This window comes from Rhizorhabdus sp. GW822-FHT03C02, from assembly GCF_058801765.1.
Map to the genome: position 1 here is coordinate 1 of NZ_JBXANN010000017.1, position 57,671 is coordinate 57,671.

Annotated in this window: 45 protein-coding genes, 2 tRNA genes and 1 pseudogene (1 of these 48 running past the window's edge); 24 read left to right on the top strand and 24 right to left on the bottom strand. The window is 67.1% G+C overall.

Translation table 11 applies throughout. The features are described 5' to 3' along the window. The 5 genes from AC1RM6_RS27555 to AC1RM6_RS27575 form a co-directional block, all read right to left on the bottom strand. Nucleotides 1–290: IS3 family transposase (locus AC1RM6_RS27555; RefSeq protein WP_493107329.1), on the bottom strand; the 290-nt coding region annotated here is incomplete at its 3' end. 41 nt (nucleotides 291–331) lie between these two features. Continuing rightward, nucleotides 332–766, bottom strand: coding sequence for a helix-turn-helix domain-containing protein (locus AC1RM6_RS27560; protein ID WP_493107331.1), 435 nt, complete (start codon nucleotides 764–766; stop codon nucleotides 332–334). A gap of 118 nt (nucleotides 767–884) precedes the next feature. Next, entirely contained in the window at nucleotides 885–2,927 is a 2,043-nt protein-coding gene (locus AC1RM6_RS27565; RefSeq protein ID WP_493107333.1) for a protein-disulfide reductase DsbD family protein, read from the bottom strand. A gap of 39 nt (nucleotides 2,928–2,966) precedes the next feature. Further along, entirely contained in the window at nucleotides 2,967–3,671 is a 705-nt protein-coding gene (gene gspN, locus AC1RM6_RS27570) for a type II secretion system protein N (RefSeq protein WP_493107335.1), read from the bottom strand. A gap of 91 nt (nucleotides 3,672–3,762) precedes the next feature. Further along, a complete protein-coding gene (locus tag AC1RM6_RS27575; RefSeq protein WP_493107337.1) occupies nucleotides 3,763–4,158 on the bottom strand; it encodes a DUF983 domain-containing protein in 396 nt (131 codons plus the stop codon). 541 nt (nucleotides 4,159–4,699) lie between these two features. On the opposite strand from AC1RM6_RS27575, the gene AC1RM6_RS27580 reads away from it, so the two are divergent. Continuing rightward, nucleotides 4,700–6,265, top strand: a complete 1,566-nt coding sequence (locus AC1RM6_RS27580) for a tetratricopeptide repeat protein (protein ID WP_493107338.1) — start codon at nucleotides 4,700–4,702, stop codon at nucleotides 6,263–6,265. A 51-nt stretch (nucleotides 6,266–6,316) separates the two neighbouring features. Here AC1RM6_RS27580 and AC1RM6_RS27585 read toward each other — a convergent pair whose 3' ends face one another. Together AC1RM6_RS27585 and AC1RM6_RS27590 are read right to left on the bottom strand one after the other, a co-directional pair. After that, entirely contained in the window at nucleotides 6,317–7,639 is a 1,323-nt protein-coding gene (locus tag AC1RM6_RS27585) for a VOC family protein (RefSeq protein WP_493107340.1), read from the bottom strand. A 153-nt stretch (nucleotides 7,640–7,792) separates the two neighbouring features. After that, nucleotides 7,793–8,128 (bottom strand): annotated as a pseudogene (locus AC1RM6_RS27590) (winged helix DNA-binding protein); the annotation flags it as partial. A 596-nt stretch (nucleotides 8,129–8,724) separates the two neighbouring features. Between AC1RM6_RS27590 and AC1RM6_RS27595 the strand changes: the two are divergent. The 4 genes from AC1RM6_RS27595 (at nucleotide 8,725) to AC1RM6_RS27610 (ending at nucleotide 12,273) form a co-directional block, all read left to right on the top strand. After that, entirely contained in the window at nucleotides 8,725–9,285 is a 561-nt protein-coding gene (locus tag AC1RM6_RS27595; protein WP_493107341.1) for a hemerythrin domain-containing protein, read from the top strand. An 80-nt stretch (nucleotides 9,286–9,365) separates the two neighbouring features. Then, nucleotides 9,366–10,646, top strand: a complete 1,281-nt coding sequence (locus AC1RM6_RS27600) for an MFS transporter (protein ID WP_493107342.1) — start codon at nucleotides 9,366–9,368, stop codon at nucleotides 10,644–10,646. Next, complete coding sequence (locus AC1RM6_RS27605; protein ID WP_493107344.1) at nucleotides 10,647–11,828, top strand: vWA domain-containing protein; 1,182 nt, start codon at nucleotides 10,647–10,649, stop codon at nucleotides 11,826–11,828. A 118-nt stretch (nucleotides 11,829–11,946) separates the two neighbouring features. Continuing rightward, nucleotides 11,947–12,273, top strand: coding sequence for a hypothetical protein (locus tag AC1RM6_RS27610; RefSeq protein WP_493107346.1), 327 nt, complete (start codon nucleotides 11,947–11,949; stop codon nucleotides 12,271–12,273). Here the strand turns inward: AC1RM6_RS27610 and AC1RM6_RS27615 are convergent. From AC1RM6_RS27615 to AC1RM6_RS27630, 4 genes are all read right to left on the bottom strand, one after another. Further along, nucleotides 12,270–13,814, bottom strand: a complete 1,545-nt coding sequence (locus AC1RM6_RS27615; protein WP_493107347.1) for an alkaline phosphatase D family protein — start codon at nucleotides 13,812–13,814, stop codon at nucleotides 12,270–12,272. The genes AC1RM6_RS27610 and AC1RM6_RS27615 overlap by 4 nt on opposite strands. Beyond that, nucleotides 13,811–15,367, bottom strand: coding sequence for an esterase-like activity of phytase family protein (locus AC1RM6_RS27620; protein WP_493107349.1), 1,557 nt, complete (start codon nucleotides 15,365–15,367; stop codon nucleotides 13,811–13,813). The genes AC1RM6_RS27615 and AC1RM6_RS27620 overlap by 4 nt, the downstream gene beginning before the upstream one ends. 69 nt (nucleotides 15,368–15,436) lie before the next feature. After that, nucleotides 15,437–17,812, bottom strand: a complete 2,376-nt coding sequence (locus AC1RM6_RS27625) for a TonB-dependent receptor (protein ID WP_493107351.1) — start codon at nucleotides 17,810–17,812, stop codon at nucleotides 15,437–15,439. 245 nt (nucleotides 17,813–18,057) lie between these two features. Further along, nucleotides 18,058–19,146, bottom strand: coding sequence for an alanine racemase (locus tag AC1RM6_RS27630; RefSeq protein WP_493107352.1), 1,089 nt, complete (start codon nucleotides 19,144–19,146; stop codon nucleotides 18,058–18,060). Between the two features lie 175 nt (nucleotides 19,147–19,321). Here AC1RM6_RS27630 and AC1RM6_RS27635 point away from each other — a divergent pair, with 175 nt between their 5' ends. Further along, complete coding sequence (locus AC1RM6_RS27635; RefSeq protein WP_493107354.1) at nucleotides 19,322–19,705, top strand: PRC-barrel domain-containing protein; 384 nt, start codon at nucleotides 19,322–19,324, stop codon at nucleotides 19,703–19,705. A 22-nt stretch (nucleotides 19,706–19,727) separates the two neighbouring features. Here AC1RM6_RS27635 and AC1RM6_RS27640 read toward each other — a convergent pair whose 3' ends face one another. The 3 genes from AC1RM6_RS27640 to AC1RM6_RS27650 all read right to left on the bottom strand — a co-directional run bounded on the left by AC1RM6_RS27640 (nucleotide 19,728) and on the right by AC1RM6_RS27650 (nucleotide 23,360). Further along, on the bottom strand, nucleotides 19,728–21,713 hold the full coding sequence (locus tag AC1RM6_RS27640; protein ID WP_493107356.1) for an alpha/beta hydrolase family protein: 1,986 nt from the start codon (nucleotides 21,711–21,713) through the stop codon (nucleotides 19,728–19,730). A gap of 143 nt (nucleotides 21,714–21,856) precedes the next feature. Beyond that, complete coding sequence (locus tag AC1RM6_RS27645) at nucleotides 21,857–22,240, bottom strand: VOC family protein (protein ID WP_493107358.1); 384 nt, start codon at nucleotides 22,238–22,240, stop codon at nucleotides 21,857–21,859. 19 nt (nucleotides 22,241–22,259) lie between these two features. Next, the gene (locus AC1RM6_RS27650) at nucleotides 22,260–23,360 is read right to left on the bottom strand and encodes an anhydro-N-acetylmuramic acid kinase (protein WP_493107479.1); all 1,101 of its coding nucleotides are present in this window, start codon (nucleotides 23,358–23,360) and stop codon (nucleotides 22,260–22,262) included. Nucleotides 23,361–23,414: 54 nt separating this feature from the next. Between AC1RM6_RS27650 and tyrS the strand changes: the two genes are divergently transcribed. The 3 genes from tyrS to AC1RM6_RS27665 all read left to right on the top strand — a co-directional run bounded on the left by tyrS (nucleotide 23,415) and on the right by AC1RM6_RS27665 (nucleotide 26,491). Beyond that, complete coding sequence (gene tyrS, locus AC1RM6_RS27655; RefSeq protein ID WP_493107360.1) at nucleotides 23,415–24,641, top strand: tyrosine--tRNA ligase; 1,227 nt, start codon at nucleotides 23,415–23,417, stop codon at nucleotides 24,639–24,641. 107 nt (nucleotides 24,642–24,748) lie between these two features. Beyond that, nucleotides 24,749–26,017, top strand: a complete 1,269-nt coding sequence (locus AC1RM6_RS27660) for a hypothetical protein (protein ID WP_493107362.1) — start codon at nucleotides 24,749–24,751, stop codon at nucleotides 26,015–26,017. A gap of 123 nt (nucleotides 26,018–26,140) precedes the next feature. Next, entirely contained in the window at nucleotides 26,141–26,491 is a 351-nt protein-coding gene (locus AC1RM6_RS27665) for a PilZ domain-containing protein (protein ID WP_493107364.1), read from the top strand. A gap of 172 nt (nucleotides 26,492–26,663) precedes the next feature. Here the strand turns inward: AC1RM6_RS27665 and recG are convergent, their stop codons facing one another. Further along, the gene (gene recG / locus AC1RM6_RS27670) at nucleotides 26,664–28,724 is read right to left on the bottom strand and encodes an ATP-dependent DNA helicase RecG (protein ID WP_493107366.1); all 2,061 of its coding nucleotides are present in this window, start codon (nucleotides 28,722–28,724) and stop codon (nucleotides 26,664–26,666) included. A gap of 72 nt (nucleotides 28,725–28,796) precedes the next feature. Here recG and AC1RM6_RS27675 point away from each other — a divergent pair, with 72 nt between their 5' ends. Beyond that, complete coding sequence (locus AC1RM6_RS27675) at nucleotides 28,797–29,063, top strand: FAD assembly factor SdhE (RefSeq protein WP_493107368.1); 267 nt, start codon at nucleotides 28,797–28,799, stop codon at nucleotides 29,061–29,063. A gap of 178 nt (nucleotides 29,064–29,241) precedes the next feature. Next, nucleotides 29,242–32,706 (top strand): transcription-repair coupling factor, encoded by a 3,465-nt coding sequence (mfd, locus tag AC1RM6_RS27680; RefSeq protein WP_493107370.1) that lies wholly within the window; start codon nucleotides 29,242–29,244, stop codon nucleotides 32,704–32,706. A gap of 119 nt (nucleotides 32,707–32,825) precedes the next feature. Here mfd and AC1RM6_RS27685 read toward each other — a convergent pair whose 3' ends face one another. Beyond that, nucleotides 32,826–34,784 carry a putative bifunctional diguanylate cyclase/phosphodiesterase gene (locus tag AC1RM6_RS27685; RefSeq protein ID WP_493107371.1) on the bottom strand — a complete coding sequence of 653 codons (1,959 nt, stop codon included), beginning with the start codon at nucleotides 34,782–34,784 and terminating at the stop codon, nucleotides 32,826–32,828. A 290-nt stretch (nucleotides 34,785–35,074) separates the two neighbouring features. Here AC1RM6_RS27685 and moaA point away from each other — a divergent pair, with 290 nt between their 5' ends. The 4 genes from moaA (at nucleotide 35,075) to AC1RM6_RS27705 (ending at nucleotide 37,152) form a co-directional block, all read left to right on the top strand. Continuing rightward, nucleotides 35,075–36,073: a GTP 3',8-cyclase MoaA gene (gene moaA, locus AC1RM6_RS27690; RefSeq protein ID WP_493107373.1), complete on the top strand. Its 999-nt coding sequence runs from the start codon at nucleotides 35,075–35,077 to the stop codon at nucleotides 36,071–36,073. Next, nucleotides 36,070–36,843: an NAD kinase gene (locus AC1RM6_RS27695; protein WP_493107375.1), complete on the top strand. Its 774-nt coding sequence runs from the start codon at nucleotides 36,070–36,072 to the stop codon at nucleotides 36,841–36,843. The genes moaA and AC1RM6_RS27695 overlap by 4 nt, the downstream gene beginning before the upstream one ends. A gap of 113 nt (nucleotides 36,844–36,956) precedes the next feature. Then, nucleotides 36,957–37,031: transfer RNA gene (locus tag AC1RM6_RS27700), tRNA-Asn, on the top strand. Nucleotides 37,032–37,077: 46 nt separating this feature from the next. After that, nucleotides 37,078–37,152 (top strand) — tRNA-Asn (locus AC1RM6_RS27705). A gap of 151 nt (nucleotides 37,153–37,303) precedes the next feature. On the opposite strand, the gene AC1RM6_RS27710 is transcribed toward AC1RM6_RS27705, so the two are convergent. Together AC1RM6_RS27710 and AC1RM6_RS27715 are read right to left on the bottom strand one after the other, a co-directional pair. Beyond that, on the bottom strand, nucleotides 37,304–37,690 hold the full coding sequence (locus AC1RM6_RS27710) for a type II toxin-antitoxin system VapC family toxin (RefSeq protein WP_493107377.1): 387 nt from the start codon (nucleotides 37,688–37,690) through the stop codon (nucleotides 37,304–37,306). Next, nucleotides 37,687–37,944 (bottom strand): type II toxin-antitoxin system Phd/YefM family antitoxin, encoded by a 258-nt coding sequence (locus tag AC1RM6_RS27715; protein ID WP_493107378.1) that lies wholly within the window; start codon nucleotides 37,942–37,944, stop codon nucleotides 37,687–37,689. The genes AC1RM6_RS27710 and AC1RM6_RS27715 overlap by 4 nt, the downstream gene beginning before the upstream one ends. 137 nt (nucleotides 37,945–38,081) lie before the next feature. On the opposite strand from AC1RM6_RS27715, the gene AC1RM6_RS27720 reads away from it, so the two are divergent. After that, nucleotides 38,082–38,477 carry an acyl-CoA thioesterase gene (locus AC1RM6_RS27720; RefSeq protein WP_493107380.1) on the top strand — a complete coding sequence of 132 codons (396 nt, stop codon included), beginning with the start codon at nucleotides 38,082–38,084 and terminating at the stop codon, nucleotides 38,475–38,477. Between the two features lie 168 nt (nucleotides 38,478–38,645). Here AC1RM6_RS27720 and AC1RM6_RS27725 read toward each other — a convergent pair whose 3' ends face one another. From AC1RM6_RS27725 to AC1RM6_RS27745, 5 genes are all read right to left on the bottom strand, one after another. Next, on the bottom strand, nucleotides 38,646–39,554 hold the full coding sequence (locus AC1RM6_RS27725) for an SDR family NAD(P)-dependent oxidoreductase (protein ID WP_493107382.1): 909 nt from the start codon (nucleotides 39,552–39,554) through the stop codon (nucleotides 38,646–38,648). A 122-nt stretch (nucleotides 39,555–39,676) separates the two neighbouring features. Beyond that, entirely contained in the window at nucleotides 39,677–40,318 is a 642-nt protein-coding gene (locus AC1RM6_RS27730; RefSeq protein WP_493107384.1) for a TetR/AcrR family transcriptional regulator, read from the bottom strand. 229 nt (nucleotides 40,319–40,547) lie between these two features. Continuing rightward, entirely contained in the window at nucleotides 40,548–41,510 is a 963-nt protein-coding gene (locus AC1RM6_RS27735) for an ornithine cyclodeaminase family protein (RefSeq protein ID WP_493107386.1), read from the bottom strand. After that, complete coding sequence (locus AC1RM6_RS27740; protein WP_493107388.1) at nucleotides 41,507–42,241, bottom strand: class II aldolase/adducin family protein; 735 nt, start codon at nucleotides 42,239–42,241, stop codon at nucleotides 41,507–41,509. Before AC1RM6_RS27740 ends, AC1RM6_RS27735 begins: the two co-directional genes overlap by 4 nt. A 76-nt stretch (nucleotides 42,242–42,317) precedes the next feature. After that, nucleotides 42,318–43,526: an aromatic amino acid transaminase gene (locus tag AC1RM6_RS27745; protein ID WP_493107389.1), complete on the bottom strand. Its 1,209-nt coding sequence runs from the start codon at nucleotides 43,524–43,526 to the stop codon at nucleotides 42,318–42,320. 259 nt (nucleotides 43,527–43,785) lie between these two features. On the opposite strand from AC1RM6_RS27745, the gene AC1RM6_RS27750 reads away from it, so the two are divergent. From AC1RM6_RS27750 to AC1RM6_RS27770, 5 genes are all read left to right on the top strand, one after another. Continuing rightward, nucleotides 43,786–44,262, top strand: coding sequence for an Lrp/AsnC family transcriptional regulator (locus AC1RM6_RS27750; protein ID WP_493107391.1), 477 nt, complete (start codon nucleotides 43,786–43,788; stop codon nucleotides 44,260–44,262). Between the two features lie 377 nt (nucleotides 44,263–44,639). Beyond that, nucleotides 44,640–45,860, top strand: a complete 1,221-nt coding sequence (locus tag AC1RM6_RS27755; RefSeq protein WP_493107393.1) for an efflux RND transporter periplasmic adaptor subunit — start codon at nucleotides 44,640–44,642, stop codon at nucleotides 45,858–45,860. A 1-nt stretch (nucleotide 45,861) separates the two neighbouring features. Next, the gene (locus tag AC1RM6_RS27760; protein ID WP_493107395.1) at nucleotides 45,862–49,059 is read left to right on the top strand and encodes an efflux RND transporter permease subunit; all 3,198 of its coding nucleotides are present in this window, start codon (nucleotides 45,862–45,864) and stop codon (nucleotides 49,057–49,059) included. After that, a complete protein-coding gene (locus AC1RM6_RS27765) occupies nucleotides 49,056–50,531 on the top strand; it encodes an efflux transporter outer membrane subunit (protein WP_493107397.1) in 1,476 nt (491 codons plus the stop codon). The genes AC1RM6_RS27760 and AC1RM6_RS27765 overlap by 4 nt, the downstream gene beginning before the upstream one ends. A 66-nt stretch (nucleotides 50,532–50,597) precedes the next feature. Continuing rightward, a complete protein-coding gene (locus AC1RM6_RS27770; protein ID WP_493107399.1) occupies nucleotides 50,598–51,026 on the top strand; it encodes an OsmC family protein in 429 nt (142 codons plus the stop codon). A 55-nt stretch (nucleotides 51,027–51,081) separates the two neighbouring features. Here the strand turns inward: AC1RM6_RS27770 and AC1RM6_RS27775 are convergent, their stop codons facing one another. Next, the gene (locus AC1RM6_RS27775) at nucleotides 51,082–52,380 is read right to left on the bottom strand and encodes a glycoside hydrolase family 130 protein (protein ID WP_493107401.1); all 1,299 of its coding nucleotides are present in this window, start codon (nucleotides 52,378–52,380) and stop codon (nucleotides 51,082–51,084) included. A 230-nt stretch (nucleotides 52,381–52,610) separates the two neighbouring features. Between AC1RM6_RS27775 and rpiA the strand changes: the two genes are divergently transcribed. The 3 genes from rpiA to AC1RM6_RS27790 form a co-directional block, all read left to right on the top strand. Continuing rightward, nucleotides 52,611–53,300: a ribose-5-phosphate isomerase RpiA gene (gene rpiA, locus AC1RM6_RS27780; RefSeq protein WP_493107403.1), complete on the top strand. Its 690-nt coding sequence runs from the start codon at nucleotides 52,611–52,613 to the stop codon at nucleotides 53,298–53,300. A gap of 76 nt (nucleotides 53,301–53,376) precedes the next feature. Beyond that, nucleotides 53,377–55,458 (top strand): transketolase, encoded by a 2,082-nt coding sequence (gene tkt / locus AC1RM6_RS27785; RefSeq protein WP_493107405.1) that lies wholly within the window; start codon nucleotides 53,377–53,379, stop codon nucleotides 55,456–55,458. Nucleotides 55,459–55,463: 5 nt separating this feature from the next. Next, nucleotides 55,464–57,671, top strand: the 5' portion of a protein-coding gene (locus AC1RM6_RS27790; protein ID WP_493107407.1) for a bifunctional transaldolase/phosoglucose isomerase. 585 nt of this gene lie beyond the right edge of the window; only the first 2,208 of its 2,793 coding nucleotides appear in the window; the start codon lies at nucleotides 55,464–55,466; its stop codon lies beyond the right edge, outside the window.

Sequence of the window (57,671 nt, forward strand, 5' to 3'; positions counted from 1 at the left end):
AGGTTGGGCACCACCCGCCAGCCATGCCGACTATTTGTCGTCCTCGGCACATAAGCCTTCGAGCGCAGGCACAGAAGATTGTCCTCACGCATCAGCCGCAGCACCCGCTTATGGTTCGCCTGCCGGCCTTCACGGCTCAGAAGCGCCGATATCCGCCGATAGCCATAGTGGGGATTGGCAATCGACAGGCGCTGGATCTCATCGCGCAGATCCGTCTCCTCCCGCCGCGGAGCCGAGGCTTGCCAATGCCGGTAGTAGCCCGCCCGGCTCACACCGGCGAGCCTGCACATCGCTTCTATTCCTGGTTTGCCTTGCAGCCCGGACCCCGCCGTCATTTGGATGACCGCGTAGATGCCGTCTCGCCAACTACGCCTTTCGTCCGGCGTACTTCCTCGACCTGCCGCAAGGCTCGCTGAAAAAAATCAAGTTCGAGCTCCTGACGCCCGATCTTGCGCTCAAGCTCGCTGATCCGTTCCCGCGCTCTTTCCAGTTCATCCGACGCCACCGCCGACGGTATCGGAACTGAAACCTGGGGCTCCAGCACCGCACCCGTGCGCATCGCTCCGCGCTCAACCCTCGTCTGACGACCCGGACCCCGCAGCGCATCCGGACCACCCGCTCGAAACCGTTTGAGCCATTTGTAGAGATATTCTCGCGGTATCCCCAGTTCCGCCGCAAGCGCCTTCACATTCACCCCTGCTGCCATCCGGCTCAGCGCCGCCAGCTTATACTCTCGGCTGAACTCCCGCTTCTCCTCAATCTTCATCAGTCCCTCCATAAGAGACTGTTACCTTTTTCTCTGTCTCAATTCAGGGGGGCACTTCAGTCGCACGGTGGATGCTGAAACAAGTTCAGCATGACGAAGATTATCGCCTATCGGCCCGTCACGCCGCGAGCGCGGCCAGCGTTCCCGGGGTCAGCACCTGCGGCAGCACTTCGACCGGCGCGCCGGGCTTGTAGAACAGATAGAGCGGCACGCCCGAGCGCCCCTGCGCCTCGAGGAAGCGACCGATCGCGGGGTCGCCGTCGGTCCAGTCGCCGACCAGCGTCACGACCCCTTTGGCGGCGAAGGCCTGGCGGACCTCGGGGCGCTCGATCGCCGCTTTCTCGTTGACCTTGCAGGTCAGGCACCAGTCGGCGGTGAAATAGACGAACACCGGCTTGCCCTGCCCGGTCAGCGCGGCGAGCCGCGCTTCGCTGAACGCCTCGGTGCCCTCGGTGCCGACCGCGGCGTTCGCCGGCGCGGCGCGCGGCACGACCGCCGCGACCGCCAGCGCGACCGCGACCAGCGGGACCGCCGGCGCCCAGGCGAAGCGGCGCCCGGCATATTGGCGGCTGCCGACCCACCACAGCCCGAGGCCGAGCAGCACCGCCGCGGCGAGGCCCAGGCTCATGCCGTCGACCCCGGCCTGGCGGCCGAGGATCCAGGCGAGGCCGAGCGCGGTGGCGAACATCGGCACCGACAGGATATGGCGCAGCCGGTTCATCCAGGCGCCGGGCTTCGGCAGCCGGCGACGAAGCGCGGGCACGAAGCCGATCAGCAGGAACGGCAGCGCCAGGCCGAGCCCGAGCCCCGCGAAGATCGCGATCGCGGCGGCGGTCGGCAGGATCAGCGCGACGCCGAGCGCACCGGCCATGAACGGCCCGGTGCACGGGGTCGCGACGAAGGCGGCAAGCACCCCGGTCCAGAAGGATGGCGCCAGTCCCTCGCCCTTGGTGAGCCCCTCGCCGACCCCTATCGTGCCGAGTTCGAACAGCCCGGCGAGATTGAGGCTGATTGCGACCACCAGCAGCAGCAGCAGCAGGATCACCCGCGGGTCCTGGAGCTGAAACGCCCACCCCACCGTCGCTCCGCCGGCGCGCAGCGCGAGCAGCGCCACCCCGAGCGCGACGCAGCTCAGGATCACCCCGCCGGCATAGGCGATCGCCTCGCTGCGGGCATGGCGTGCGGTCTCGCCCTGGCGGGCCAGGCTCAACGCCTTCAGGCTGAGGATCGGGAAGACGCACGGCATGATGTTGAGCAGCAGCCCGCCGAGGATCGCTCCGCCCAGCGCCAGCAGGAAGGTGGCCGCCAGCCCGGCGTCCTTCGCCGAACCGTCCGACGCCGCGATCGCGGCACCGGCGGCGGGAACCTTGCCCGGACGCGCGACCAGCGAAAGCCCCTGATCGGTGCCGATCGCGAGCACCCCGGTCAGTTCCTTGACCGGCTTGGCCGCGCTCGTCGCCTTGACCTCGACGATCAGCCGGTCGCCGTTGCGGCTGATCGCCTGCGGCGCGGCATAGTCGATCACCCCGTCGACCGCCGGGAAGAAATAGGGATCGGCGACCGGCCTGCCCTGCGGAAACGGGATGGCGATCCGGACGAGATCGCCCTTGCGCTCGAAACTTGCCGGCTGTGCCAGCGGCAGCGGCATCTTCGCGCGCCACCCGTCGAACCGGGCGCGTGCCGGCGGATCGACCGTACCGTCGCCCGCGACCAGATCGATCGCGACCTTGCCATGCTCGGGGACGCAGGTGGACGGCGAACAGGCGAGCCAGTTGACCTCGCCCTCGACCCGGATCTGCGCGCCGGGCCGGACATTGGCGGGGATCGTCAGGCTGGCGAGCAGCGCATAAGGCCGTTCGTAGATATAGTTCATCAGCCCCTGGACGACGAGCCGGCCAGGCACCGGATGCCTCAGGCCGACGACCGATGCGCCCGGCGGCAGCCGCCACTCGACGCTGGTCGGGATGCCGGCATCGCCGGGATTTTCCCAATAGCCGTGCCAGTCATGCTCGGGCTTCATCACCAGCGCGAGCGCGACCCGGCTGCCCGGTGCGGGGCGCATCGTCTCGGCCTCGATCGAAACCGCGATATGGTTGGTCGCGGCCTGCGCCCCGGCCATGGGAAGCAGCGCGAGCATCAGCGCGAACAGTCTCAGGATCATCGCCCGGCTATAGGCCGGCGCCGCGCGCGCGGGAAGCGATTAGAGTTCGCGTTCGGCGCTGTACGAATATCCGCCGGCGCCGGCGACGAAGCCCGCCGAACGCAGCCGGGCGGCGACCGCGGCGGGCGGGCTCTGGACCGTCGCGTCGACCCGATATTTGCGCAGCGACAGGATCTGGAGCTGCTCGCGTTCGCGGCCGCTCGCACTCGCCATGTCGAGGGTCAGCCGGCCGTCGCGGCACAAGGCGGGGCCGCTGAATCCGCCCGGCGCCGCATAGGCTTCGGCCGCGCCCGGCATATAGGCGCGCGCCTGGCCGCTCGCGTCGGCGCATTCGCCGCCGGGGAAGCGCGCGCTCAGCTTGTCGAGGATCAGCGTCATCGCGGCGGTCGCCCCGGTGCCGGCGATCTGCGGCAGGCCGATGCTCAGATCGTCGACCCCCGCCCCGCCGATGCCATAGCTGAAGCCGCCCTTCACCCGCGACACGGCGTCACCGCCTTCGAGGGCGAGCGCGATCCGTCCCCTGGCGATCTGCGCCAGCGACATCGAACTGCTGATATCGCCGAGCGCCACCTTGCCGAGCTGCGCGCCATAGATGTGGCCCGACCAGAGATTGCCGTCGACGCCATTATGGCTGAGCCCCGCCCGGTCGAGCATCGTGAATTTGAGCGCTGTCTCGAGCGGGATCATCGCCACGCCCGCGCCGATCGCCAGCAGCACCGCCAATATCAGGAAAATCGCCCGCATGCCTCGCTCCCCTCTCCCATTCCGCGCGGTCGGTCGCCGCGTCGAATCGAAGCTATAGGCGAAACCCCGGCACCCCAGAAGCACAGTGCGATCAGCCCCGGCCCGGCCCTGCGAAGCCCTGCATGTAGCGCGCCCATTGCAGTCCGATCACCATGCCCTTGACCGGCTGGATCGCCAGCAGCGCCATGACCAGCGCCAGCCCGGGCCACAGGATCATCTGCACCCCCGTCGACATGTCATAATGGAGATTGACCGCGACGATCGCCGGCGCAAGCAGATGGCCGATGACCAGCACCACCAGATAGGCCGGCAGATCGTCGGCCGTCTGCACGCTCCAATCCTGTCCGCAGGCCGGGCAATGATCGACCGGTTTCAGGAAACGGGCGAACAGCCGGGTCTTGCCGCAGGATGGGCAGGTGCCGCGCGCGCCGCGGATCAGCGCCTCGCGCAGATCGCGCTTGACGCGAGGTGTCGGGTTTTCGGTCATGGCCTGGGCCCTATCAGATGCACCATCGCGTGCCGAGAATGATCGAAGACGAATCCAGTGCGGTTCGGCAAGGCCAGAAAATGAAAGAGCCGGTTGCGATGGTGGGGGCCACGCAACCGGCTCAATCCTCGGTTCCGCGAAACGGGCCGACCGTTGGGGGTAGCCGGCCGCTTCATCGGAACGAACGGCGACCGAGAGGATGCACCGTCGCGACCGCTGATGCTCAGGAAGCGCACAACAAACCAGTTTCTCTCCGTCTCTGTAACCGTTACATTCACATTTCCCGATCCGACGATTCGGTGCCGGCCGTCGTTGGATGCGCGATTTCCCCGATAGCCGATCGAAATGGATAGCCGATTGACATGGATAGCCGACCCGAATGACGATCGCGGATGAAGTGGCGGTGGACGTGATCGGGGACGACGGCGCACCGCTCGCACCGTCATCGGAACAGGATGGCTCGGTGTCCGACTTTGCCCGGGCAATGCGCGAAGAATTATCCAGGATATTGGCTTCGGCCGAATTTTCGCGTGCTCCGATCATGAAACGGCTGCTGAGTTTCCTGGTCGACGAAACCGTCGCCGGGCGTGGCGACCAGCTCAAGGCCTACGCCGTCGCGGTCGACGGCCTCGGCCGGGCGCCCGATTATGACGCGCGCGCGGACAGCTATCCGCGGGTCCAGGTCGGGCGTCTTCGCCGGATGCTGGCCGATCATTATAGCCGCTCGCCGGCCGACGACCGGCCGCGAATCGACATTCCGAGCGGGCGTTACAAGGTCCACATGATCGCCGACGGACCGATTTCCGTCGAAATCGCACCGACCGAGACGCCGCCGTCCGCCCCCGTCGTCGTCTGGCAGAAGCTGGCGATGCAAACCGGGCTGCTGAGCGGACTGCTGCTGCTCGGAGCGATCGCGATCGCCACGCTGCTGCCGCACAGCGCCGCCATCGCCACCGAAGGCAAGCCGATGCTCGAACTGGTCAGCACGGTCCCGCGCGGAACCGATCCCGATGTCGAAAGCCTGGTGCGCGCGGCGATGCTCGACGGTCTGCGGCGCAGTACGATCTTCGACGTGCGCACTGCGCGCCGCGCCGGCTCGGTCGATCCTCGCCCGGTTCCGGCCAAATATCGGCTCGCGACCGAATATGGCGGCGGTGCGCGGGCACGACAGATTCAGATCAGATTGTGGAAACTCGGTCCCGATCGGCTGCTATGGTCGACCAACATGAGCTTGCCCGCCCGCGGCGAGGATCAGCGGATCGCCGACGCGCTTGCCCCCGCGATCGCCACGATCGGCAGGGTCGACGGCGTCGTCGCCAAGAGCGAACTCGGCGAAGTGAAGGTCGAGGCCGCCAACGGTTATGACTGCCTGTTGCTGTTTCACCGCTATCGCCGCGAACGCCTGCCGGAAGATCGCGCGTCGATCGAGCAGTGCGTCGGGAAAGGCCTGATCGCCGATCCCGAAAATGCCGACCTCCATGCCGCGCAAGCCGATCTGCTGCTCACCAGCCTGACCCGTCTTGCCGATGGCGCCCGCGCGGACGCACTGCTGAACGCACAGCGCCATGCCGAACTGGCGACGACGATCGACCCGCTCGATGCCTGGGCGAACTCGACCCAGGCGCGCGTTTCGATGACGACCGGCGCCTGCCCGAGCGCGGTCCGGATTGCCGCCCGGGCATCGGAACTCAACCCTTATGATCCCGCATTGCTCGCGGATTCGGCGATGACCTTCGTCAGCTGCGGCGACCCCCGCGCCGAACCCACTGTCCGCCGCGCGATCGCCCTCGACGACGGCCCCGACGGCCGTTTCTATCAGCCGCTGGTGCTGGTCGCGGTCGATCGTGGCGACGTCGTGCTGGCGCGCGATTCGCTGGCGCGGATGACCCCGCCGATGATCGGCCGGCGTCCGCGTTTCTATCTGATCTCGGCGATCGGCTATGCGATGATCGGCGACGACGTCCGCGCGCACGCCGCGTGGAAGCAGTTGGCGATCATCGATCCGCGGGTCAACGCCGCTCCCGGCCGTTTTCTCGACGCGATGAGCGTTCCCCCGGGGCTGCGCGCCAAGGCGATGGAACATTTGCGGCGCGCCGGACTGGTCTGAGCGCCGGCCAGGCGCGCAGCCCGCGGCGCTCCCTCGACGGAACGCCGCCCGTCAGGCCGGGTCCTGCATCGCGGTCAGCAGAGCCTCGGTCTCGCGCCGCGATTGCGCCTCGTCGGCGGCATAGAGCGCGAATTCGTCGAGCACCGGGCCGCCCAGCGCCGTCTCGAACCGATCACGCGCGCCACCCGCGCGATACGCCGAGCGCGCTTCCCCGCCCAGATTTGACTGGAAGATCCCGGCCGCACTGACCGGCAGAAAATCCTCGTAGATGATCGGATCGGCGGCGATATGCCCCGACCGGATCGCAGCGTCGATCGAAACGGGTGCCGGCCCCTCGCCCGCCCCGGTCGGACGATAGCGGAAATAGGCCAGCCCTTGTTCGCGCAATGCGACCCAATCGTCGGGCAGTTCATCGAACCCGTCGCCGGGCGACGCCAGCAGCCTGTCGTACAGCGCGCGCCCCTTGGGAGTCAGGGCGATACCGCGCTGCTCGACCTCGCCGAAACGGGCGGTATGGCTACCCGCCACCACGTGGCCATCGGCATCGGGAAAGGCGATCGACTCATCTAGCGCCTTGAAGCTGGTCTGGCGCAGCAGCACCGCGCAGCGCCGGCGCGGCGGCCCTTCGATCGCATCCTTCGCCTTCATGCCGTGCGACGGCATCGCCGCCTGGATCGCATCGATATCGAGCGTGCGCGGGGTGAGATGGTTGATATGCGGTCCGCGAAAGCTCACCACATCGGCGATCAGCCGATGCGCCTCCAGCAAAGCGGCATAGGTCGGCTGGTCGACCACCGCCTCGGCATGCCAGCGGAAGGTCTCGATGAGTTCACGCACGAAATCGTCGGCGGCCCGTTCGGCGAGCCCGCCCTCGGCCTCGGCCCGTTCGATCAGCGCCTCGGCGGCCGGGGTGACGATCCGGCGCCGATCGAGCGCGGCGGCGGCGCGCGCGCGCAGATCGCCATCGTCGATCAGGTCGAGCCGGAGCAGCGATGTGAACACCCTGAACGGATTGCGTTGCAACCCCGCCTTGTCGATCGGTCGAAACGCGGTCGAATGCACCGGCACTCCCGCAGCGGCGAGGTCATAATAGCCGACAGCGTGCATGTTCATCACCGCAAAGGCGCGGCGGATCAGTGAAAGCTCAGCCGCGGTTCCGACCCGGATCGCGCCATGGCGTTCACCGGCGAGGCGTTCGAGTTCACCGCCGCGGCTCAGCCGATCGGCCAGCGCCGGATCGGCCGCGAGCGTGTCGCGGTTCACGCGGTCGACCAGATCGACCAGCGTGCCATATTGGGGCACCTCGGCCCGGTACATGTCCGACATCGCGCGGGCGAAACGCGATCGGATGGTGTCTGCATCGATGAACGTCATCGTACGACCATAGAGCGATATGCCGCCCGGTGGAATCCGCCGTCGGCATGTCGCCGGAAGAAACCGCCGATCGCCCGCAATGACCGGTCCGCGCGCCGCCGGAACCGCGGGCGATGCGGATCGCCCGCCCTCCAGCGACATGCAGGACCGGCGTTACAGCCCGGGCATGCCCGCCTGCATCAGCATCTGCATGTAGACATGCATGCGCCGTGCGGTTTCGTCGGTGAGTTCGATGAAGATCCGCCGGCCATCGAACGGATCGGCGACCCGCCGGAAGAAACCGGCATCGGTCAGTTGCTTGATCCAGCGCAGCGCGGTGGTCGCGGGTACCGCCGCAGCGATGCACAGGCTGGACACCGCCACCGCCCTGCCCTCGAGCCGGGCGGCGGTCAGATCGAGCATCATGTCCCAAGCGGGATCGGCGAACAGGTCGGGGCCCAGATATTGTTCGCGCAGGCGGCGCGCCCGGATCACCGCGCGCACCAGCGCCGGATCGACGCTGCCCGGTTCGAGCATCCCGCCCCCGGGTAGCGACAGCGCCGTATCGATGGCATCCCCCGACAATTCGTCGCCTTCGGCTTCGGACAGCGCGGCCAGGGTCCGCGCAATCCGACCGACCTCCTCGCTCAATTTCTGGAAGGCGTTGCCGCCGGCCTTTCGACTCCGGCTGCGATGGCGCGTGACCTGCTCGCCCCCAATATCACCGCTCGCACGCTCCGCCACGCTCCCCTGCCGGCCAAGCTGCCCGAAGACCGGCTCCACCGCCGCGACCGGAACCCCTTGTCCCACCCGCGACGCCACGGGCCGGCCCGTATCGATCTTCCCGCAGTTCAAGTCCCCATATCCGAGGACGGTGGGCACATTTTCCCAATCGGCCATGGCCGTCTCCCAACTTCGAGATGTGATTTGATACCGTCGATAGCTGCGGGCCTACGTTCGGTATCTGTTCCAGAATAACAACCGGAACGGATAAGTCAGCCCCCAATATATCTAAAATGGACAGAATTTTGCGAACCGCTCGCAGGCGGAACATCGGTCGACGACTTTTCGTTTTCGGACGGGACATGCAATCGAGGAGCAGCGTCGTGGCCGGCAAATATGAAGCACGCAATAATCAGGGCAATCACGTCGTCGCCGGCGACGACCCGCTGGCGTTGCGCGTGCTCAAGGAAGAGCATCATATCTTCCGCAAGCTGTTCGACGAGGCCCGCGACGCCGGTGAGGCTCGGCTGGTCGCAATCGCCCGCGAATTGTGCATGCGGCTGACCGTTCATATGACGATCGAGGAAGAAATTCTCTACCCGGCACTCAAACCGGTGATCGGCGCCGACGAAGTCGACGAAGGAATCGTCGAACATCAATCGGGCAAGCGCATCATCGCCGAACTCGAACAGCTCGACGGCAATGAGGAATTGTTCGGATCCAAGGTCCATGTCCTCGGCGAGGAGACCATCCACCATATCGACGAGGAGGATGACGACCTGTTCGAGGATGCGAAGAAAGCGCATGCCAAGGGCAAGGTCGACCTTGACGCGCTCGGCGAAAAGCTCCGCGCCCGCCAGGCGAAGCTTTACGACGACATCGCCGCGACCGGCGAGACCGGCAAGACCTGTGAGGCCGAGGCCGACGAGGTCGAGCGGGTCTGAAGCCGGCGCCGCTCGACCGCTGATCGCTTGACCCACGGCGCGTCCCGCGCCAATCCCCGGGCGAACAAGGGGATGGGTCAATGCACCAAGCCGAAATCGCCGCACCGTCGACGCGCCGCGTCCTGATCGCGAGCCTCGTGGGCACTTCGGTCGAGTTTTACGACTTCTATATCTTCGCGACCGCCGCCTCGCTGGTATTCGGGCCGCTGTTCTTCGGCGGCTTCGCGCCCTCGACCCAGTTGATCTGGTCCTATGCGCTGGTCGGTCTGGCCTTTCTCGGTCGGCCGCTCGGCGCCTGGGCGTTCGGTCATTTCGGCGACCGGATCGGGCGCAAGTCGACCCTGGTCGCCTCGCTGATGGTGATGGGCAGTTCGACGATGCTGATCGCCTTCCTGCCCTCCTATGAGGCGGCGGGATGGGTCGGCGCGGCGCTGCTCGCGCTGCTTCGCTTCGGCCAGGGCTTCGGTCTCGGCGGCGAATGGGGCGGGGCGGCGCTGCTCGCGGTCGAAAATGCGCCGCCGCACTTGAAGGGTCGTTACGGCATGTTCCCGCAACTGGGGGCGCCGGTCGGCTTCATTGCCGCCAACGGGCTGTTCCTGATCCTCGGGCTGACGATGACGCCCGAGCAGTTCACCGCCTGGGGCTGGCGGATTCCTTTCCTCGGTTCGGCGCTGCTTGTCGGGCTCGGCCTGTGGGTCCGGCTCAAGCTCACCGAGACGCCGGCCTTCAAGGCGATGCTTGCCGAAGCCGAGCCGCCCAAGGTGCCGATCGCCGAACTGTTCCGCAGCCATCTGGCGGCGACCTTCGCCGGCACTTTCGCCGCGGTCGCCTGCTTCGCGACCTATTATCTCGCGACCACCTTCGCGCTCGGCTACGGCACCAAGACGCTCGGCATTCCGAAGACCACCTTCCTGTCGGTCCAGCTCGTCAGCATATTGTTCATGGCCGCGGGCATCGCGCTCGCCGGCTGGTGGTCCGATGTGAAGACCCCGCGCTATGTGCTGATCGCGGGCTGTATCGGCACGATCGCCACCGGCCTGCTGCTCGGGCCGATGTTCGCGGGCGGCGCGCTCAAGCCGATCTTCGCTTGGCTGGCGCTCGCGCTGTTCATGATGGGCTTCGTCTATGGGCCGCTCGGCGCCTTCCTGCCGTCGCTGTTCCCGCCGCGGGTGCGCTATACCGGCGCGTCGATGACCTTCAACATCGCCGGCATCCTCGGCGCCGCGCCGGTGCCCGCGGTCGCCCAATATCTCGCCGAACGCGGCGGCCTGTCCTATGTCGGCTATTATCTGAGCGCCGCGACGCTTGTCAGCCTCGCCGCTCTGTGGTGGACAAGGCATCATGACCAGAGGATGATGTAGATGTTCTTCAACTTCCTGGAAGAGCTGCGCCTCGCCGGCATTCCAGCGAGCCTGAAGGAAAGCCTGACCCTGATCGACGCGCTCCAGCGCGACACGATCGACATGTCGCCCGAGCAATTTTATTATCTGAGCCGCGCGACCTATGTGAAGGACGAGAGTCTCTACGACAAGTTCGACCAGGTCTTCGCCAAGGTCTTCAAGGGCCTGGAGAGCGATGGCGATGCCGACGGCAAGGACATCCCCGAGGACTGGCTGAAGGCGGTCACCGAGAAATTCCTGACCGACGAGGAGATGGAAAAGCTCCGCGCCGAGGGCAAGAGCTGGGACGACATCATGAAGGCGCTCCAGGATCGCCTCGACGACCAGAAGGGCCGCCATCAGGGCGGCAACAAATGGATCGGTACCGGCGGCACCTCGCGCTACGGCAATTCGGGCGCCGCGCCCGAAGGGGTGCGGATCGGCGGCGCCTCGCGCAACAAGCGTGCCTTCAAGGTGTGGGAGAAGCGCGAGTTCCGCAATCTCGACAAGGATGTCGAGCTCGGCACCCGCAACATCAAGGTCGCGCTGCGCCGGCTGCGTCGCTTCGCCCGCACCGGCGCGGCCGAGGAGCTCGATCTCGACGAGACGATCGGCGGCACCGCGCGCCGCGGCTTTCTCGACATCCATATGCGGCCCGAGCGGCGCAATGCGGTGAAGCTGCTGCTGTTCCTCGATATCGGCGGATCGATGGATCCCTATATCAAGCTGTGCGAGGAGCTGTTCTCGGCGGCGACCGCCGAATTCAAGCATATGGAGTTCTTCTACTTCCACAACTGCCTGTACGAAGGGGTCTGGAAGGACAATCGCCGCCGCTTTGCCGAGCGGACCAACACCTGGGACATCCTTCACAAATATGGCCATGACTATAAGCTGATCTTCGTCGGCGATGCCGCGATGAGCCCCTATGAGATCACCCAGCCCGGCGGATCGGTCGAGCATTTCAACGAGGAAGCGGGTGCGGTCTGGCTGCGCCGGGTCGCCAATATCTATGGCTCGCTCGCCTGGCTCAATCCGGTGCCCGAGGAACAATGGCGCTTCTCGCATTCGACCGGGCTGATCAAGGAACTGGTCGGCGATCGCATGTATCCGCTGACCCTCGCCGGCCTCGAGGACGCGATGCGAGCACTCAGCCGCAAGAAATGACCCTCGCGCTTCCAGACGACATCGTCCAAAATGGAGCAGACACCGGCGACCGGTGCCGCGCTGCCTTCAAGCCGCCGCAATAATTCTCGACGCTCCCGCTTTCTCGGCGGGAGCAGCGATGCGCAATATTGTGATGATGCTGATCGCGCAGGCGGTTTCCGGTCAGGCCGATGGCGTAGATCCGACGATCCGCTTCGATCTCGCCCGGGTCGAACCGGTCGATCGGTGTAACGCCGACGCGGCGCAGGAGATCGTCGTCTGCGCGAAAGCCGGAGCGGATCCCAACCGCCTCCAGCAGCTTCCGGGCGCCGAACTCGAACAGGGCCCGATCAAGGCGGAGATGAACATCCTGGGCGCCGTGAAGGGCGCGATCGTCGTCGAGAGCAAACAGATCGGTCCGGCCGTCAGTCAACGCGCGATGGCGCGGATCACCTTGCCTTTTTAGACCTTCGCAGGTTCCAGATCGAAGCGCGCCAGATCGCGCCCTTCGGCATTGCAGATCGTCATCGTCAGGATGCGGCTGTGCGGGTCGATCTCGCCCAATCCGAAAAACTGCAGTCCCGCGCGCGGGCTGGTATCGACGACCGGCTCCGGCACCGCCGCAAACCGCACCTCGGCGCCGAAGGTCGGATCGACTGGGTTGCCCGCGAGATTGCCGGTGCCGGCGCTGATCGGACCAGCGACGAACTCCCAGAAGGGCGTGAAATCGCCGAAGGCCGCGCGATCGGGATGATAATGGAGCGCGACCGCATGGTGGACGTCGGCGCTGATCCAGACGGTGTTGGCGATGCCCTGCGCGTGGATGAAGCCGAGCAGATCGGCCAGTTCGGCCTCACGGCCGCCGGGTGCGCCGGGCTTGCCGTTGGCGATCCCCTCGATCCCGCCGGGCACCACATCCTTCATCAGGTCGGGCACGGTCAGCGACAGCGGCATGTCCGATGCGATCAGCTTCCAGGTAGCCTTCGACCTATGAAGCGCCTGTTTGAGCCAGGCGATCTGCTCGGAACCGAAGCTGCCGGAGCCGGGGGCAGCCGACGAGGCGCCGCCATTGGGCCCGCGCCGGCTGCGCGCGTCGAGGATGAAGACGTCGAGCAGCGGTCCCATCGCAAAGCTGCGCTCGATCCCGGCCAGCCCGGTACCGATCCGCATCGGGTTATAGTCGAGCATCGCCTGCCGCGCCCAGCGCGACAGGTCGCGCATCGGCGGCCCATCCTTCAGAACCTTGTCGGGAAACCAGTTGTTGCACACCTCATGATCGTCCCATTGGACGAGCATCGGCACCTCGGCGAGGAAGCGCCTTTTGTTCGCGTCCTGCAGATTATAGGCGAAGGCACCGCGAAAATCGGCAAGCGACGCCGCCGGCTTTTCCTTGGCGGGGGTTACGATGTTGCGCCAGACGCCGCCGCCGGGCAGCGCCACCTCCTCTTTCAGGGGAACATCGGCGTAGATCTGGTCGCCCTGGTGGATGAAGAAGTCGGGATGCTTGCGACGCATCGCCTCATAGATGCGGTAGCCGCCGAGATCGGGGTTGATGCCGAACCCCTGCCCGGCCTCGTCGCCGGCGAACGCGAAGCGGACCGGCCGAACCGGTCCGCCCGGCAGGCGAAGCCGTCCGTTCGTCCAGTCGCCGATCGCCCGAACATTGTCGGGATCGTGGAACGCCACGCGATAGTGAAGCTCCTGCCCCGTCGGCAGCCCAGCAAGATCGAGCTTCGCGGTCAGGTCGCCGTCGGGGGTCGCGAGTGGCCCGACCTGGCGCACCACCTTGCGGAAGTCCGGATCGGCCGACCATTCGACGATCATCCGCGCGGGGCGGTCGACCGCCGCCCAGATCATCGCGCGGTCGGCGAGCAGATCGCCGCTCATCACCCCATAGGGCATGACCGCCCGCGCGCTCTCCGCCGCGACGATCGCGGGGGCCCGGCCCGCCAGCCAGGTGGTGCCGGCGGTGGCGACCGCCCCCTTGAGCAGGTCGCGGCGGTTCATCGCGCCTTGACCGTCGCCAGCTTCGCGGTCGGCAGGGTCAGCCGATAGACCAGGATGACATTGTCGTTCGGCCCTTCGCCATGCGGAGCGTGCAGCGACGCATCGAACGCCTGGCCGTTGACGAACCCTTCGCGGGCCTCGAAGTCGTTGTCGTTGCCGATCAGCAGGAAATAATCGTCGGGCGCCGCCGGATCGAGCGCGGGGAGCAGGCCCATCGCCTCCTGCTTCTCCGACAGCGAGGTCGGGGTCGGCGGCGCGGTGTCGAGGTTCATTCCAAAGCGGCGCAGTTGCACCGGGTTGAGCATGTCGACCAGTTCGGTCTGGCGCACGGGCAAGATCCCCGCGGCCAGCCGGCCACCGACCGCGACCGGATCGATGCCGGTCTCGTAGCGGGTGCCGGCGAGATTGGTGGCCCCGTCGGTGTCGATCAGCAGCACGCTCTTGAACACCGGGGTCTTCGACGGCGCGGTCGCCGCCCCCCGCCCGATGCCGTCGCGCGCGAGCAGCAGATATTGATGATCGTTGAGCGCGACCATCTCCGACTGGGCCGCGGTGCGATCGGGCGCCCCACCATTGCCCGCCTCTTCATAGGTCGGCAGTTCGACGACATAATGGCCGATCGGCGCCTTGGGATGAGGGTTCCGGGCGATATCATAGACCAGCATCCGGACATTGTTGCGGCTGGCCTGGGTCGCGGGATCGCTGTCCTGGACCGTCGCCGACTGCAGCATCGTCACCAGATGGCGGCCATCGGGGGTGATCGTCAGCGCCTCGAGCCCCTGATTGTTGCGGCGGCCGCTGTCGCCGGGCTTGACGCTGTTGAAATCGACCTTGCCGCCGGTGCGCGGCAGCAGCGCCGGCACCGCCGGGATCGCGCCGAGCAGCCGGCCTTTGCGGTCGAAATGATAGATGCCCGCGGCATATTCGTCGGACACATAGAGGCTGCCGTCGCGCGCGGTGGCCAGCCCCTCGGAATCGAGGCTGATCCGGCCCGCGCCTTCGCCGGCCGCCGGGCTCGGCATCGCCACCCCGGCCTCGATCACGACATGGCTGCCGGGCTCCTTGCCAGTCATCGGCCGGCCGGCCTTGTCGGTCAGGAAGAGCCCGCCCGATGGTGTTATCTCGAGTTGGCGCTGCGACGCGGAGGCCTGGGGCAGATCGCCGGTTGCGGTATAAGGGCGAAGAATGATCGTGAAATCATTGATCCGGTTGCGATAATCGGTGGTGCCCTTGACCGAACCGACATCATTGGGACCGCGATCGGGCAGCGTGCGGATCCGGCCGCTATAGCTGCCGTCGGCATGACGGCGCCACGATGCGACGTCGACCGTCATCGACGAAAAGGAACCGAGCGTCTCACCCGCGAAATCGCGGCTGTCGGCGCTGAGCCGCCCCACCCCGACCAGACCATGGTTGACGAAGGTCGCGCCGGCGAAATCGACCGTCGCGTCGCCGGCGGTGCTGGTCAGATGCGGCGTGGTGACGCTGATCGGCTGGGCAAAAGCCGCGCCCGACCAGCACAGGAGAAGCGCGATCCGCGACAAAGGGCTCATCGACGTCCTCGAATGCATGGCGGTGACCGCGGCGGACCGTAAACCGATCCGCCGCGGCCGCCTATCCGATCAGAACTTGAAGCGAGCGGTCACGCCATAGGTGCGCGGGTTGCCCGGATAGCCCTGGATCACCCCGGTCGCGCGGGTCAGGCCGAGCAGGTTGATGTAATAATGCTTGTTGAACAGATTCTCGGTCCACAGCTGCAGGTCGAGCTTGTCGTTCATCAGCAGCGTACCGACGCGCAGGCTGGCGAGCGCATAGCTGTCGATCTGCGCGGCCGGATCGAGGGTGATGGTGGTGTTCTGGGTCGAACGCCAGTTGACGTCGAACAGACCATAGGCCTTCACGCTGTCGGTGATCTCATGGGTATAGTCGACGGTGAAGTCGGCGGTCCATTTCGGCGCCCAGGCGACCTGGCGGCCGGTCAGATCACAGGTCAGCGCGGTCGACTGCGCCGGGCATGCCGAGTTGCGGAACGACGAATAATAGGCCTTGTCATAGCCGATGAAGCCCTTGGTGTGCAGGCCCGGGAACAGCCAGGTCTGCGCTTCGAGCTCGACGCCCTTCGAGGTCAGCGACCCGACATTGGCGAGGAAGCGCACCGCGGCGCCGGCACCCAGCGACTGGTTCGCCTGATAATTCTTCACCTTGGTGTGGAAGGCGGTCAGGTTGATCAGCACCCGGTTGTCGAAGAACTGGCTCTTGAGGCCGATCTCGAAATTGTCGGCGACCTCGCCCTTCACCGTCTGCTTCGCGCCGAGCGCAATCGCCGAACCGACGCTGGTGTCCGGGTTCGACGAGTTGTAGGGCAGCAGGTTGAAGCCCGCCGATTTGTTGCCGCGGGCATATTTGCCGTAGACGAACACCGATGGCGTGACCTTGTAGTTGACGCCGACCTCGCCCGAGAGCGAGCTGTCCTTGAGGCTGGTGTCGCCATGGCCGAGCTGGGCATTGGCGGTGCTCGGCGACAGCGCGTTGAGCTGCGCGGTGGTGAGCGCACCCGGATTGGCCTCGACCACACCGTCATAGAGATAGGAACGGTCTTCCCAGGTCTGGCGCAGACCGACGTCGATCGCCAGGCGGCGCGCCTCGTCGGGATGCCAGGTCAGGTTGCCGAACAGCGCGTCGGTGTCGGTATGGAACACCGCCTGGCTGCGGTACGTCGTCCCGGTCAGCCTTGTGGCGTAGGCACCCTGGGCCCAGGTCCGTCCCGCGACGTTCGGGAAGATCGTCGCCGACGGATTGGCCGCGAAGATGTTGTATTGGGTGCCGAAGCGGAAGCGCGAGTCGACCTGGAGCCGCTGGCGGCTGAGGAAGCCGCCGAAGGTCGCCTCGATCGGCTTGTCCTGCGGGGTCGAGAAGCGCAGTTCCTGCGAGAACTGATGTTCCTTGTTGCACGATCCATAGTCGTTGATCGCGTCGAGCTGGGTGAAGTCGTTGTCGTTGTTGGTGAAGCACGACCATTTTTCATAGCCGGTGATCGAGGTCAGGTTGCCGAGATCGCCCAGCGCCCAGTCGATCTGGCCGCTGGCGCTGTCGAGCTTGGTCTTGGCGTTGAGCGCGCTGTCGATGTTGACCGCGCGGTCCTTGAAATTGCTCGTCAGCAGCGTGTAGCCCGCCGCGGTCATCCGCGCCTGCAGGGCGGCCGGATTGTACACCGACAGGATCACCGGCGAGATCGTCGGGAAGCTCTGCCGGCCATGGGTGCCGATGATGCGGATCGTCAGATCCTCGGTCGGAGTCGCGAGCAGCTGGCCACGCAGGCCCCAGCCCTGGCGCCCGTTCTGCGCGGTCTCGGGATGGTAGAGGTTGGGATAGGTGCCATCGCGGTCGCTGTAGAAACCCGACAGCCGGATCGCGAGCTTGTCGGCGATCAGCGGGCCGGTGACGCTGGCCTTGAATTCCTTGAAGTCGAAATTGCCGATCGTCGCCTCGCCGGTCGCGCCGAGATCGAAGCTGGGCTTGAGCGTGTTGATGATCACCGCGCCGGCGGTGGTGTTCTTGCCGAACAGCGTGCCCTGCGGGCCGCGCAGCAGCTCGACATCGGCGATATCGTTGAAATCGCTCGACACCATGCCCTGGCGGCCGGTGTAGACACCGTCGACGAAGATGCCGACCGAACCGTCGATGCCGTCGGTGTTGAAGCCGTTGTTGCCGATGCCGCGAATGCCCAGGTTCAGCTGCTTGGGATTGGTCAGGAACACCGAGAAGGCAGGAAATTTATACTGGAAATTGGTGAAGTTGACGAGGTTCTGACGGGTCAGTTCGAGCGGGGTGATCACCGTCACCGGGATCGGGACATCCTGAACATTCTCGTTGCGCTTGCGGGCGACCACGGTGATCTCGTTCGCAGCCGCGTCCTCCGCGGCCTCGGCCCCATCGGCGGGGGCGGCGGCGGTCTGCGCCTGCGCGATCGCCGCGCCAGCCAGAAGGCTGCCGGACAAGAGAAGTTGAACGGCAATCCGCAGCGGACGCCGGCCGATGATCCCGACCATGATATATATTTCCCTTTTATATGCACGAGACGCGCATGCGACTTCACCTTCGTTCCGGCGCAAAAACCCAAACGAATATCTTTATCTTGCGGTCTTATGATTGTTGCGATGCGACCTTGGGGCCGTCCCTAGGCGCGATCTGCTACATTAATGTGACAATTGTTGCCGTTTGACGAAAGCGCGGCACCGCCCGCTCAGCCATGGCCTCGCCCCTGCGCGGCCCATGTTCCGGCGGCCACGCCATCGCGTTCAAGGATGTAACGGCCATGGAGGTTGACGGTGGGGTCGCAGTGCGGCGTCGCCAGCACGATCCGGTCGCCGATCGATGGCCGGGCGGCATCGGGCGGCAACTCCAGCATCCCGAATTCGTCGCCCATGAAGCGATATTCGCTGTCGATCGGCGCCCCCGCCAGGACGAGCGGCCGCCCGCCATCGGTCGCAAGCGCCTTCACGCCGGCATCGATCGTGACGAATCCGGCATGGTTCGCGCTGACCACGGTCGCATGGACGCTCAGCGCGGTCTCGAACGGCGGCGCCCCACTGCCGTCGAGATCGCAGTCGAGATATTCGGCGTCCATGAAGATATAGGAGCCGGGCTGGATCTCGGTCAGCAGCCCCGCCTCGGCATCGATCCGGTGGGTGCCGGTGCCGCCCCCGGTGACGACCGCAGGTGCGAGACCGGCCGCCTCCAGCGCAGCGATCGTCGCCTCCAGCCGCAGGTTGCGCGCCGCGATCGCCGCACGCCGGTCGGCAAAATCGGCGATATGCTGCTCGCCGCCGCAGTAGAACTGGATGCCGCGATAATCGAGGGCCGGCTGCGCGGCGATCGCCCGTGCGACCGCGACCGCCTGGGCGGGATCGGCGACCCCGGTGCGATGGAAGCCCGGGTCGACGTCGACGAAGACGCCCAGCCGCGCGCCCTCCGGCACGATCGCCGCGAGCGCCGCGACGACGTCGGCATGATCGACCACCATCGCCAGGTCGATCCCGCCAGCGATCAGCCCGACCGCCCGTACCAGCATCGGCGGCGCGACGATCGGCGAGGTGATCAGGATCGACGGCACCGCGACCGCCAGTTGCTCGGCCTCGTGCAAGGTCGCGCAGCATATGCCCACCGCCCCGGCCGCGACCTGCCGCGCGGCGATCTCGCGGCATTTGTGGGTCTTGGCGTGCGGGCGCAGCGCGAGCCCGTTGGCCGCCGCGAAGGCCGCCATCCTGTCGATATTGCGATCGAACCGGTCGAGATCGAGGACGAGGCAAGGTGTGGCGGGCAGGATCGTCATGGATTTCCGACTGTAGCGGGTTGGCCGATCGCGCCGGACATCCGGTCCGACGAAACCGAGATGTCATGGCGACGGACCGGGCGCAACCGCCGGTCGGTGTCGTGCACGAAGCCCGATTGCGGAACGAAGCCTCCGCCCCGGGGGTTTGCCAATCGACACCGAAAAGGAATGCCCGATGAGCGACGCCCCCGCCGAAACCACCGAGCCGACCAACCTGTTGCTGGCGTCGAACCGGATCGACGGGATCAAGGTCGCCACCCGTGACGGTGCGTCGCTGGGAACCGTCCATAGCCTGATGCTCAACAAGCGCTCCGGCCGCGCGACTTATGCGATACTGAGCCTCGGCGGCTTCCTCGGCATGGGACGCAGCTATTACCCACTGCCGTTCGACCTGCTGTCCTACGACCCCGTCGCCGACGGCTATATCGTTACGGTCGACCGCCGGCTCCTCGAGGGCGGCCCGAGCTGGGCCAGTAATCCCCCCGAGTTCAACCAGGCTTATGCCGACCGGGTCTCGAACTATTATGGCGTTGCGCCGATCGATCTGTCGGTGGACTGATCGACGCCCGGCCCGCGCCGATCTAGAACCCCATCGCCTGGCGCAGGAACTGGTCGCTCTTGGCCAGCATCTCGGTGCGAACCTTCGAATCCTCGAGATAATGATCGAGCCCGTTCAGCGTCACCAGTTCGTAGCGGGCGCCGGCGTCCTTGAGCTTCGCCGCCATCAGCCGGGACTCGCCGATCTGGACATTGCGATCGAGCGATCCGTGGAACATCAGCACCGGAACCTTGATGCGGCCCGCATTCTGCGCCGGTGACCCTTCGCGGATATGCGGGCCCTGGCCGATATAGTCGCTGACGACGCGAAAATTCGACCAATATCGCGATTCCTCCTTGAGCGCGGCGAGATCGGTCACCGGTGCGATCGCGACCACTGCCTTGAACAGGCCCGGGTCGACGACCGCCGACTGCAGCGCCGCGTAGCCGCCATAGGACCAACCGACGACACCGAGCTTCGCCGGATCGGCGATCTTCTGCGCGACCAGCCAGCGGCCGCCGTCAAGAACGTCGCCGATCGCGGTGCGCCAGGAACGGAAGCCGTTCTGCTGGAACCAGGCATCGCCATAGCCCGCCGAACCCCGGAAATTGGGCTGCAGCACCGCATAACCGCGCGCGACGAAATATTGCGACAGCCAGTCGAAACCCCATTCGTCGCGCGCACTGGGTCCGCCATGCGGCAGGACGATCGCGGGCAGCCCCGTGGCACTCTCCTTGCCCGGCGGCAGGGTCAGATAAGCGGGGATCATCGTTCCGTCCGCCGCGGGATACTGGATCGGCTTCACCGTTCCGAGCGGGACGTCGAGCAGCGCGTCGCGCAGATTCATCAACGGCCGCAACTGCTTGGTCGTCCGATCGAGCAGATAATAAGCGCCCGGATCGATGTCGCTGCCAGCGAATATCAGCAATTTGCTCTCGTCGACGCTCGCACCGACCACCTTCACCGCGGGCTGCTTGGGCAACGCCTTGCTCAGCGAGTCGGCCAGCTTTTTTATGTCCGGATCCGAGTAGACGACATGGCGGACGTCGGTGGCATAGGCGACGCCGACCACCCGATTGCGACGTCCGATCCGCACCGGGCCGTCGACGTCGACATCGTCGCGGGCGTAGACGATGTCCTGCTTGAACCTCCCGTCGAGGGTCAGCGAAGCGAAGGCCTTGCGGCCATCCTTCTTGACCAGTCCATAAGCGAGGTTGCGGTCATGATCGACCGCGAGCGGATAGAAGCCCTCATCGGTCAGGACATTATACTGGCCGAGCAATTCCCACTCGCGGCTTCCCGGCTTGCGATAGGAGAAGGACCTGATCGGCGAATCCATCCCGGTCGATCGCTGCAGGATCTCTTCCTTGATCCGCACGGTGCCGCGGCCGTCGCTGATATAATCGATCGCCTCCGGGTCGGCGGGTTCGACCCGCTTGGGCGCCAGCGTCCGCGTGTCGACCCGATCGACGCCGATGCCTTCCTTGTCCGAGCCGAACCGCGACCCGAGGTGCGAATCGGGAAGATAGTTGCGGGTCATCAGCACCGAACCATTTTCGTCCGGAAGCCAGTCGATCACCGATCCTCCGTCCAGTTGGAGACCTCGGCTGTAGATATTCTGTTTGGTGCTCAGCGCGATCAGGTTGCTGCCGTCGTCGCCGATCGCGATCATTCGCGTGAAGGGAAGAATCTCGCCGGCGCTGTTGTCGACCACGCCATAAAGTTCGCAGGCGAGGCGGTCATTGGCAGCCCAGTCGCACCGCACCAGCCTCTCCGGATTGCCACTCGCGACCGTCACGAGGCGCGGCTTGGCTCCCTCCTCGAGCTTCGTGACGTAAAGCGCCGAACCTTGCCCCTCGGTCGGTTTGACATAGGCGATCTTGGTGCCGTCGGGCGACAGGCTGATCGCGTCGATGTCGGGCCTGGCACCGAACATGGCGGCGGTTTTCTGCCCATCCTCGACGGCATGCGCCGGATAGAAAGCGAGCCCCGCCAGCAGCGCGGCCATCATATAACGTGAAGTGGTCATCGATCCCCCCGGAATCCGGGTTCCGTCTCATGGGCCGTGAACGGCGTCAACGGACGGAAAGGCGGCCCGCGCCGGAATCGTCTCCATTTTGGTGGGATCGTGCCGACCGGCTACCCGGGCCGGTCGGCACGCGGCCTGTCGCCTCAGCCCGCCAAATTATGCAGTGCGCACAGCTTGTTGCCGGCGGGATCGCGCAGATAAGCGAGGTAGAGCCTGCCCATCTGGGAATCGCGCGGCCCCGGGGGATCCTCGCAGGTCGAGCCGCCATGGGCCAGACCCGCGGCATGCCAGGCGTCGGCGCGCTCGGGCGAGCCCGCGACGAAACCGACGGTGCCGCCGTTGGCGCATGACGCCGGCTGGCCGTTGATCGGCTTGCTGATCATCAACACCCCGGTCGGGGTAGCGTAGATCACCCGGCCCTTGGCGTCGATAAAGCCCGGTGCGATATCGAATGCCCCGAGCGTCGCATCATAAAAGACCTTGGATGCCTCGATATCGTCGGCACCGACCATGACATGACTGAACATATACCTCTTCCTCCCTCTCTTACGCGCCAGCCGCGCCCCTATGCACGACGCCCCCCGTCATCGGAAACGGTGCGCCGGTGGTTCCGGGAAAGCTGATCGGCAGACCGGCGAGCGCACGCACCGCCATATAGGCGAAGCCCTCGGCCTCGGTGGCGTCGCCGTTCCAGCCCAGCGCCTCGATCGGCTCGACGGCGATTCCGCACGCCGCCGCGATCATCGCCATCAGCGTCGCATTGTGGCGGCCGCCGCCGGCGACGATCAGCCGGCCCGGCCGCGCCGGCAGATGATCGAGCGCCCGCGCGACCGTCTCGGCGGTGAACGCGGTCAGCGTCGCCGCACCATCGGCCGCCGACAGCCCGCGCGCCGGCTGGATCGTGAAATCGGCGCGATCGAGCGACTTTGGCGGCGGTGCATCGAACCAGCGATTGTCGAGCATCGTGTCGAGCACGGTGCGATCGACCGTACCACGCGCGGCGAAGGCGCCGTTGGCGTCGAAAGGCGATCCGGTCTCGGCGAGCATCCAGTCGTCGACCAGCCCGTTGGCCGGGCCGGTGTCGAAGGCGATCACATCCTCGTCGCGCTCGCCGAGCCAGGTGATGTTACCGACCCCGCCGAGGTTGAGCACCGCGACCGGCGCCGCGAGCCCGGACGTGAGGGCGCGGTGGTAGACCGGCAGCAGCGGTGCCCCCTGCCCGCCCGCGGCGACATCGGCCGATCGCAGATCGTTGACCACGGTCAGCCCGAGCGCCTGGGCCATCGCCTGGCCGTCGCCGATCTGCCAGGTCCAGCCGCGATCGGGACGATGGGCGATCGTCTGGCCGTGGAAGCCGACGACATCGACCTTGTCCGCCGCGACCCCGGCATCGGCGAGCAATTGCCGGACCGCCGCGACATGGCGCCGGGTCAGCATCGCCTCGGCATCGGCGATCTTCGCGCTCTCGCGCGGCGCATCGAAGCTCAACGCCAGCGCCGCCGCCTCGCGCAGCTGGTCGCGCGCCTGCGGGCTATAGGGATCGGAGCGAAAGGCGATCGGCCGGATCAGCCCGGCGCCGTCGGTCTCGATCAACGCGGCGTCGATCCCGTCGAGCGAGGTCCCCGACATCAATCCCACCGCCAACATGCTGCCCATCCCCGCTACCCTTCACCGGTTGCCCATGCTAATCGCCCGCCCGCTATGACCGAATATCGCTCCGATCTGCTGCGCACGCTCGATGCGCGAGGCTATATCCATCAGATGACCGACGCCAGCGCGCTCGACGCACTGGCCGCCCGGCAGGTCGTGCCGGGCTATATCGGCTTCGATCCGACCGCGCCGTCGCTCCATGTCGGCAGCCTGGTCCAGATCATGCTGCTGCGCCGCCTCCAGCAGGCCGGGCACAAGCCGATCGTGCTGATGGGCGGCGGCACCGGCAAGATCGGCGATCCGACGCTGCGCGAGGAAGCCCGCGGGCTGCTGACGCTCGACGTGATCGCGTCGAACGTCGCCTCGATCCGGCGGATCTTCGAGAATTTCCTGACTTTCGGTGACGGCCCGACCGACGCGATCATGGTCGACAATGCCGACTGGCTCGACAAGCTCGAATATATCCCGTTCCTGCGCGACATCGGCCAGCATTTCTCGATCAACCGGATGCTGAGCTTCGACTCGGTCAAGCTGCGCCTCGACCGCGAACAGTCGCTGAGCTTCCTCGAGTTCAATTACATGATCCTCCAGGCCTATGATTATCTGGAGCTGTCGCGCCGTGCCGGCTGCCGGCTGCAGATGGGCGGGTCCGACCAGTGGGGCAATATCGTCAACGGCGTCGAACTGTCGCGCCGGGTCGACGGCACCGAAGTGTTCGGGGTCACCACCCCGCTGCTCACCACCGCCGACGGCAAGAAGATGGGCAAGACGCTGTCGGGCGCGGTCTGGCTCAACGAGGATGCGCTGCCGGCTTATGATTATTGGCAGTTCTGGCGCAACACCGACGACCGCGACGTGGGGCGCTTCCTGCGGCTGTTCACCGACCTGCCGCTCGACGAGATCGCCCGGCTCGAGGCGCTCGACGGTTCGGAGATCAACCAGGCCAAGATCATCCTCGCCAACGCGGCGACGACGATGTGCCGCGGCGCCGAAGCCGCCGCCGCCGCCGCCGAGACCGCACGCAAGACCTTCGAGGAAGGCACCACCGGCGGCGACCTGCCGACCTTCGCGGTGCCCGGCGGATCGATCGCGCTGGTCGACGCGCTGGTCGCGCTGGGCCTCGTCAAGTCGAAGGGCGAGGCGCGCCGGCTGATCCAGGGCGGCGGCGCCCGCATCGAAGGCGAGAAGGTTTCGGACGAGGCCGCGCTGGTGACCGTCGGCGACACGCCGGTGAAGCTGTCGGCGGGCAAGAAGGCGCACGGGGTGCTGACGCGGTGAGCCTGCGCAACACCCCTAAATCCGTTCGTGTCGAGCGTAGTCGAGACACCCTGCGGCCACGGCTCAACGGGGTGTCTCGACTACGCTCGACACGAACGGTTAGGCTATTGGCTCTAGGCCTCGCCCTTACGCTGGGAACGGGCGCCAAGCGGGCGCCCTCCCCGCTCGACGAGATCGCCACCGCCTATGTCCATCTCAGCCTCGAGGCCGGGGTGCGCGAGGAAGGCTATGTCGACGCTTATTATGGCCCGGCGGCGTGGCAGGACGAAGCCAAGGCGAATCCGCGTGAAGTGCCCGCGCTGCTGAGCGCGGCGAAGGCGCTGAGCACCAGGCTCGTCACGATCGCGCCGAAGACGCTGACCCCGGACGACCAGCGGCGGCGCCGCTTCCTGCTCGGGCAGCTCAAGGCCGCCGAAACCCGGCTGGCGATGGACAGCGGTACCCGCTTCAGCTTCGCCGACGAGGCCGAGGGGCTGTTCGGGGTGCGCCCGGCGCTCAAGCCGCTGAGCGCCTATGATCCGCTGCTGGCAAAGATCGCCGCGCTGGTCCCAGGCGACGGCCCGTTGTGGCAGCGGGTCGATGCCTTCCAGAACCGCTATGTCGTGCCGACCGACCGGCTCGAGCCGGTGATGCGCGCCGCGATCGCCGAATGCCGCGCGCGAACGGTCGCGCATATCGCCTTGCCGAACCAGGAGAAATTCGAGCTCGAATTCGTCACCGGCAAGAGCTGGTCGGGCTATAACTGGTACAAGGGCGAGGCGAACAGCCTGATCCAGGTCAACACCGACCTGCCGATCCGCATCGACCGCGCGATCGATCTGGGCTGCCATGAGGGCTATCCCGGCCATCATGCGCTCAACATGCTGCTCGAACGCAATCTGGCGCGCGCGAAGGGCTGGCAGGAATTCACCGTCTATCCGCTCTATTCGCCGCAGAGCTTCATCGCGGAAGGGTCGGCCAATGCCGGGATCGAGCTGGCCTTTCCCGGGCCTGCCAAGACCGCGTTCGAGGCCGCGAAACTCTATCCGCTCGCCGGGCTCGATCCGAAGAGCGCCGCCGCCTACGACATGCTGCTCGACCTGCTCCATCAGATCGCCGGCGCACGGATGACGATCGCCGCCGACTATCTCGACGGCCGCATCGACCGCGCGACCGCGCTCGACCTCGTCCAGAAATATCAGCTGGTCAGCCCGAAGCGCGCCGAACAGTCGCTCAGCTTCACCGAACATTATCGCAGCTATGTGATCAATTACGGCCTTGGCCAGGACCGGGTGACCGCGGCGCTCGCCCGCGCCGGCAAGACCCCGCAGGCGCGCTGGACGCGGATGGAGCAGATCATCGGCGAGCCGACCCTGCCCGCCGATCTCGACCGCTGACCCTTAGACTATCGGCGGACGATGCTCGCCGATTTGCTGCCCTTAAATGATAATAAACCGAAACGATTTACTATTTGGCAAGGCGCTTGGGTAATTCTTGTGTGGTAACAAGGACATGAGAGCATGAGCCAGCCAGCGCCCACAGTGCCGACCGCCGACCCCGCCGAACTGCGCCGCGCCCCGCGCGACGAGGTCGCGCTGCCGACGCGCATGTTCACCCAGGACCATCGCGGTGCCGACGTGCTGCTCGTCAACATATCGCCGCTGGGTTTCATGGTGCGCGAATATGGCCAGACCCCCAAGGGTGCGATCGTCCGCCTCGTGCTCCCCCGGCTCGGCGAGGTCGAGGCGCGGGTGATGTGGTCGCTCGGCGGCCGCATCGGCGCCGAGTTCACCGCCCCGATCGACCATTTCGCCTATTCGGCAATGCTGGGTGCCGCAAAGGCGAAGCGCCAGCGCTGGCCGATGGGGTAAGAGAATTTCGTCGTTCCGGCGGAGGCCGGAACCGCCCAAGGCAGACGAGCTACGCTTCGACAATCGGCAAAATACCTGGATCACTTACCCAAAATCGGGAAGAGGCGAGCCATTCTTTCCAGGGTGATGCAGGAACCTTGGGCGGCCCCGGCCTCCGCCGGGGCGACGATGTTTATCCCGACCTGAGCAATCCCACCGCGGCATCGCGTTCGAACAGATAGAGCGCGGTGCGTGCCGCCTGTCCCCGTTCGCCCTCGAGACCGCCGTCGCGATCGACCAGCAGCCGGGCATCGTCGGTCGCGGTCTGGATATAGGCGCTGACCATCTCGGGTCCGGCCAGCCGGAACGCCGCCTCGCCCGACTGGCGGGTTCCCAATATCTCGCCGGCGCCGCGCAGCCGCAGATCCTCCTCGGCGATGCGGAAGCCGTCATTGGTCTCGCGCATCAGCGCCAGCCGCGCCCGCGACGTCTCCGACAGGCCATTGCCGCGCAGCAGCAGGCAGGTCGAGCGCTGGTCGCCGCGCCCGACCCGGCCCCGCAACTGGTGGAGCTGGGCGAGGCCGAAGCGATCGGCACCCTCGATGATCATCAGCGTCGCATTGGGGACATCGACCCCGACCTCGATCACGGTGGTCGCGACGAGCACGCCGAGGCGGTTCGCCTGGAACTCGGCCATCACCGCGTCCTTCTCGGGCCCTTTCATCCGACCATGGACCACGCCGATCCGATCGCCGAACAGCGCCCGCAGGCTTTCGGCGCGGCTCTCGGCGGCGGCGAGGTCGGACAATTCGCTGTCTTCGACCAGCGGGCACACCCAATAGGCCTGGCCGCCACCGGCCATATGCCGCCCGAGCGCACCGGCGATCTCGTCGAGCCGATCGCCCGAGATCACCCTTGTCTCGATCGGCTGGCGTCCCGGCGGCATCTCGTCGAGCCGGCTAACCTCCATCTCGCCATAGTGACTGAGGGTCAGGGTGCGCGGGATCGGGGTTGCGGTCATCACCAACAGATGCGGCGGACGGTCGGCCTTGGCCTGGAGCATCATCCGCTGGGCGACGCCGAAGCGGTGCTGCTCGTCGACCACCGCGAGGCCGAGGCTCTTATAGGCGACCTTGTCCTGGAAGATCGCGTGGGTGCCGACGAGGATGTCGATCGATCCGTCGGCGAGCCCCATCAACGTGCTTTCGCGGATCTTGCCCTTCTCGCGCCCGGTCAGGATCGCGACATTGACCGGCAGGCCGGCGAGCGTCCTGGTCAGCGTCGTGAAATGCTGGCGGGCGAGGATCTCGGTCGGCGCAAGCAACGCCCCCTGCGCGCCGGCCTCGACCGCGGTCAGCAGCGCCATCGTCGCGACCAGCGTCTTGCCCGATCCGACATCGCCCTGGAGCAGGCGGAGCATCGGGGTCGGCTGCTGCAGGTCGCCCTCGATCTCGCGCACCGAACGCGCCTGCGCGCCGGTCGGCGCATAGGGAAGTTTGAGCGCATCGCGCAGCCGACCGGTGCCGATCAGCGGCCAGCCCCGGCGCTTGCGCCCCGCCGCCCGCACCAGCATCAGCGCGAGCTGGTTGGCGAACACCTCGTCATAGGCGAGCCGCGCCCGCGCCAGCGCGTCCTGCGGATCGGCATGCGCGCGCAGCATCGCCTCGTGCCAGTCGGGCCAGCCCCGCGCCGCCTTCAGCCCGGGCTCAACCCATTCGGCGAGTTCGGGCGCACGCAGCAGCGCCTGCTCGGCCAATTGCCCCATGCGGCGGGTGGTGAGCCCCTCCGACAGCGGATAGACCGGCTCGCGCTCGGGCAGGTCGCCGGCCTCTTCGGGCGGCAGGACATGGTCGGGATGGACCATCTGCAGTTCGTCGCCATAGCGATCGAGCTTGCCCGAGACGATCCGCGGCTCGCCCAGCGGCAACAGCTTCTTGCCCCACCCCGGATGGCCGCCGAAAAACAAGATCCTGAGGATATTGCCGTCGCGGTCGGTCGCCTCGACGCGAAACGGTCCGCGCCCGGCCGAGGAGCGATGACCGGTCGGCACCACCCGCACCGTGACGATCCGCCCGACATCCTGGGCATCGATCGTCTCGACCGGCTTGCGGTCGATCGAGCCGACCGGCAGGTGGAACAGCACGTCGATGACGCGTTCGAGCTTCAGCCGTTTCAGCGGCTTGGCGAGCGTCGGGCCGACGCCCTTCAGCGATTCGACCTCGGCGAACAATGGATTGAGAATATCGGGCCGCATGATTAGATCGGTCTCTACCCTCCAGCTCGCAGGCTTTCCAGAAGCCCGTGGGCCAATTTGTCATGGAAGCCTATGGACCGCGAAATCCGCCTGAAACGCCTGCGCTTCCGTGCGTGGCACCGTGGCACCAAGGAGGCCGACCTGATGATGGGCGGCTTCTTCGACACGCGATCGGCCGGCTGGAGCGACGAGCAGGTCGACTGGTTCGAGACGATCCTCGAGGAACAGGATGTCGACATCATGGGCTGGGCGATGGGATCCATCGCGGTGCCGGCCGAATGGCAGGGCGCGATGATGGACGATCTGAGGCGGCTCGACTTCATCGAGGTGCAGAATTGAGAATGTCTTTCCCTCTCCCTCAGGGAGAGGGAGGGAGCCGCATAGCGGCGGAAGGGTGAGGGCACGACACTTCCGTCTTCGGGACTTCAGCGTGCCCTCACCCTTCCCACGCCTGCGGCGCGGGCCCCTTCCCTCTCCCCACGGGGAGAGGGATTAGATATAAAGAACAGCAGCTTAGATGACCGATCTCCAGCGCATCCTCAGGGCCGACCGGCCGATCACCCTCGCCGGCGCGCCGCAGGGCTTTCAGCCTTGGCTGCTCGCCGACCTCGCCCGCGCCGCCGCGGCGAAGGGCGGGCGGCTGGTGTTCATCGCCTCGGACGACCAGGCGATGCGCGGGATCGCCGACGCCGCGAGCTATTTCGCGCCCGAGCTCGAGATCGCCCAGTTCCCCGCCTGGGACTGCCTGCCCTATGACCGCGCCAGCCCGGCGCTGCGATCGACCTCCGAGCGGCTCGCGACCCTCTACGCGCTGCAGAGCAAGCCCAGGGCGCCGACCTTGCTCGTCACCACGATCAACGCGGTCACCCAGCGCGCGCTGACCCCGTTCCGGGTGCGTCAGCTCGTCGCCAAGCTTGCCCCCGGCGAACGGATCGACCGTGACCGGCTGTCGGCGCTGCTCCAAGCCAATGGCTATATGCGCACCGAGACCGTCACCGATCCCGGCGAATATGCCGTGCGCGGCGGCCTGGTCGACCTGTTCCCCGCCGGCGAGCCGATGGCGCTCCGGCTCGATTTCTTCGGCGACGAGATCGAAAGCGTCCGCCAGTTCGATCCGCAGGACCAGCGCACCGTCGGCCGGCTCGACGGCTTCACTTTGCTTCCGGCCTCCGAGGCGCTGCTCGACGAGGAGACGATCAAGCGCTTCCGCGGCAAATATCGCGAGCGTTTCGGCGCCACCGCCACCGGCGACCCGCTCTACCAGGCGGTGTCCGAAGGCCGCCGCCTCGCCGGCATGGACCATTGGCTGCCTTTGTTCGAGGAGCGGCTGACCACGCTGTTCGACCATCTCGGCGATGACGACCTGGTGCTGCACGATGCCGGCAGCGACAGCGCCGCCGAGAGCCGCTTCGAGGCGATCACCGATTATCATGCCAACCGGGTCCGCGCGCAGACCAAGGAGCCCGGCAGCTACCGCCCGCTCGCCCCGAACGAACTCTATCTGACCACCGCCGAATGGGCCGGGCTCGTCGCCGACCGGCCGATCCATCTGACCACCGGCTTCCACCAGCCCGACAGCGCGATCGTGATCGATTTCGGGGTCGAGGCCGCGCGCGATTTCGCGCCCGAGCGCACCCAGAGCGTCAACATCTACGACGCGGTCGTCGACCATGTCGAACGGCTGACCAAGGCCGGCCAGAAGGTCGTGCTCGCCAGCTACTCGATCGGATCGCGCGAGCGTTTCGCCGGGCTGCTCAAGGACCATGGCCTCGCCCGCCTCGGCTTCGCCGAAAGCTGGCAGGAGGCGCTGGGCCTCGCCCAGACCGGCACCACCGCGCTGACTGTCGTCCCGCTCGACCATGGCTTCACCAGCCCCGACGTCGCGCTGCTGACCGAACAGGACATGCTCGGCGACCGGCTGGTCCGGCGGCAGAAGCGCAAGAAGTCGGCCGACGCGTTCATGCAGGAGCTGTCGACGCTCTCGCCCGGCGATCTCGTCGTCCATATGGACCATGGCATCGGCCGCTATGACGGGCTGACCTCGATCCCGGTCGGCCAGAGCCCGCATGACTGCGTCGCGCTGAGCTATGCCGGCGGCGACAAGCTCTATGTGCCGGTCGAGAATATCGACGTGCTGAGCCGCTATGGCGCCGAGAGCGAGGGCGTCCAGCTCGACAAGCTCGGCGGAGTCGGCTGGCAGACCCGCAAGGCGCGGATGAAGGAGCGGATCCGCGAGATTGCGGGCGAGCTGATCAAGACCGCCGCCGAACGCGCGCTGCGTCCCGCCGAGGTCGCCCAGCCCGAAAGCGGCTATAACGAGTTCGTCGACCGCTTCCCCTATCAGGAGACCGAGGACCAGGACCGCGCGATCGCCGACGTGATCGAGGATCTGGGGTCGGGCACGCCGATGGACCGGCTGGTGTGCGGCGATGTCGGCTTCGGCAAGACCGAGGTCGCGCTGCGCGCGGCCTTCGTCGCGGCGATGGCCGGGATGCAGGTCGCGCTGGTCTGTCCGACCACCCTGCTCGCGCGCCAGCATCACCGCAATTTCGTCGAGCGTTTCCACGGCTTCCCGATCAATGTCGGCCGGCTGTCGCGACTCGTGCCCGCCGCCGAGGCCAAGGCGACCCGCGAAGGGCTCGCCGACGGTTCGATCGACATCGTCGTCGGCACCCATGCGCTGCTCGCCAAGGGGGTCGAATTCAAGCGGCTGGGGCTGGTGATCGTCGACGAGGAGCAGCGTTTCGGGGTCACCCACAAGGAACGGCTGAAGGCGCTCAAGACCGACGTCCATATGCTGACGCTGACCGCGACCCCGATCCCGCGCACCCTGCAGATGGCGATGTCGGGCCTGCGCGAACTCAGCGTGATCCAGACCCCGCCGGTCGACCGGCTCGCGGTACGCACCTATGTCGCGCCGTTCGACGCGGTGGTGCTGCGCGAGGCGCTGCTGCGCGAACATTATCGCGGCGGCCAGAGCTTCTTCGTCACCCCGCGGATCAGCGACCTGCCCGATATCGAGGAGTTCCTGCGCAAGGACGTCCCCGAGATCAATTATGTCGTGGCGCACGGCCAGATGGCGCCGACCGAGGTCGAGGAGCGGATGTCGGCCTTCTACGACAAGAAGTTCGACGTGCTGATCTCGACCACGATCATCGAAAGCGGGCTCGACATCCCCTCGGCCAACACGCTGATCGTCAACCGCGCCGACAAGTTCGGTCTGGCGCAGCTCTACCAGATCCGCGGCCGGGTCGGCCGCGCCAAGACCCGCGCTTATGCCTATCTGACGACCGGCAAGAGGATCACGGAGACCGCCGAGAAACGGCTCCACATCCTCCAGAACATCGACACGCTGGGCGCGGGCTTCCAGATCGCCAGCCATGACCTCGACATTCGCGGCGCGGGCAACCTGCTCGGCGACGAACAGTCGGGCCATATCAAGGAGGTCGGCTTCGAACTCTACCAGTCGATGCTCGAGGAGGCGATCCTCGAGGCCAAGGCCGGCGGCTTCGGCAAGGCGCCGCCGCGCGAGAGCTTCAGCCCGCAGATCAACGTCGAGGCGCCGATCCTGATCCCCGACGACTATGTCCCCGATCTCGACCTGCGCATGGGCCTGTATCGCCGGATGAACGAACTCGAGACCCGCGCCGAGATCGACGCCTTCGCCGCCGAGATGATCGACCGGTTCGGCAAGCTGCCCGATCCGACCCAGAATCTGCTGATCGTGATCGAGGCCAAGCTCAATTGCCGCAAGGCCTGTGTCGCCAAGCTCGACGCCGGCCCGCGCGGCGCGCTGGTGACCTTCTACAACGACCAGTTCCCCGACATTCCGGGTCTGATCGCTTATGTCGACCGGCTGAAGGACAGCGCCAAGCTGCGCCCCGACAGCAAGCTGGTGGTCACCCGGCCCTGGCCCGATCCCAAGGCGCGGCTCAACGGTGTGCTGCAGCTCTCGCGCGGGCTGGCGAAGATATTGGCGTAGGGCGGTCCTTGTTCTTCTTCGTCACCCTGAACTCGTTTCAGGGTCCACCGTGCGACAAGGGGGCGTTCCCGAGATCGGGAGTGGATGCTGAACCAAGTTCAGCATGACAAAAGGGAATGTCAGGCCGCCGGTTCGAACAATTGCGGCTGCTTGTCCGCGACGATCGCCACCAGCGCTTCGATGTCGAGCGGTGGCGCGCACAGGAAACCCTGGAAATAGTTGCAGCCCTCGCGCGCCAGCAGGGCGAGCTGGGCCTTGGTCTCGACCCCTTCGGCGACCACCGCGAGCCCGAGCGAGCGCGCCATGTCGATCACCCCGCGGATGACGATGCGGTCGCGGTTCGATCCGGTGATGTCGGCGGCGAGCGCCTTGTCGATCTTGAGATAGTCGAGCGGCAGCGCCTTGAGATAGGCGAGGCTCGAATAGCCGGTGCCGAAATCGTCGATCGCGACCCGAAGCCCTGCCCTGCGCAGCTCGCCGAGCAGGTCCGACGCGCGCGCGAGATCCTCGATCAGCCCGCTTTCGGTGACCTCGACGGTCAGCCGGTGGCGCGGAAAACCGGCATCGTCGACCCGCGCGAGGAAATCGCCGACGAAATTGGCGCTGGCGATGTCCGTGGCGGTGACGTTGACCGACAGGCGCAGATGCGCGAGCGCCGCCGGCCAGCCCGCCGCCGCCTCGAGCGCGCGGCGCTGGACATGCGCCGACAGCTGGCCGACGAAATCCGACCGCGCCGCCGCCGCGAACAGCGGCACCGCGCCGAGCGCGCCGAGCAGCGGATGGCGCCAGCGCGCGAGCGCCTCGACCCCCATGATCTCGCCGGTGCTGGTCTTGACCTGCGGCTGGAAGACGACGTCGATCTCGTCATTGTCGAGCGCGCGCCGCAGATCGACCTCGAGCTGCTTGCGCCGGTCGGTTTCGGCCTCGCCGTCGGCGTCGAGCATCTGGACGGTCCCGCCCTCCTGATGTTTGGCGGTGGTCAGCGCCGCCGAGGCGCGGCGGAACAGCCCACCGATATCGTCGAAGCCCGCCGCGTCGGCGGTCGCGACCCCGACCCGGCAGGTCAGGTTGATCAGCCGGTCGGCCGACACGAACGGGCGCGAGACCGTCTCGACCAGCCGCTGCGCCAGATCCTCGGCGGCCTCGGGCGCCAGCGGCGATCCGATCGCGATCGCGAATTCGGATCCGGCGGTGCGCGCGATCATGAAGCGCCCCAGCCCGCTCTGGTCGACCAGCCGCTCGATCCGCCGGGCGATCCCCTGCAGCACCGTATCGCCGGCCAGCCGGCCGAACGCCGCGTTGACCAGCCCGAAGCGGGTGATGCCGAGCAGCATCAGCGTGCAGGCCGGATGCGCGCCGCCCTGATCGGCCAGCCATTCATGGACCGATTCGGCCAGCGGCAGGCCGGTCAGCGGATCGCCGGGACCGGCGAATTTCTCGATGCTGCCCCGCGAGGGCTCGACCAGGCCGATCACCACCCCGCGATCGTCGTCGAAATGGATATGGTGCGCGACCCGCTCGCCGCCCGCGTCGATCGCATGGGCGAAGCCGGTCGCCTTGCCGCTGGTCAGCAGCCGGGTCACCGCGTCGTTGGCGGCGCGGCGTCCGGCGCGGTCCATCGCCCGCAGCAGTTCCGACAGCCGCGCCTCCTGCCGGCCATGGCCGATCCGCTCGGCGAAGGCCGGGCTCAGCCGCGCCTTGCGACTGCCGGGACGCCAGCTCCACGCCTCGGTCTCGGACAGCCGCAGCGAGGCCCGCTCCGACGCCGCCTGGTCGCCGCCGGCCACCCGCGCGACGAAGCGATCGGCGAGCCGCAGCGCATGGACGAACTCCTGCTCGCCGAACGGGCTGATCAGATAATGGGTGATGCCGGCTTCGAGGAAACGGTCGATCGCCAGCGCGTCGTTGCGCGACAGCATCACGATCAGCGCGGCGCCGGTCGACGCCACCGCTTCGGTGAGAGCCTCGCACGCCGCCAGACCTTCGCGCAGCGCACCGCGCGCGTCGACCACCGCGATCGCGGCGGCCGATGCAACGAAGCGGCGTTCGATCGCCTCGGCGCGCCTTGCCGCGACCACCCGGCGCCCGAGTTTCTTCGCGTTTGCGGCAAGTTCGTCACGATGTCGAAACGACAACAGAAAAAGGGGGAGCGATTGCTCCCCTGCCCTTGCCAAGGCGCCATCGTCGCGCAGTTCACCGCTCATTCAGATCAGGCTAGCCTATCGCCGCCCGCCCGCCAATCGTCCGGCCGCGAAACTTTTGCCGAAACTTTTACCATGTGACAGAATATCACCACCCTGTGGCGGCGCGCCCCCTTGCCGGAACGTCCTCAAGAGAATAGCTGATAGCCGTGGATATGCGGCACGACATGAGCACGAACGCGCTTGCCGACCGCTATGGCCGCCGGATCACCTATCTGCGCCTGTCGGTGACCGACCGTTGCGACCTGCGCTGCCGCTACTGCATGTCCGAAGACATGCAGTTCGCGCCCCGCGACGAGGTGCTGACCCTCGACGAACTCGCCATCCTCGCCGATGCGTTCATCGCCCGCGGGGTTAAGCGGATCCGCCTGACCGGCGGCGAGCCGCTGGTGCGCCGCGGCATCGACGAACTCGCGCGGCGGATCGGCCGCCGGATCGGCGACGGGCTCGACGAGCTGACCCTCACCACCAACGCCACCCAGTTGCGCCGCCACGCCGCCGCGCTGGCCGACGCCGGGGTGCGGCGGATCAATGTCAGCCTCGACAGCCGCGATCCCGCCCGCTTCCGCCACATCACCCGCCGCGGCGATCTCGACGTGGTGCTCGACGGCATCGCCGCCGCCAAGGCGGCGGGACTCGCGATCAAGATCAACATGGTCGCGCTCAAGGGGCTGAACGAGGACGAGATCGATCCGATGCTTCGCTGGTGCGCCGGCGAAGGCTTCGACCTCACCCTGATCGAGACGATGCCGCTCGGCATGATCGAGGAGGACCGCACCGACCGCTATCTGCCGCTCGACGGCGTCCGCCGCGATCTCGAGACGCGCTACAGCCTCGTGCCGATCGCCGAGCGCACCGGCGGCCCGGCGCGCTATGCCCGGGTCGAGCCGCTGGGGGCGAAGATCGGCTTCATCACCCCGCTGACCGGCAATTTCTGCGACGGCTGCAACCGGGTGCGGGTGACCGCGACCGGCCATATCTATCTGTGCCTCGGCCATGACGACGGGCTCGACCTGCGCGGGGCGTTGCGCGCGGGCGACGGCGCGCGCTTCGACGAATTGCTCGACCAGGCGATGATGATCAAGCCGCGCCGCCACGACTTCCGGATCGAGGCCGCCAGCGCCGCGCCCGCGGTCGGCCGCCATATGAGCGTCACCGGCGGATGAGCGAACGGCGCATGGCGCTGATGGCGTCGCCGACCGTACAGGCCCAGGAAGCCGCCGAGGAGCTGCGCCATCTCTACGAGTGGGTGCCGATCGAGCAGGCCGAACTGGTGGTCGCGCTGGGCGGGGACGGCTATCTGCTGCGCGCGCTCCACATGATGCTCGACCGGCACCGGGTGCTGCCGATCTTCGGGATGAATCTCGGCACGGTCGGCTTTCTGATGAACGACTGGCGGCCCGACCTGCTCGAGCTGCGCGTCGCCAACGCCAAGGCGATCACCGTGCTGCCGCTCAGGATGGACGTGCTCACCATGACCGGCGAGCAGGTCAGTATCCCGGCGATCAACGAAGTGTCGCTGCTGCGCGAGACCCGCGAGACCGCCAAGCTCGAAGTGTCGCTCGACGGCCGGGTGGTGATGCCCGAGCTGGTCTGTGACGGCGTGCTGGTCGCAACCCCCGCCGGGTCGACGGCCTATAATCTGTCGGCGCAGGGCCCGATCCTTCCGCTCGATTCGTCGCTGCTCGCGCTCACCCCGATCAGCCCGTTCCGACCGCGCCGCTGGCGCGGTGCGATCCTGCCCAACCGCACCCGGGTGACCTTCCGCGTCCTCGAAAGCGCCAAGCGCGCGGTGAGCGCGGTCGCCGACCAGCGCGAGGTCCGCGACATCGAAAGCGTCACCATCTCGATCGACCGCACCAGCCCGCTGACCCTGTTGTTCGATCCCGAACATGCGCTCGACGACCGGATCACGATGGAGCAGTTCGCGACCTGATCGCGCCTCGCGCCTGCGCCAAGCCCCACGCCCTCCACACAAAAAATCGCGTGAGGTGCTTGCCAGTTTCGCCCGGGCTGCTATGAGGCCCGCCACTCGCTTCGACGAAGTGATCCCCGGTAGCTCAGTGGTAGAGCGTTCGACTGTTAATCGAATGGTCGCTGGTTCGAATCCGGCCCGGGGAGCCATCCAGACCTTTTTTGGTCGACACGCGCGAAGCGTGCGGAACGGCGATCCCCGATAGCTCAGCGGTAGAGCATTCGACTGTTAATCGAATGGCCGTAGGTTCGAATCCTACTCGGGGAGCCAACCGCCCGACCTGACGAGACGATCGTCGAAATCGCGATGGCTCGCAGTTCTAGAGCATGTCCCGTTTAGATTGAATCGGAACATGCTCTAATAGCCTTTGTTTTCCGCATTTTCCGAGCCGTCAGGTGATTCCACCTGACTTGAAAATGCTCTAGACGAGAGCGCCCTCGATATCGGTCCGGGAGAAATCCTCCCCCACATAGAGCAGCGGGCACCCATGCTCCTTCGCCACCTCGTAAGCGAAGCAGTCTCCGAAATTGAGTGCCGCCGGGTGAACCCCCTTCCCCCATTGCCCATAGGCTTCGGCAATGCGCCTGGCCGAGGCGAGCGTCACGCTGACGACCTCGAACCCAAGTCCGTCGATCAATCGCGCCGCTTCCTCGCCGACATTGCGCCGTCCGGCGACGATCAGCGCCTCGGCGACCGTGCCGGCCGAAATCAGCAGACGATCCCCGGCCTCGAGCACGGCGGCGCAGGCGTCGGCCCTGGGTTCATTCAACAGGATCGCCATCAGCGCGGACGTGTCGACCGCGATCATGCGGGAAGGCCATCGTCACCGTAGAGAAAGTCCTGGCTGCGTGCGGCATCTGGACCCGCTGCGGCCTTCAGGGCGGCAGAAGCACGAACATCGTCGAGCAATGATCTGCGGGATTTCGCGTCGGCGACCTGCTTGACCGGCACCAGCCGCACGGCCGGGTGACCATGACGGGTCAGGATGATCTCGTCGCCTGCTTCCGCCCGCCGCACAAGGTCGGTGAGTTGTCCCTTCGCTTCGGTCACGGAAATCTGCATGGCAATGCCCTTGGTTGCCGATCGTTGATCAGCAAGTTTATTTAGACCATCCAATGGTCCACTTCAACGATCGATCGGCAACGCCCGCGGCAACGTAACGCATGGCTCCGCATCGCAGAGGCTGATATGGTCGTCCGGTGACCAGCAAACCCCACACATATCCGATCGGGATCGATCCCGCCGACATCGACTTCATGGGTCATGTCAATAATGCCAGCTATCTCAAATGGGTACAGGCCGCCGTCATCAGCCATTGGGAACGGCTCGCACCGCCCGACATGGTTGCGTCCCGTCTCTGGGTCGCGCTCAAACACGAGATCACCTATCGCAAGCCAGCCTTCCTCGATGACGAGGTGATCGCCACCGTCCTCCTCGAGCGGGTCGAAGGCGCGCGTGCCTTTTACGAGACGGTGATACGGCGCGGCGAAGAGGTTCTTGCCGAAGTCAAATCGAGCTGGTGCTGCATCGACGCCGCCACCAAGCGTCCTGCGCGGATCGCGCGGGACATGATCGATCGCTTCATCCAGCGGTAAATCAAAGACTGAGAGCCGGGTCATCCGATGGCATCGGATGCTCCTGCCTCGGGCTCTCAGCCCCGTGGCGATCCTTTCTCCGGCGGCAGTGTATCATTGCTGCTTTCGGCGGGCGTGGACGCCGATTGGCCATCATCGGTGGTTGGGGGGCCAACGCCGTTCCATTCGTTACGATGACGCAGCAGGCATCGGCGGTGCGTCGAGTTTGATCTCCATCTGCGCCATCTCGCGCTCGGCCCAGAACAGCCGGCCGCTATATTCCCACGGATTTTCGCAGGCCGCGAAATAGACGATCATCCGCGCCGGCACCGTCATCGGCACCGCGACGCTGTCGTCGAGGCCCCGCTCCTTCACCCGGATCGCGACCAGTTCGGTGGCGACGAGGCCGGGATGCAGGCCGATGATCGCGATGCCCTTGGCGTGGAGTTCTGGCGCCATGCAGTTGCCGAACCGGTCGAGCGCGCGCTTGCTGGCATAATAGCCGGGCACCGCCAGGCTGAAGCCGCCGACCGCATCGAGCTTGGTCGGCTCCTCGGGCAAGCGGAACACCTCGCCGCTGCCGGTCGACAGGTTGATGATCCGCCCCCCGCCACGCCGTTCCATGATCGGTACGACAAGCTGGGTCAGGGTGAAGGGCGCATGGACGTTGACCGCGAACTGATACAGCCACTCGTCGCGGGTCAGGGCGAGGAACGGCTTGCCCCAGATCTCGCCGGTGGTCGCGGCGGCATTGTTGACGAGGATGTCGACCCCGCCGAAGCGCGCGACCGCGGCCTCGACCAGCGCCTTCAGGTCCGCTTCGCTGGCGAGATCGGTGGCCACCGCGATCGCCTGCCCGCCGGCCGCCTCGATCTGCGCCAGCGTCTCGCCGATGGTCCCCGGCAGCGCCGAATCCGCCTCGACGGTGCGCGCCGCCAGCACGACATGGGCGCCGCGCCGGGCGAAATCGAGCGCGGCCTGCTTGCCGACGCCGCGGCTGGCGCCGGTGATGATCACCACCTTGCCTGCCAGATCGGTCTCACGCTGGCGGACCAGCGGCGACACCGCCGCGATGTCGGTGTCCTGCGAAATGCTCATGCCATCCCTCCCTCATCCGTCGCGGACCGAGCGCCGTTCCAGGCGACGACGACCGCGACTCTATTTTATAATGAATAAAATAGTTGGAGATGAGCGAAGATGTCAACCGGGCCCGACGCCCGTCATTCCTTGGCAAGCCCCTTGCGGCTGGTGAAATAGCCCGACGGCAGGTTGAGCGCCGGCTCGATCACCAGGGTTTCGAGCATGTTGGACACGGTCTCGACCGAATATTCGGCCTCTTGCGACAGCCACCATGAGATGATCTCGAAGGTGCCGCTGGCGATGATCCCCGACAGCAGTTCGAACGGGAAACCATGGCCGAGATTGGGGCGATCGCTCGCCAGGTCGCGCCCGCGCCGGATGAATTCGGATCGCATCGCATCGGTCGCGCCGGCGGTGAGCAAGGTCCGCCACAGGCTGCGGCGCTCCATCACATAGACGCACATATTCTCGCCCGGCCGCCAATCGGGCGAGTTGCGTCCTTTCCGGAAGATCGCGAGCAGATCGATGATCTCGTTGCGAGCGATGTCCTGGAACAGCTCTTCCTTGCTGTCATAATGGTTGAAGAAGGTCGGATAGCTCACCCCCGCCTCCGAGGTGATCTCGCGCAGGGTGATCTTCTCGAGTTGCCGCCCCTCGATCAGCCGCAGCAGCGCATTGCGCATCGACTCCTGCGACCGCAGCGACCGCGGATCGCGCTGGCGCGCGGCCTTCGGCAACGCCGGCGGCGTGGTGGCGGGAGACGGACCTTCTGACTTCGACACGGTTATGATATTTCCTCGATGACGGATGGCGCGCACGCTTAGCGACATGGCCGCCGCTATCCACCCATTTCCTGCAGGCCGCCGCCCGAACCCCATGGCCGATGACGGCATTCGATCGGCCGCCGCGCAACGATAGCGGACGATTCGGTCATAACCGCGACGATCCCGGCCGTCACGCCGCCCCTGCCGTCCTTCGCCGTCGCTGCGACGATGCGGTCGGGTGGTCCGCTCAGTCGCTGCCGGCCTGCGCGTGGAGGAAGGCAGCGGCGGCAATATCCTGCACCGGGTGGCCCAGCGACTTGTACAGCGTCACCTCGCGCCCGTCGCGGCGGCCCGCCACCCGGCCGAGCAGCACCTCGCCGATCTCGGCGGCGATATGGCCCTCGTCGACCGCCCCCGCCGCCCGCGCGCGCAGATATTCGGCGGCCTCGACCAGCGCCTGCGCGCGGCTGTCGGCGATGTAGCGGCCGCGCAGCAGCAGATCCTGGTCGATCTCGACCGGCCCCGGCCGGCTCGATCCGACCAGGTTGACATGGGTGCCATCGACGACCCAGCGCGACAGCAGCACCGGCTCGGCGGCGGTGGTGACGGTGCAGATGATGTCGGCGCGCGCCGCAACCTCGGCCGAAGCCTCGGCGACGACATCGAGCCCGGTCGCGGCGCGCAGTTCGGCGGCGAGCGCCGCGGCATGGTCGAACGACCGTCCCCAGATCGTCACCCGCTCGAGCGGGCGGACGCAGGCGATCGCATGGACATGCGCGCGCGCCTGCGCGCCGTTGCCGAACACCGCCAGGGTGCGGGCATCGTCGCGCGCCAGCGCGTCGGTCGCGACCGCGCTGGCGGCGGCGGTCCGCGCCAGGGTGATCGCCTCGGCATCGGCGACGCACAAAGGCCGGCCGCTTTCGCCGTCGAACAGCACCACCAGCCCATGATGCGCCTGGCGTCCCGGGCGCGCCGGATCGCCGAACACCCCGATCAGCTTGGCCCCGAACGCCCCCGTCGCCGACAGCGCAGCCGGCATCACCCCGAACTTGTTGTTGTGCGCGAGTTCGAGCACCGCGCGCGGCGACTGGATCGTCTCGCCGCGCGACAGGCCGATCATCGCCTCGCGGATCAGCGCGATCGTCACCGCCGGGGTCAGCGCCGCATGCACCGCCGCGGCATCGACGAAGGCGATCGCCGGCGCCGTCATCGCCCCGCCTGCTCGGCGCGCATGCGGCGCACCGCGGCGTCGAACATCATCGCGGCGAAGCCGGGCAACGAACCGAGCCGGCGGGCATCGGCCGCGCAGCGGCTGCGCACCGCGTCGTCGAGGATCACGTCGTCGCCACCCGCCGCTCCCGCCGCGCACTGGATCTCGGCGGCCCGCTGAACGGTCCACAGCAGCAGGAAGGTCGCCGGGATGTCGCGCTCGCATACCGCGATGCCATGGTTGCGCAGCACCAGCACATGTGCGTCGCCGAGGCTGGCGATCATCCGTACGCGCTCGTCGTCATAGAGGGTGATCCCCTCGAAATCATGATAGCCGACCCGGCCAAACAGCTGCGCGCCATAGAAATTGTCGTGGCTGATGCCGTCCCGCTTCATCGCCACCGCCGACACCGCATCGCTGTGGGTGTGGGCGACGCAGCCGATATCGGCGCGGGTCGCATGGATCGCGCCGTGCAGCGCGAAACCGGCCGGGTTGGCGCCATGCGCGGACGGCTCGACCAGTTGGCCATCGATGCCGACCCGGATCAGATTGTCGGGGGTGATCTCTTCGTAGAGCAACCCGAACGGGTTGACGAGATAATGATGCTCGGGCCCGGGCAGCCGCGCCGAGATATGGTTGAAGATCATCTCCGACCATCCGAGATGATGGACGAGATGGTAGAAATCGGTGAGCTGGCGGCGCAGCCCCTGTTCGGCTTCGGTCATCTTCATCGTCCACCGCTGTGCCCCGCTTCACGCCGGGCGGCAAGATCGGCGATCCGGCGCTGCGCCTCCGTGATCCGGCAGCTCAGGCCGCCGCGCGCAACTGGACGCCCGCCAGCGCGTCGGCGAGGCGCGGGATAGCGTCGATCTGCAGGCCTGCGATGTTGATCCGTCCCGAATCCGCCATGTAGATGCCGTGGCGCGTGCGCAGGTCGCGGATCGTCGCGACCGGCAGCGGCAGCAGCGCGAACATCCCCTTTTGCCGGCCGAGCGGCGTCAGATCGATCGCGCCGATCCGGCCGAGGCCGGCCAGTGCCGCGCGCACCGACTGGATCCGCCCGCGCATATGGTCGAGTTCTCCGCGCCACGCCGCCGTCAACGCCGTGTCGGCCAGGATCATGCCCACCACCGCCGCGCCGTGGTCGGGCGGCATCGAGTAGGCGGCGCGGGCGATCGCGACCAGATTGCTGTGGACCGTCCGCGCCTGCCCGGCGCTGCGCCCCGCGAAGAACAGGGCACCGACCCGGTCGCGATAGAGGCCGAAATTCTTGTCGCACGAATACGCGATCAGCGCTTCGGGCAGTTCGGCCATGACCAGCCGCAGCGCCGCCAGATCGGCATAGAGCCCGTCGCCGAGCCCATGATAGGCGATGTCGACCAGCGGGATCAGCCCCCGCTCCGCCAGCCTGCCCGCGATCGCCCGCCAGGCGTCGAGGTCGGGATCGATCCCGGTGGGGTTGTGGCAGCAGATCTGCAGCAGCACCGCATCGCCCGGCCGGGCATCGGCGATCGCCGCGAACAGCCGGTCGACATCGACCGCCTGCCCGGCCGGATCGAGGTGCGGATAGCCCATCACCGTCAGCCCGGCACCGCGGAAGATCGGGCCATGATTGGGCCAGTTCGGCGTCCCCAGCCAGATCCGGCGATCGGGTCGCCCGAGCGCGAGCAGTTCGGCCGCCAGCCGCAGCGCACCGGTGCCGCCCGGGGTCTGCAGCCCGCTGATCGCATGCCCGCCCGCGCCGCCGGCATGGCCCGCATCGCCGAAGATCAGATCCTGCAGCCGCGCGACATAGTCGCGGTCGCCATCAGGCCCGAGATAGGATTTGCTCTGCTGGCGCTCGACGAGCCGTGCCTCGGCCTGCTTGACCGCCGCGAACACCGGTGTCCGGCCCTGCTCGTCGCGATAGACGCCGACGCTCAGGTCGATCTTGTCGTGGCGCGGATCGCTGCCGAACAGCTCGATCAGCGACAGCAGCGGATCGGCGGGCTGCGCTTCAAGATGATCGAAGGCCATGGACGCTCCTTGGGGACGGCGGGCTCGGGGCCCTTTCGTCACGTTCTAGCGGTGGTCTCGCGCACATGCTGTGCGTAATGGCAGTGCGGACATCATGATCCGCATGATCCGTGCATCTATCCAGCAGATAGCGATGCTATCGTGCGCCATGTGATCATTCATCCTCGGCGCGCCACGCAAAATCGCGACAGGACGGCATTGTCTTGCGGCCGGTGTCGCCCGGGCATAGCATGGTGCGATACGGATCCAGGGGGACGTGATGGCCGATCGACGGCTCGACAGTTTCGATCGCAAAATATTGATGCACCTGCAGGAACGGGGCGACCTGGGACCCAGCGAACTGAGCGCGCTGGTCAATCTGTCGGCATCGCAATGTTCGCGGCGGCTGCAGCGGCTCAAGGACGAGGGCTATCTCGACCGCATCGTCGCGCTGCTCAACCCCGAACGGCTCAATCTCGGCGTCTCGGCCTATGTCACGATCAAGCTGTCCTCGCACAGCGAGGATGCCGAGCGTCGCTTTCGCGAACGGGTCCAGACCCTGCCCGAGATCGTCTCGTGCGATTATCTGACCGGCGAAACCGACTTCATGCTGCGGGTGTGGACGAAGGACCTCGACAGCTTCAGCCGCTTCCTGTCGACCAAACTCCTCCCCGCCCCCGAGATCGAAACCGCGCGGTCGAGCATCATCCTCTCCAGCCTCAAGAGCACGACGATCCTCAGCCTCGAATATTGCTGAGCGAGAAAGGCTCCGCGGATCGTGCCCGGCGATCCGAAACCAAGGTCGTCACCCGCTACGGCCTATGAAATCTGGCATTTCTCGCATTAGGCTCCCGGACACAAAGATGTTAACCACACATACCTTTGGATGATTTCGGCTTCGACCCGGGCACAATAGGGTCTGCCGGTATCATGTTCGGGCATTTGACCGTCTACGGGGGAAGAACAGGCCATGGGGGAAACACCGTCTCGCCCAATTGACGCCCGGTCCGGACCGTCGTTGCGCCAGGTCGATGCTCTGGACGCCAGCCTGTGAGGATGGGCCCAGGCTCAGCCAGCCATTTCCGCGGCCACGGGCTCGCTTCATCACATCACCATCTATCCCGGGAGACCCGAATGACCGCGCCGCGTAGCTCCGTGCGCCTGGCGGCCTTGTCGGGCCTGCTGGTCGGCCTCGCCGCCCTCCCCGCCTGTAAGAAAGAGGCCCCACCCCCGCCGCCTGCGCCGCATGTGTCGGTTGCGACCCCGCTGGTGCGCGAGGTCGTCGACTGGGACGAATATGTCGGCCGCTTCGTCGCGCCGCAGAGCGTCGACATGCGCGCCCGGGTCACCGGGGTGGTGACGCAGATCCTGTTCCGCAACGGCCAGGACGTCCGCGAGGGCCAGCCCTTGTTCACGATCGACCCGCGCCCGTTCCGCGCGACCCTCGACCGCGCCGAGGCGCAGGTCGCGAGCGCGCGCGCCGCCCAGATCAATGCCCAGGCTGTTTCCGATCGCTCGGCCGGGCTCGTCGCCTCGGGCGCGGTCAGCCGCGAGGAATATCAGGCGCAGCAGGCGACCGCCCGCTCGGCCGCGGCCAGCCTCAAGGCGGCGATCGCCGATGCCGCCAATGCCCGGCTCGACCTGAGCTTCACCACCGTCCGCGCGCCGATCACCGGCCGCATCTCCGATCGCAAGGTATCGATCGGCGATCAGGTCAGCGCCGGCACCACCCAGCTCACCACTTTGGTCTCGCTCGATCCGATCTGGTTCCAGTTCGATGGCGCCGAGAGCTTCTACCTCAAATATCTGCGCGAGGCGCAGAAGGGCCAGCGCGGCTCGTCGCGCTTCGCGCCGAACCCGGTCGACATCCAGCTCTCCGACGAGGTCGGCTACCGTCGCCGCGGCATCATGGCGTTCGTCGACAATGCGCTCGATCCGCAGACCGGGACGATCCGCGCTTATGCGGTCGTCCCCAACCATGACCGCTTCCTGACCCCGGGACTGTTCGGCCGCGCCCGGCTGCTCGGTTCGGGACGCTACAAGGCGCTGCTCGTCCCCGACGAGGCGATCACCGCCGATCAGTCGCGCAAGCTGGTGATGGTGCTCGATCGCGACAACAAGGTCGCCGCCCGGCCGGTCGAAACCGGGCCCGAGGTGATGGGCCTGCGCGCGATCCGCGACGGCATCGCCCCGACCGACCTCGTCGTCCTCGACGGGCTCGCCCAGCTCCAGCCCGGCACCAAGGTCGATCCCAAGCGCATCGTGATCAAGCCGCGACGACCCGATACCTCGCCGACCGCGCCCTCGGTGACGGTGCCGCAGCCGGCCACCGCGACCCCGTCGACCGGCGCCTGAGATGCGTTTCCCGCACTTCTTCATCGATCGCCCGATCTTCGCGGCGGTGCTGTCGATCCTGATCGTGATCATCGGCGCGATCGCCTATCCGACCCTGCCGGTCGGCCAATATCCCGAGATCGCACCGCCCACCGTCACCGTGACGGCGAGCTATCCGGGCGCCACCGCGGAGACGATGGCCGACACCGTCGCGGTGCCGCTCGAGGAACAGATCAACGGCGTCGAGAACATGATCTACATGTCCTCGTCGTCGCTCGGCGACGGCACCGTCACCATCACCGTCAGCTTCAAGCTCGGCACCGACATCAACGAAGCCCAGGTGCTCGTCCAGAACCGCGTATCGGAGGCCGAACCACGCCTGCCCGAGGAGACGCGGCAGATCGGCGTCACCGTTCGCAAGGCCTCGCCCGATATCCTGATGGTGGTCGGCTTCACCTCGCCCGACCATAGTCTCGACCAGCAATATATCTCCAACTATGTCGCGCTCCAGGTCAACGACCGGATCAAGCGGATCGCCGGCGTCGGCGACACCAGGGCGATCGGCGCGCGCCAGTTCGCGATGCGGATCTGGGTCGATCCCGATCTCGCCGCCGCGCGCAACCTGACGATCGACGAGGTCGTCACCGCGATCCGCGGCCAGAATGTCCAGGTCGCGGGCGGTTCGATCGGCGCACCGCCGTTCGGCAACAAGGGCAGCGCGTTCCAGCTCGGCATCCAGACCCTCGGCCGGCTGACCACCCCCGAACAGTTTGGCGGGATCATCATCAAGCGCCGCGCCGATGGCGGCCTCGTCCGCCTGCGCGACGTCGCCCGGATCGAACTCGGCGCGCAGGATTATACCACCAACGCCTTCGTGACGGGTGCGCAGGCGAGCGCGCTGGTGATCACCCAGCTTCCCGGATCGAACGCGCTCGCGACCGCCGCCGCGGTCGAGTCCGCGCTCAAGGAGGCCTCGCGCAGCTTCCCGCCCGGTCTGACCTATTCGATCCCCTATCACCCGACCGACTATATCGCCGAGTCGATCGCCGAGGTGCAGCGCACCCTCTACATCGCGCTCGCGCTGGTCTCGCTGGTAGTGCTGCTGTTCCTGCAGAGCTGGCGCGCGGCGATCATCCCGATCATCGCGATCCCGATCTCGCTGGTCGGCGCGTTCGCGGCGCTCGCCGCCTTCGGCTTCAGCCTCAACAATCTGTCGCTGTTCGGGCTGGTGCTCGCGATCGGCATCGTCGTCGACGACGCGATCGTCGTGATCGAGAATATCGAGCGGTTGATGGCGACCGGCATGTCGCCGCGCGAGGCCGCGCACAAGACCATGGACGAGGTGTCGGGCGCGCTGATCGCGATCATGCTGGTGCTGTCGGGGGTGTTCATCCCGACCGCCTTCATTCCCGGCATTTCGGGCGAATTCTACAAGCAGTTCGCGCTCACCATCGTCTCGGCCACCGTCATCTCGGCCTTCGTCTCGCTGACGCTGTCGCCGGCGCTGGCGGCGCTGCTGCTCAAGCCCGATCACGCCACCGATACCGAAATCCCCGACGGCCCGCGCGGCTGGCCGCGACGTTTCGCCAACGGCTTCAACCACGGCTTCGACCGGCTCTCCGATCGCTATGGCCGGACCACCGGCAAGCTGGTGCGCAAGCTCGCGCTGGTCGGGGTCGCCTATGCAGCGCTGATCCTGCTCGCGGTCTGGCGCTTCTACGCGACCCCGACCGGCTTCATTCCCGCCCAGGACCAGGGTTATCTGATCAGCGCGGTCCATATGCCGCCGGGCACCTCGCTCGAACGCACCAGCGAGGTCGTCGAACAGGCGATCAAGATCGCCCAGAGCGTGCCGGGGGCCTCGAACAGCGTCGCCTTCGCCGGCTTCGACGGCGCCACCTTCACCACCGCGCCCAATGCCGGGGTGGTGTTCGTGCTGATGAAGGAGCGCAAGGAGCGCGGCGCCACCGCCGACGAGTTCGCCGCCAAGCTGCGCAAGGCCTATGGCGCGATCACCGCGGGCAGCATCCTGGTGATCCCGCCCCCGCCGGTCCGCGGCATCGGCACCGGCGGCGGCTGGAAGATGCAGATCGAGGACCACAATGGCGCCGGCTATGCGGCGCTCGCCAACGCGGCGTTCGCGATGATGATGGAGGCGAACAAAGCACCCGGCATCCAGGCGAGCTACACCACCTTCGACGTCCACACTCCGCGCCTCTACGCCGATGTCGACCGCGAGCGCGCCGAGCAGATCGGCGTGCCCGTCGCCAACGTCTTCTCGACGCTCGGCACCTATATCGGGTCGAGCTATATCAACGACTTCAACTATCTCGGCCGCACCTGGCGGGTGACCGCGCAGGCCGATGCCCCCTTCCGCCAGCAGACCTCGGATATCGAGCGGCTGCGAACCCGGTCGGACAATGGCGGGATGGTGCCGCTCGGCGCGGTGATGACGCTCAAGAACGATGCCGGCCCCTACCGGGTGGTCCGATACAATCTCTATCCGTCGGCCGAACTGCTCGGCGACACCCAGCGCGGTTTCTCGTCGGGCCAGTCGCTGCGGACGATGGCGGACCTCGCCCATCGCATCCTGCCCAAGGGGATGACCTTCGAATGGACCGACCTCGCCTATCAGCAGGAACAGGCGGGCAATACCGGCATCTATGTGTTCGCGCTGGCGGTGCTGTTCGTCTTCCTGCTGCTCGCCGCGCAATATGAAAGCCTGATCCTGCCGCTGGCGGTGATCCTGATCGTGCCGATGTGCCTGCTCGCCGCGGTGCTCGGCGTGAACGTGATGAACATGGACAACAATGTCCTGACCCAGATCGGGCTGGTGGTGCTGGTCGGGCTCGCCGCCAAGAACGCGATCCTGATCGTCGAGTTCGCCCGGCAGGGTGAAGAGGAAGGCCTGTCCCCGCGCGAGGCCGCGACCCAGGCCGCCAGCCAGCGGCTGCGGCCGATCCTGATGACCTCGATCGCGTTCATCCTCGGCGTGCTGCCGCTGGTGATCTCGAACGGGCCAGGATCGGAGATGCGCAAGGCGCTGGGCGTCGCGGTGTTCTTCGGGATGATCGGCGTGACCCTGTTCGGCCTGCTGTTCACCCCGAGCTTCTACGTGATCTCGCGCAAATTGGGCGATCGCATCGCGACATGGCGAGCGAGCAGGAAGAAGAGCGACGAACCCGATCCCGAACCCGCGCTCGACGGGAGCGCGTCATGACCGCCGCGCGCCGCACGGCCATGGTTGCGCTGCCGCTGCTGCTCGCCGGCTGCGCGGTCGGCCCGAACTATGTCGCCCCCAAGGCGCCGGCCGGCGCCGAGGCCGGCTTCGTCGAGGGCAAGGCGACGCCGATGGTCTCGACCGCCGCGATCGCGCCCGACTGGTGGCGGATGTTCGACGATCCGCTTCTCGACGGGCTGATCGCCGACGCCTTCGCCCATAACACCGACGTCCGCCAGGCGGTCGCCAGCCTCAAGGAGGCGCGCGCGGTGCTGAGCGAGGAGCGCAGCGCGCTGCTGCCGACCACCAACGTCTCGGGCAGCTATTCGCGCCGCCGTATCGGCACCGACAGCGTTGCCGCCAGCGGCGCGACCGCGGGCGGCGGCACGGCCGGCGGTCCCAGCCATTATGATCTCAACTTTTATCAGGCGGGGTTCGACGCGAGCTACGAGGTCGATCTGTTCGGCCGCGTGTCGCGATCGATCGAAGCCGCGAAGGGCGATGCCCAGGCCGCCGCCGCCGCACTCGACGGCGTGCGGATCTCGGTCGCCGCCGAGGTCGCGCGCAGCTATGCCGATGCCTGCGGCTTCGCCGCCCAGGCCGATGTCGCCCGCGAGACCGCCCGGCTCCAGGGCGACACCCAAGGATTGACGAAAAGGCTGCTCGACGCCGGCCGCGGCACCCAGCGCGACCTCGACCAGGCGACGATCCTGCTCGAACAGGCCAACGCCCAGATCCCGCAATATGATGCCGAACGCCGCGCCCAGCTCTATGCACTCGCCGCGCTGACCGGGCGTACCCCCGGCCAGATCGACACCGCGGTCGCGCAGTGCCGGATCGTCCCCAAGGTGAAGACCGTCATCCCGGCCGGCGACGGCGCCGCGCTGCTCGCCCGCCGGCCCGATGTCCGCCGCGCCGAACGCACCCTCGCCGCCGACACCGCACGGATCGGCATCGCCACCGCGTCGCTGTTCCCGCAGATCAGCCTGCTCGGTTCGGCGACGCTCGGGTCGAGCAAGGCGAGCCATATCGGCGAAGGACGGTCGTTCAGCTTCTCGGCCGGCCCTCTGCTGTCGTGGAGCTTCCCCAACATCGCCGCCGCCCGCGCGCAGATCCGCCAGGCCCGTGCCGGCGCCGAAGGGTCGCTCGCGGCGTTCGACGGCACGATCCTGACCGCGCTCAAGGAGACCGAGCAGGCGCTCGCCCGCTATGCCGGCGCGCTCGACAGCAATGCCGCGCTGGCACGGGCAAGCGCCGCAGCCGACGGTGCCGCCCGGCTGTCGCGCACCCGCTACGACACGGGCCGCGACAGCTTCCTCAACCTGCTCGTCGCCGACCAGAACCGCGCCGACGCCCACCAGGCGCTCGCCCAGTCCGACGTCGCGGTCGCCGAAGCGCAGATCGCCCTGTTCAAGGCGCTGGGCGGCGGCTGGGAGAATGCGCCCGCGCCGGTCGCCACGGCGAAACCGTGAGGCCCGTCGCTCGAACCGCAACATAGCGCGCCTATTCGACATTCACCGCAAAAGGAGAAGGCTATCATGAAGATCAATCGCAAGGCTTCGGCCGCCTGGCAGGGCGGCCTCAAGGACGGCATCGGTTCGCTCAGTACCGAAAGCGGCGCGCTCGACGCCTATCCTTATGGCTTCGCCAGCCGTTTCGAGGGCAAGAAGGGCTCGAACCCCGAGGAACTGCTCGGCGCGGCGCATGCCGGTTGCTTCACCATGGCGATGTCGCTCGCGCTCGAACAGGCCGGCCTGCGCGCCGACAAGATGGACACCAGCGCGGTGGTGACGCTCGAGCAGGATGGCGATGGCTTCTCGATCACCCATGTCGCGCTGAGCCTCGAAGCGTCGATCCCCGGCCTCGACGACGATCAGTTCCAGCAGATCGCGGTCGCGGTGAAGGCGGCCTGCCCGATCTCGAAGGTCATCAAGGCCGAGATTTCGCTCGAAGCCAAGCTCGTCTGATCCAGCGAACCGGCGCCGGCAGATGATCCGCCAGCACCATCGACGGGAGACGCGCTCACTGCATGGCAGCGAGGAGCGCGTCGACCTCGATCTCGGCGAAGGCGGCATAATTGTCGGCAACCCCATAAGGCAGCAACAGGGTGCGGTCCTGCACCAGCCCGCCGCAGCTATAGACGACATTGGGCACATAGCCGTCGCGCGCGGACGGGCTCGGATGGATCATCGGCCGCGGCAGCCGGGCGAGCAGCCTGGTCGGATCCTGCTTGTCGAGCAGGCAGGCACCGATGCAATAGCTGCGGACCATGCCGACGCCATGGGTCAGCACCAGCCATCCCTCGTCGATCTCGATCGGCGATCCGCAATTGCCCATCTGGATCGACTCCCACGGCCACAGCGGGGCGACGATCTTCGTGCCGTTTTCCCAATGGGTGAGATCGTCCGAGGTCTGGAACCAGATATTCTCGTTGTCCTGGCGGCCGAGCATCGCATAGCGCTCGTCGAGGCGGCGCGGGAACAGCGCCATGCCCTTGCTGTCGGCGACCGGACCGCGCAGCGGCCGCATCGTGAAACTGTGGAAATCCCTGGTCTCGAGCAGTTCGGACCGCGCCACGGCGCCGCTGAACGCGGTGAACGTACCATAATAGCGGACCGCGCCATCCTCCTCGACGAAGCGCACCAACCGCACATCCTCGATCCCCTGGCGCTGGCGCGGCACCATCGGAAACAGCACGGTTTCGGAGACGTCGCGGCTGCCGTCGCACATCAGGTGGATCACCGAATCGTCGGTCAGCGTCTCGGGTTGGTCGACCCGCGGCGGCACCGCCTGGTCGCTGGGCGCATCGATCGCGAAGCCGGTCTCGGCCGACCAGATGCCGGTGCGGAAGGTCACCGACGAGACATGGCCCTCGCCGATCCCGCGCAGCGACATCACGAACCGGATCGCACCCGGCGCCACGCCCGTCTGGTCGGGATGCGCGACGAGACTCGGATTGAACAGGGCCGCCGCCTCGAACGAATATTCCTCGCTGAAATAGGCGCCGATCAACAGCGCATGGTCGCGGGTCAGCGTCGCGCGATCGACCGACAGTCCCTTGATCTCGTCGAACCGGCGCAGCAGCAGATCGTCGATATTGCGGTGCCGGTTGGCCAGCGCCGCCTCCAGCCGTGCCAGCGACGTCGCCAGCTGCGTCTCGTCGAATGCCAGCACCCGGTCGACGATCCGCTGCGCCCGCGGATGATCGGCGACCGCGAACGCCGCCGGATCGTCGGGCGCGAACGGCCGGATCACGGTACGCGACGGATCGGGGCGAAGGATGAGGTCGGAATAGGTCGCAATATAGGATGGAGCGGTCATGATCTCTCTTCGCTGGCCGGTGTCGACACCGCCGCCAACGCGCCACGCGCGGTTTCGGGCCGTACCGGTTTTCTCAAATATCCGCCGTCACCCGGGACGTGTCCCATGAGCGCTGACATACCCCGTCATCCCGGATTTAATCCGGGATCTCCCTTCTTGTGCCGCGGGGAGAAGGCACAGAGATTCCGGGTCGAGCCCGGAATGACGGAGGAAGATAAGGCCCTTAACCCATGACCATCGCCGAGGATAAACGCGCCGCCGCCGAAGCCGCGGTCGCCGAGGTCGAGGCCGGCATGCTGGTCGGTCTCGGCAGCGGCAGCACCGTCGCCTTCGCGATCGCCGCGCTCGGCCGCCGCGTCGCCGAAGGATTGCTGATCGACGCGGTCTCGACCTCGCTCGCGACCGAACGCGCCGCGCGGGCGGCCGGCATCCCGGTCCGCGATTTCGCCGATGTCGCGGCGATCGATCTTGCGATCGACGGCGTCGACGAGATCGATCCACGCTTCCGCGCGATCAAGGGCGCCGGCGGCGCGCTGCTGCGCGAGAAGATCGTCGCCGCCGCCGCGCACCGCATGATCGCGATCGCCGATGCCTCGAAGCCGGTCGCGCAGCTCGGGCACGCGGCGCTGCCGGTCGAGATCCTGCCCTTCGCGCGCGGTTTCGTCGAGGCCAGGGTCCGCGCGCTCGGCGGAGTTCCGATGCTGCGGCGCGATGCCGCCGGCCGGCCCTTCGCGACCGACCAGGACAACCAGATCCTCGACTGCGCCTTCGGCCCGATCGCCGATCCCGAAGGCCTCGCCACCATGATCGCGGCAATCCCCGGGATGCTCGGCCATGGGCTGTTTCTCGCCGAAATCGATGTGCTGATCGTCGCCGACAACGGGCGGGTGGAACGACGCGTCAAACCGCCCGACGGATGAGACGATATATTTTATCGCCGGCAGCCTTTGCGCCGCTGGATCGTTGCACCGCCACAATCATCACCGGGATCCCATCATGACCGAACCCACCGCCACCAGCGCCGTCCATGAGGATGGATCGGCGGATCGCCTCGCCATCGACACGATCCGCACCCTCGCGATCGACGCGGTCGAGAAAGCCAATTCGGGCCATCCCGGCACGCCGATGGCGCTGGCCCCGGTCGGCTATACGCTGTGGCGCGACTATCTGCGGACCGATCCCGCCGCCGCCGACTGGCCCAACCGCGACCGTTTCGTGCTGTCGGTCGGCCATGCCTCGATGCTGCTCTATGCGCTGATCCATCTCGCCGGGATCGAGGAGATCGACGCCGACGGCCGCAAGACCGGCCTGCCCGCGGTCGGCCTCGACGACATCAAACAATTCCGCCAGCTCGGATCGAAGACCCCGGGCCATCCCGAATATCGCATGACCACCGGGGTCGAGACCACCACCGGCCCGCTCGGCCAGGGCTGCGGCAATTCGGTCGGCATGGCGGTCGCAGAGCGCGCGCTCGCCGCGCGCTACAACCGCGACGGCTTCACCCTGTTCGATCACGACATCTATGTGCTGTGCGGCGACGGCGACATGATGGAGGGGATTTCGGGCGAAGCCGCATCGGTCGCCGGCCATCTCGCGCTGTCGAACCTCTGCTGGATCTACGACAGCAACCATATCAGCATCGAGGGATCGACCGAGCTCGCCTTCACCGAGGATGTCGGCAAGCGCTTCGAAGGCTATGGCTGGAACGTCATCCATGTCGACGACGCCAATGACACCAAAGCGGTCGCCGCCGCGCTCGACAGCTTCCGCGCCACCGACGATCGCCCGACCTTCATCGTCGTCCATTCGGTGATCGGCTATGGCAGTCCGCGCGCGGGCAGCGAGAAGGCGCATGGCGAGGCGCTCGGCGCCGACAATGTCAAGGCGACCAAGAAGGCCTATGGCTGGCCCGAGGACGCTCAGTTCCTCGTCCCCGACGGCGTCGCCGAGGGGTTCAACGCGGCGATCTCCGCGCGCGGCAAGGCTGCCCGCGAGGCCTGGGAGGCGCTGTTCGCCCGCTACGAAGCCGCCTTCCCCACCGAGGCCGCCGAATTCACGCTGCTGCGTCAGGGCAAGCTGGCCGAAGGCTGGGATGCCGACATCCCCAGCTTCCCGGCCGACGCCAAGGGGATCGCCTCGCGCGATGCCGGCGGCAAGGTGATCAACGCGATCGCGCCGCATGTGCCGATGCTGATCGGCGGCGCCGCCGACCTGTCGCCATCGACCAAGACCAACCTGACCTTTCCCGGCGCCGGATCGTTCGAACCCGGCGACTATAGCGGTCGCAACATGCATTTCGGGGTGCGCGAACATGCGATGGGCGCGATCGCCAACGGCATGGCGCTCAGCTATCTGCGCTCCTACACCGGCACCTTCCTGGTGTTCGCCGACTATATGCGCGCGCCGATCCGCCTTGCCGCGATCATGGAGATCCCGGTCGTCTTCGTCTTCACCCATGACAGCATCGGCGTCGGCGAGGACGGCCCGACCCACCAGCCGATCGAGCATCTGGCGACATTGCGCGCGATCCCCGGGCTCGACACGATCCGCCCCGGCGACGCCAACGAGGTCGCCGCCGCCTGGAAGGTCGCGCTGAGCCACACCCACGAACCGACCGCTTTGATCCTGTCGCGCCAGGCGCTGCCGACGATCGACCGCAGCAGATATGCGTCGGCCGACGGCCTCGAAAAGGGCGCTTATGTCCTCGCCGACGCCGCGGACGGCGATCCCGAGATCATCCTGATGGCGACCGGCAGCGAGGTCTCGCTGGTCGTCGCCGCGCATGAGCAGCTCGCCGCCGGCGGGATCAAGGCGCGGGTGGTATCGATGCCGAGCTGGTATCTGTTCGAAAAGCAGGATGCCGCCTATCGAAACAGCGTCTTCCCGCCGTCGGTCGGCGCGCGGCTCGCGGTCGAGCAGGCCGGGTCGCTCGGCTGGGACCGCTATGTCGGTTTCGAGGGCGCGACGATCACCATGTCGACCTTCGGCGCCTCGGCACCGCTCGCCAAATTGCAGGAAAAGTTCGGCTTCACCCTCGACAATGTCGTCAAGGTTGCGCGCGAACTCCTTGGAAAGTAGAAATAATGTCAAGCAAGCTGCAGCAGCTCAACGCCGCCGGCCAGGCCGTCTGGCTCGATTTCGTCGACCGCAAATTCCTCGCCGATGGCGGCCTCAAAAAGCTCGTCGCCGAGGACGCGCTGACCGGGGTCACCTCCAACCCGTCGATCTTCGAGAAGGCAATGGGGTCGGGCGACGCCTATGATGCCGGGTTCGCCGCCTTCCTGTCGAAGGGCGATGCGAGCGTCACCGACACCTATGAGGCGCAGGCGATCGCCGACATCCAGGCCGCCGCCGACGATCTGCGGCCGGTCTATGATCGGCTCGACGGCCGCGACGGCTATGTCAGTCTCGAGGTCTCGCCCTATCTCGCCAACGACACCGAGGCGACGATCGCCGAGGCGCGGCGGCTATGGGCGGCGGTCGACCGGCCCAATCTGATGGTCAAGGTGCCGGGCACCGCGGCCGGCGTGCCCGCGATCCGTCAGCTCATCGCCGACGGGCTCAACATCAACGTCACCCTGCTCTTTTCGCTCGACGCCTATAAGGCGGTCGCCGAGGCCTATGTCGCCGGGCTCGAGGCGCGGCTGAGCGCGGGGCAGCCGGTCGACCGGATCGCCAGCGTCGCCAGCTTCTTCGTCAGCCGGATCGACGCCCAGATCGACAAGGCGATCGACGATCGGATCGCCGCGGGCGACGCCCATGCCGACGATCTCAAGGCGATCCGCGGCAAGGTCGCGATCGCCAATGCCAAGCTCGCTTATGTCCATTATGAAGAACTGATCGCGACCAAGCGCTGGCTGGCGATCGAGGCGAAGGGGGCGATGCCGCAGCGGCTGCTCTGGGCCTCGACCGGCACCAAGGATCCGGCCTACCCCGACACGCTCTATGTCGACAGCCTGATCGGCCCCGACACCGTCAACACCATGCCGCCCAAGACGATGGACGCGTTTCGCGACCATGGCACGGTGCGCGAGACCCTGACCGAGGATATCGCCGGCGCCCGCCATGTCCTTGCCGAAGCGCACCAGCTCGGCCTCCATCTCGGCGATGTGACCACGAAGCTGGTGACCGCCGGGGTGACGTTGTTCGCCGATGCCGCCGACACGCTGCTCGGCGCGGTCGCGGGCAAGCGCGCCGCCTTTCTCGGCGACCGGCTCGACGCTATGACCGCCACCCTGCCCGCCGCGCTCGCCGACGCGGTCGACGCAAGGCTCGAAGCCGCCCGCGCCGCCGGCTGGTCGCGCCGCCTGTGGGCCGGCGACGCGAGCCTGTGGACCGGCAAGGATGAGGCGAAATGGCTCGGCTGGCTCGCCGCAGCCGAAGGCAAGCAGGTCGATATCGCCGCGCTCACAGCGCTCGCCGAAGAGGCGAAGGCCTATCCCGACGCGGTGCTGCTCGGCATGGGCGGATCGAGCCTCGGCCCCGAGGTGCTGTCGCTGATCCTCGGTAGCCGCGCCGGCAGCCCCAGGCTCCACGTCCTCGACACCACCGACCCAGGCCAGATCGCCAGCGTCGCCGCCGTCATCGATCCGGGGAAGACCCTGTTCATCGTCTCGTCCAAATCGGGATCGACGATGGAGCCCGAACTGCTGCGGTCGTTCTTCTTCGACAAGGCCGGCGGCGAGGGCGGCCATTTCGTCGCGGTCACCGATCCCGGATCGAAGCTCGAAAAGACCGCGCAGACCGATGGCTTCGCGCATATCGTCCCGGGCGATCCGGCGATCGGCGGGCGCTATTCGGTGCTGTCGGCCTTCGGGATGGTGCCCGCGGCGGTGATCGGGATCGACGTCGCCGCCTTCTACGACGCGACCGCGCCGATGGTCTTCGCATGCGGCGCCGACGTGCCGCCCGCCGCCAACCCCGGCATCCGGCTCGGCGCGATCCTCGGCGAGGCCGCGCTCGCCGGCCGCGACAAGCTGACGATCACCGCCTCCCCCGGCCTCGCGCCGTTCGGGGCGTGGCTCGAACAGCTTATCGCTGAATCCACCGGCAAGCAGGGCAAGGGCATCGTACCGGTCGATCTCGAACCGCTCGGCGCGCCCGAGGCCTATGGCACCGACCGGGTCTTCGTCCATCTCCACCTGGCCGGCGATCCGGAAGAAGCCGGCCTGCAGGCGCTCGCCGGCGCCGGCCATCCGCTGGTGCGGATCGACCTCGCGTCGCCCGAGCGGATCGGGCAGGAATTTTTCCGCTGGGAGATCGCGACCGCGGTGGCGGGCGCGGTGATCGGC

Excerpts from the sequence above, each read along its gene's own strand:
- AC1RM6_RS27560 (WP_493107331.1), bottom strand. The coding sequence starts at position 766 with ATGAAGATTGAGGAGAAGCGGGAGTTCAGCCGAGAGTATAAGCTGGCG.
- AC1RM6_RS27565 (WP_493107333.1), bottom strand. The coding sequence starts at position 2,927 with ATGATCCTGAGACTGTTCGCGCTGATGCTCGCGCTGCTTCCCATGGCC.
- gspN (WP_493107335.1), bottom strand. The coding sequence starts at position 3,671 with ATGCGGGCGATTTTCCTGATATTGGCGGTGCTGCTGGCGATCGGCGCG.
- AC1RM6_RS27575 (WP_493107337.1), bottom strand. The coding sequence starts at position 4,158 with ATGACCGAAAACCCGACACCTCGCGTCAAGCGCGATCTGCGCGAGGCG.
- AC1RM6_RS27580 (WP_493107338.1), top strand. The coding sequence starts at position 4,700 with ATGAAACGGCTGCTGAGTTTCCTGGTCGACGAAACCGTCGCCGGGCGT.
- AC1RM6_RS27585 (WP_493107340.1), bottom strand. The coding sequence starts at position 7,639 with ATGACGTTCATCGATGCAGACACCATCCGATCGCGTTTCGCCCGCGCG.
- AC1RM6_RS27600 (WP_493107342.1), top strand. The coding sequence starts at position 9,366 with ATGCACCAAGCCGAAATCGCCGCACCGTCGACGCGCCGCGTCCTGATC.
- AC1RM6_RS27605 (WP_493107344.1), top strand. The coding sequence starts at position 10,647 with ATGTTCTTCAACTTCCTGGAAGAGCTGCGCCTCGCCGGCATTCCAGCG.
- AC1RM6_RS27610 (WP_493107346.1), top strand. The coding sequence starts at position 11,947 with ATGCGCAATATTGTGATGATGCTGATCGCGCAGGCGGTTTCCGGTCAG.
- AC1RM6_RS27615 (WP_493107347.1), bottom strand. The coding sequence starts at position 13,814 with ATGAACCGCCGCGACCTGCTCAAGGGGGCGGTCGCCACCGCCGGCACC.
- AC1RM6_RS27620 (WP_493107349.1), bottom strand. The coding sequence starts at position 15,367 with ATGAGCCCTTTGTCGCGGATCGCGCTTCTCCTGTGCTGGTCGGGCGCG.
- AC1RM6_RS27630 (WP_493107352.1), bottom strand. The coding sequence starts at position 19,146 with ATGACGATCCTGCCCGCCACACCTTGCCTCGTCCTCGATCTCGACCGG.
- AC1RM6_RS27635 (WP_493107354.1), top strand. The coding sequence starts at position 19,322 with ATGAGCGACGCCCCCGCCGAAACCACCGAGCCGACCAACCTGTTGCTG.
- AC1RM6_RS27640 (WP_493107356.1), bottom strand. The coding sequence starts at position 21,713 with ATGACCACTTCACGTTATATGATGGCCGCGCTGCTGGCGGGGCTCGCT.
- AC1RM6_RS27645 (WP_493107358.1), bottom strand. The coding sequence starts at position 22,240 with ATGTTCAGTCATGTCATGGTCGGTGCCGACGATATCGAGGCATCCAAG.
- AC1RM6_RS27650 (WP_493107479.1), bottom strand. The coding sequence starts at position 23,360 with ATGTTGGCGGTGGGATTGATGTCGGGGACCTCGCTCGACGGGATCGAC.
- tyrS (WP_493107360.1), top strand. The coding sequence starts at position 23,415 with ATGACCGAATATCGCTCCGATCTGCTGCGCACGCTCGATGCGCGAGGC.
- AC1RM6_RS27665 (WP_493107364.1), top strand. The coding sequence starts at position 26,141 with ATGAGCCAGCCAGCGCCCACAGTGCCGACCGCCGACCCCGCCGAACTG.
- recG (WP_493107366.1), bottom strand. The coding sequence starts at position 28,724 with ATGCGGCCCGATATTCTCAATCCATTGTTCGCCGAGGTCGAATCGCTG.
- AC1RM6_RS27675 (WP_493107368.1), top strand. The coding sequence starts at position 28,797 with ATGGACCGCGAAATCCGCCTGAAACGCCTGCGCTTCCGTGCGTGGCAC.
- mfd (WP_493107370.1), top strand. The coding sequence starts at position 29,242 with ATGACCGATCTCCAGCGCATCCTCAGGGCCGACCGGCCGATCACCCTC.
- moaA (WP_493107373.1), top strand. The coding sequence starts at position 35,075 with ATGAGCACGAACGCGCTTGCCGACCGCTATGGCCGCCGGATCACCTAT.
- AC1RM6_RS27695 (WP_493107375.1), top strand. The coding sequence starts at position 36,070 with ATGAGCGAACGGCGCATGGCGCTGATGGCGTCGCCGACCGTACAGGCC.
- AC1RM6_RS27710 (WP_493107377.1), bottom strand. The coding sequence starts at position 37,690 with ATGATCGCGGTCGACACGTCCGCGCTGATGGCGATCCTGTTGAATGAA.
- AC1RM6_RS27715 (WP_493107378.1), bottom strand. The coding sequence starts at position 37,944 with ATGCAGATTTCCGTGACCGAAGCGAAGGGACAACTCACCGACCTTGTG.
- AC1RM6_RS27725 (WP_493107382.1), bottom strand. The coding sequence starts at position 39,554 with ATGAGCATTTCGCAGGACACCGACATCGCGGCGGTGTCGCCGCTGGTC.
- AC1RM6_RS27735 (WP_493107386.1), bottom strand. The coding sequence starts at position 41,510 with ATGACGGCGCCGGCGATCGCCTTCGTCGATGCCGCGGCGGTGCATGCG.
- AC1RM6_RS27740 (WP_493107388.1), bottom strand. The coding sequence starts at position 42,241 with ATGAAGATGACCGAAGCCGAACAGGGGCTGCGCCGCCAGCTCACCGAT.
- AC1RM6_RS27745 (WP_493107389.1), bottom strand. The coding sequence starts at position 43,526 with ATGGCCTTCGATCATCTTGAAGCGCAGCCCGCCGATCCGCTGCTGTCG.
- AC1RM6_RS27750 (WP_493107391.1), top strand. The coding sequence starts at position 43,786 with ATGGCCGATCGACGGCTCGACAGTTTCGATCGCAAAATATTGATGCAC.
- AC1RM6_RS27755 (WP_493107393.1), top strand. The coding sequence starts at position 44,640 with ATGACCGCGCCGCGTAGCTCCGTGCGCCTGGCGGCCTTGTCGGGCCTG.
- AC1RM6_RS27760 (WP_493107395.1), top strand. The coding sequence starts at position 45,862 with ATGCGTTTCCCGCACTTCTTCATCGATCGCCCGATCTTCGCGGCGGTG.
- AC1RM6_RS27765 (WP_493107397.1), top strand. The coding sequence starts at position 49,056 with ATGACCGCCGCGCGCCGCACGGCCATGGTTGCGCTGCCGCTGCTGCTC.
- AC1RM6_RS27770 (WP_493107399.1), top strand. The coding sequence starts at position 50,598 with ATGAAGATCAATCGCAAGGCTTCGGCCGCCTGGCAGGGCGGCCTCAAG.
- AC1RM6_RS27775 (WP_493107401.1), bottom strand. The coding sequence starts at position 52,380 with ATGACCGCTCCATCCTATATTGCGACCTATTCCGACCTCATCCTTCGC.
- rpiA (WP_493107403.1), top strand. The coding sequence starts at position 52,611 with ATGACCATCGCCGAGGATAAACGCGCCGCCGCCGAAGCCGCGGTCGCC.
- tkt (WP_493107405.1), top strand. The coding sequence starts at position 53,377 with ATGACCGAACCCACCGCCACCAGCGCCGTCCATGAGGATGGATCGGCG.